46 protein-coding genes and 2 pseudogenes (1 of these 48 running past the window's edge) are annotated in these 57,671 nt (G+C 41.4%); 12 read left to right on the top strand and 36 right to left on the bottom strand.

Annotated features, from left to right (window positions below):
• Positions 1-788: IS5-like element IS17 family transposase (locus ACINWC323_RS17055; RefSeq protein ID WP_009507051.1), on the bottom strand; the 788-nt coding region annotated here is incomplete at its 3' end.
• A gap of 7 nt (positions 789-795) precedes the next feature.
• Complete coding sequence (locus tag ACINWC323_RS0118675) at positions 796-1,263, bottom strand: hypothetical protein (RefSeq protein WP_212749670.1); 468 nt, start codon at positions 1,261-1,263, stop codon at positions 796-798.
• A 360-nt stretch (positions 1,264-1,623) separates the two neighbouring features.
• Between ACINWC323_RS0118675 and ACINWC323_RS17050 the strand changes: the two genes are divergently transcribed.
• The 3 genes from ACINWC323_RS17050 (at position 1,624) to xseB (ending at position 4,592) form a co-directional block, all read left to right on the top strand.
• Entirely contained in the window at positions 1,624-2,982 is a 1,359-nt protein-coding gene (locus tag ACINWC323_RS17050; protein WP_081401840.1) for an amino acid permease, read from the top strand.
• A gap of 154 nt (positions 2,983-3,136) precedes the next feature.
• Positions 3,137-4,414 carry an exodeoxyribonuclease VII large subunit gene (xseA, locus tag ACINWC323_RS17045; protein WP_032880918.1) on the top strand — a complete coding sequence of 426 codons (1,278 nt, stop codon included), beginning with the start codon at positions 3,137-3,139 and terminating at the stop codon, positions 4,412-4,414.
• Positions 4,389-4,592, top strand: a complete 204-nt coding sequence (gene xseB / locus ACINWC323_RS17040; RefSeq protein ID WP_005231258.1) for an exodeoxyribonuclease VII small subunit — start codon at positions 4,389-4,391, stop codon at positions 4,590-4,592. Before xseA ends, xseB begins: the two co-directional genes overlap by 26 nt.
• Before the next feature lie 81 nt (positions 4,593-4,673).
• Here xseB and ACINWC323_RS17035 read toward each other — a convergent pair whose 3' ends face one another.
• Entirely contained in the window at positions 4,674-5,363 is a 690-nt protein-coding gene (locus ACINWC323_RS17035) for an LrgB family protein (protein WP_009507317.1), read from the bottom strand.
• Positions 5,364-5,374: 11 nt separating this feature from the next.
• Positions 5,375-5,806, bottom strand: coding sequence for a CidA/LrgA family protein (locus tag ACINWC323_RS17030; RefSeq protein ID WP_009507270.1), 432 nt, complete (start codon positions 5,804-5,806; stop codon positions 5,375-5,377).
• 111 nt (positions 5,807-5,917) lie between these two features.
• Here ACINWC323_RS17030 and ACINWC323_RS17025 point away from each other — a divergent pair, with 111 nt between their 5' ends.
• Positions 5,918-6,832 (top strand): LysR family transcriptional regulator, encoded by a 915-nt coding sequence (locus tag ACINWC323_RS17025; RefSeq protein WP_032880921.1) that lies wholly within the window; start codon positions 5,918-5,920, stop codon positions 6,830-6,832.
• A gap of 116 nt (positions 6,833-6,948) precedes the next feature.
• Positions 6,949-7,800, top strand: coding sequence for a glutathione-dependent disulfide-bond oxidoreductase (gene yghU / locus ACINWC323_RS17020; protein WP_009507305.1), 852 nt, complete (start codon positions 6,949-6,951; stop codon positions 7,798-7,800).
• 101 nt (positions 7,801-7,901) lie between these two features.
• On the opposite strand, the gene ACINWC323_RS17015 is transcribed toward yghU, so the two are convergent.
• The 4 genes from ACINWC323_RS17015 to ptsP form a co-directional block, all read right to left on the bottom strand.
• Complete coding sequence (locus tag ACINWC323_RS17015; protein WP_009507272.1) at positions 7,902-9,050, bottom strand: acetyltransferase domain-containing protein; 1,149 nt, start codon at positions 9,048-9,050, stop codon at positions 7,902-7,904.
• A gap of 224 nt (positions 9,051-9,274) precedes the next feature.
• Positions 9,275-10,987 carry a fructose-specific PTS transporter subunit EIIC gene (locus ACINWC323_RS17010; protein ID WP_009507325.1) on the bottom strand — a complete coding sequence of 571 codons (1,713 nt, stop codon included), beginning with the start codon at positions 10,985-10,987 and terminating at the stop codon, positions 9,275-9,277.
• Positions 10,974-11,924 carry a 1-phosphofructokinase gene (pfkB, locus tag ACINWC323_RS17005; RefSeq protein ID WP_009507284.1) on the bottom strand — a complete coding sequence of 317 codons (951 nt, stop codon included), beginning with the start codon at positions 11,922-11,924 and terminating at the stop codon, positions 10,974-10,976. Before pfkB ends, ACINWC323_RS17010 begins: the two co-directional genes overlap by 14 nt.
• Entirely contained in the window at positions 11,917-14,778 is a 2,862-nt protein-coding gene (gene ptsP, locus ACINWC323_RS17000; RefSeq protein WP_009507297.1) for a phosphoenolpyruvate--protein phosphotransferase, read from the bottom strand. Before ptsP ends, pfkB begins: the two co-directional genes overlap by 8 nt.
• 584 nt (positions 14,779-15,362) lie before the next feature.
• Here ptsP and ACINWC323_RS16995 point away from each other — a divergent pair.
• Positions 15,363-16,529 carry a hypothetical protein gene (locus ACINWC323_RS16995; RefSeq protein WP_009507262.1) on the top strand — a complete coding sequence of 389 codons (1,167 nt, stop codon included), beginning with the start codon at positions 15,363-15,365 and terminating at the stop codon, positions 16,527-16,529.
• Positions 16,530-16,688: 159 nt separating this feature from the next.
• Here the strand turns inward: ACINWC323_RS16995 and dhbA are convergent.
• From dhbA to basE, 9 genes and pseudogenes are all read right to left on the bottom strand, one after another.
• Positions 16,689-17,451 (bottom strand): annotated as a pseudogene (gene dhbA, locus ACINWC323_RS0118680) (2,3-dihydro-2,3-dihydroxybenzoate dehydrogenase).
• 91 nt (positions 17,452-17,542) lie between these two features.
• Positions 17,543-18,712 (bottom strand): isochorismate synthase, encoded by a 1,170-nt coding sequence (locus tag ACINWC323_RS16990; RefSeq protein WP_009507266.1) that lies wholly within the window; start codon positions 18,710-18,712, stop codon positions 17,543-17,545.
• A 124-nt stretch (positions 18,713-18,836) separates the two neighbouring features.
• A complete protein-coding gene (locus ACINWC323_RS16985) occupies positions 18,837-19,592 on the bottom strand; it encodes a 4'-phosphopantetheinyl transferase family protein (protein ID WP_009507293.1) in 756 nt (251 codons plus the stop codon).
• Between the two features lie 9 nt (positions 19,593-19,601).
• Positions 19,602-20,336: a thioesterase II family protein gene (locus ACINWC323_RS16980; RefSeq protein WP_009507313.1), complete on the bottom strand. Its 735-nt coding sequence runs from the start codon at positions 20,334-20,336 to the stop codon at positions 19,602-19,604.
• 65 nt (positions 20,337-20,401) lie between these two features.
• The gene (locus tag ACINWC323_RS16975) at positions 20,402-21,985 is read right to left on the bottom strand and encodes an ABC transporter ATP-binding protein (protein WP_009507321.1); all 1,584 of its coding nucleotides are present in this window, start codon (positions 21,983-21,985) and stop codon (positions 20,402-20,404) included.
• The gene (locus ACINWC323_RS16970; RefSeq protein ID WP_009507277.1) at positions 21,982-23,592 is read right to left on the bottom strand and encodes an ATP-binding cassette domain-containing protein; all 1,611 of its coding nucleotides are present in this window, start codon (positions 23,590-23,592) and stop codon (positions 21,982-21,984) included. The genes ACINWC323_RS16975 and ACINWC323_RS16970 overlap by 4 nt, the downstream gene beginning before the upstream one ends.
• A 252-nt stretch (positions 23,593-23,844) precedes the next feature.
• The gene (locus ACINWC323_RS16965; RefSeq protein WP_009507303.1) at positions 23,845-24,996 is read right to left on the bottom strand and encodes a histidine decarboxylase; all 1,152 of its coding nucleotides are present in this window, start codon (positions 24,994-24,996) and stop codon (positions 23,845-23,847) included.
• 115 nt (positions 24,997-25,111) lie between these two features.
• A complete protein-coding gene (locus ACINWC323_RS16960; protein WP_032880926.1) occupies positions 25,112-25,981 on the bottom strand; it encodes an isochorismatase in 870 nt (289 codons plus the stop codon).
• Between the two features lie 18 nt (positions 25,982-25,999).
• Positions 26,000-27,628, bottom strand: a complete 1,629-nt coding sequence (gene basE / locus ACINWC323_RS16955) for a (2,3-dihydroxybenzoyl)adenylate synthase BasE (protein ID WP_009507316.1) — start codon at positions 27,626-27,628, stop codon at positions 26,000-26,002.
• A 161-nt stretch (positions 27,629-27,789) separates the two neighbouring features.
• Here basE and ACINWC323_RS16950 point away from each other — a divergent pair, with 161 nt between their 5' ends.
• Both ACINWC323_RS16950 and basC read left to right on the top strand, forming a co-directional pair.
• The gene (locus ACINWC323_RS16950) at positions 27,790-30,732 is read left to right on the top strand and encodes a condensation domain-containing protein (RefSeq protein ID WP_032880928.1); all 2,943 of its coding nucleotides are present in this window, start codon (positions 27,790-27,792) and stop codon (positions 30,730-30,732) included.
• Positions 30,733-30,779: 47 nt separating this feature from the next.
• Positions 30,780-32,090, top strand: a complete 1,311-nt coding sequence (basC, locus tag ACINWC323_RS16945; RefSeq protein WP_009507314.1) for a putative histamine N-monooxygenase — start codon at positions 30,780-30,782, stop codon at positions 32,088-32,090.
• 67 nt (positions 32,091-32,157) lie between these two features.
• Here the strand turns inward: basC and ACINWC323_RS16940 are convergent, their stop codons facing one another.
• The 5 genes from ACINWC323_RS16940 to ACINWC323_RS16920 all read right to left on the bottom strand — a co-directional run bounded on the left by ACINWC323_RS16940 (position 32,158) and on the right by ACINWC323_RS16920 (position 38,201).
• On the bottom strand, positions 32,158-34,485 hold the full coding sequence (locus ACINWC323_RS16940) for a TonB-dependent receptor (RefSeq protein ID WP_032880930.1): 2,328 nt from the start codon (positions 34,483-34,485) through the stop codon (positions 32,158-32,160).
• 85 nt (positions 34,486-34,570) lie between these two features.
• Positions 34,571-35,539 (bottom strand): siderophore ABC transporter substrate-binding protein, encoded by a 969-nt coding sequence (locus ACINWC323_RS16935; protein WP_009507295.1) that lies wholly within the window; start codon positions 35,537-35,539, stop codon positions 34,571-34,573.
• A gap of 6 nt (positions 35,540-35,545) precedes the next feature.
• Complete coding sequence (locus ACINWC323_RS16930; protein ID WP_009507243.1) at positions 35,546-36,316, bottom strand: iron ABC transporter ATP-binding protein; 771 nt, start codon at positions 36,314-36,316, stop codon at positions 35,546-35,548.
• Positions 36,313-37,260 carry an iron chelate uptake ABC transporter family permease subunit gene (locus tag ACINWC323_RS16925; RefSeq protein WP_009507249.1) on the bottom strand — a complete coding sequence of 316 codons (948 nt, stop codon included), beginning with the start codon at positions 37,258-37,260 and terminating at the stop codon, positions 36,313-36,315. The genes ACINWC323_RS16930 and ACINWC323_RS16925 overlap by 4 nt, the downstream gene beginning before the upstream one ends.
• Complete coding sequence (locus ACINWC323_RS16920; RefSeq protein ID WP_009507260.1) at positions 37,260-38,201, bottom strand: ABC transporter permease; 942 nt, start codon at positions 38,199-38,201, stop codon at positions 37,260-37,262. The genes ACINWC323_RS16925 and ACINWC323_RS16920 overlap by 1 nt, the downstream gene beginning before the upstream one ends.
• A gap of 631 nt (positions 38,202-38,832) precedes the next feature.
• Here ACINWC323_RS16920 and ACINWC323_RS16915 point away from each other — a divergent pair.
• Positions 38,833-40,863 (top strand): condensation domain-containing protein, encoded by a 2,031-nt coding sequence (locus ACINWC323_RS16915; protein ID WP_155758124.1) that lies wholly within the window; start codon positions 38,833-38,835, stop codon positions 40,861-40,863.
• Between the two features lie 69 nt (positions 40,864-40,932).
• On the opposite strand, the gene ACINWC323_RS16910 is transcribed toward ACINWC323_RS16915, so the two are convergent.
• Positions 40,933-42,780: an AMP-binding protein gene (locus ACINWC323_RS16910; RefSeq protein WP_009507298.1), complete on the bottom strand. Its 1,848-nt coding sequence runs from the start codon at positions 42,778-42,780 to the stop codon at positions 40,933-40,935.
• A 391-nt stretch (positions 42,781-43,171) separates the two neighbouring features.
• On the opposite strand from ACINWC323_RS16910, the gene ACINWC323_RS16905 reads away from it, so the two are divergent.
• From ACINWC323_RS16905 to ACINWC323_RS16900, 3 genes and pseudogenes are all read left to right on the top strand, one after another.
• Positions 43,172-44,032 carry a siderophore-interacting protein gene (locus ACINWC323_RS16905; RefSeq protein WP_009507324.1) on the top strand — a complete coding sequence of 287 codons (861 nt, stop codon included), beginning with the start codon at positions 43,172-43,174 and terminating at the stop codon, positions 44,030-44,032.
• 63 nt (positions 44,033-44,095) lie between these two features.
• Positions 44,096-44,361: pseudogene (locus ACINWC323_RS20500) on the top strand (site-specific integrase); the annotation flags it as partial.
• A 179-nt stretch (positions 44,362-44,540) separates the two neighbouring features.
• On the top strand, positions 44,541-45,812 hold the full coding sequence (locus tag ACINWC323_RS16900; protein ID WP_004699746.1) for a tyrosine-type recombinase/integrase: 1,272 nt from the start codon (positions 44,541-44,543) through the stop codon (positions 45,810-45,812).
• 21 nt (positions 45,813-45,833) lie between these two features.
• Here ACINWC323_RS16900 and ACINWC323_RS20505 read toward each other — a convergent pair whose 3' ends face one another.
• The 13 genes from ACINWC323_RS20505 to feoB all read right to left on the bottom strand — a co-directional run.
• The gene (locus ACINWC323_RS20505; protein WP_323807942.1) at positions 45,834-46,004 is read right to left on the bottom strand and encodes a hypothetical protein; all 171 of its coding nucleotides are present in this window, start codon (positions 46,002-46,004) and stop codon (positions 45,834-45,836) included.
• Positions 46,005-46,149: 145 nt separating this feature from the next.
• Positions 46,150-47,100: a thioredoxin-disulfide reductase gene (trxB, locus tag ACINWC323_RS16895; protein ID WP_004699744.1), complete on the bottom strand. Its 951-nt coding sequence runs from the start codon at positions 47,098-47,100 to the stop codon at positions 46,150-46,152.
• An 18-nt stretch (positions 47,101-47,118) separates the two neighbouring features.
• Positions 47,119-47,823, bottom strand: coding sequence for an arsenical resistance protein ArsH (arsH, locus tag ACINWC323_RS16890; RefSeq protein WP_004699742.1), 705 nt, complete (start codon positions 47,821-47,823; stop codon positions 47,119-47,121).
• 5 nt (positions 47,824-47,828) lie between these two features.
• On the bottom strand, positions 47,829-48,869 hold the full coding sequence (gene arsB, locus ACINWC323_RS16885) for an ACR3 family arsenite efflux transporter (RefSeq protein ID WP_004699740.1): 1,041 nt from the start codon (positions 48,867-48,869) through the stop codon (positions 47,829-47,831).
• 7 nt (positions 48,870-48,876) lie between these two features.
• Positions 48,877-49,350 carry an arsenate reductase ArsC gene (locus tag ACINWC323_RS16880; RefSeq protein WP_004699737.1) on the bottom strand — a complete coding sequence of 158 codons (474 nt, stop codon included), beginning with the start codon at positions 49,348-49,350 and terminating at the stop codon, positions 48,877-48,879.
• Between the two features lie 6 nt (positions 49,351-49,356).
• Positions 49,357-49,677 (bottom strand): metalloregulator ArsR/SmtB family transcription factor, encoded by a 321-nt coding sequence (locus ACINWC323_RS19560; RefSeq protein ID WP_004699734.1) that lies wholly within the window; start codon positions 49,675-49,677, stop codon positions 49,357-49,359.
• Positions 49,678-49,736: 59 nt separating this feature from the next.
• Positions 49,737-50,171, bottom strand: a complete 435-nt coding sequence (gene arsC, locus ACINWC323_RS16875) for an arsenate reductase (glutaredoxin) (protein WP_004699732.1) — start codon at positions 50,169-50,171, stop codon at positions 49,737-49,739.
• Positions 50,172-50,317: 146 nt separating this feature from the next.
• Positions 50,318-50,680, bottom strand: a complete 363-nt coding sequence (locus ACINWC323_RS16870) for a copper-binding protein (protein WP_004699729.1) — start codon at positions 50,678-50,680, stop codon at positions 50,318-50,320.
• A gap of 33 nt (positions 50,681-50,713) precedes the next feature.
• Positions 50,714-53,848 carry an efflux RND transporter permease subunit gene (locus tag ACINWC323_RS16865; protein WP_005144795.1) on the bottom strand — a complete coding sequence of 1,045 codons (3,135 nt, stop codon included), beginning with the start codon at positions 53,846-53,848 and terminating at the stop codon, positions 50,714-50,716.
• A gap of 14 nt (positions 53,849-53,862) precedes the next feature.
• Positions 53,863-55,353 carry an efflux RND transporter periplasmic adaptor subunit gene (locus ACINWC323_RS16860; protein ID WP_004699726.1) on the bottom strand — a complete coding sequence of 497 codons (1,491 nt, stop codon included), beginning with the start codon at positions 55,351-55,353 and terminating at the stop codon, positions 53,863-53,865.
• Positions 55,353-56,657 carry a TolC family protein gene (locus ACINWC323_RS16855; RefSeq protein ID WP_005144794.1) on the bottom strand — a complete coding sequence of 435 codons (1,305 nt, stop codon included), beginning with the start codon at positions 56,655-56,657 and terminating at the stop codon, positions 55,353-55,355. The genes ACINWC323_RS16860 and ACINWC323_RS16855 overlap by 1 nt, the downstream gene beginning before the upstream one ends.
• Positions 56,658-56,737: 80 nt before the next feature.
• Positions 56,738-57,142, bottom strand: coding sequence for a hypothetical protein (locus ACINWC323_RS0118685; protein WP_004699723.1), 405 nt, complete (start codon positions 57,140-57,142; stop codon positions 56,738-56,740).
• Between the two features lie 125 nt (positions 57,143-57,267).
• A protein-coding gene (gene feoB / locus ACINWC323_RS16850) for a ferrous iron transporter B (RefSeq protein ID WP_004699721.1) crosses the window boundary here: on the bottom strand, positions 57,268-57,671 show its final stretch. It continues 1,426 nt past the right edge of the window; only the last 404 of its 1,830 coding nucleotides appear in the window; its start codon lies off the right edge, out of view; its stop codon occupies positions 57,268-57,270.

A 57,671-nucleotide genomic window follows, 5' to 3' on the forward strand; every position in this document is an offset into this window, starting at 1 on the left:
TCAACCAAACTTCGGCGATGATAGCCTGACCATTTTTTCCATAGTGTCCTACCTAAACGTTTAATTGTTCGAAGTAATTCATTTCGCTCTAGCGAGCTACTCTTTGTATCTTTCCATGGTTTCGCATTTTTTCTAGGTGGAATCACCGCATGTGCTTGCCGATCTGCAATGACCTGACGGCATTGCTTGGTGTCATAAGCTCCATCGGTATAAACAGAGTCAATCTGCTCATCTTGTGGAATCTGATTAAGTAAATCACCAAGCACCTGTGAATCACAGACATTATTGGTTGTGAGCTGAATAGCGCGTATTTGTAGGGTTTTGGCATCTATACCAATATGTAGTTTACGCCATTGGCGACGATATTCAGCTCCATGTTTCTTGCGTTTCCATTCGCCCTCACCTAGAAACTTCATCCCTGTAGAGTCTACGAGTAGATGCAGCCCATCGCTACTTTTTTGGTAGCTGATTGCAATATCAATATGCTTTTGTCTTCGACAAAGCGTACTGTAATCTGGTGCGGTCCAATTTAATCCGCAAAGTTTAATCAGACTTTGCACAAAGCCAGTGACCATACGTAAAGATAGACGGAATAAGGATTTAATCATTAAGCAGCATTGGATGGCTGCGTCGGAGTAGGTTTGATTTCGCCCTTGTTTGCCTTTTGATGGAGCATACCATTGCGTAGCAGGATCAAACCAAAGGGCAATATTTCCGCGATTAATGAGTGCTCGGTTATATGCGGGCCAATTGGTTGTGCGGTAGATTTTGTGTGTAGGCTTCTTCATTTGAAAATTATATCGCTGAAAAAGCCTTTACAGATAGGTTTGTGCAACAAAGCCCCTTAAAATTAGAAAAAAATAATGGCGTTAGTATCCAAAAAGGATATATAAAACCTAGCAAAAACCTAAAACCATATAAATCATGCTTACCATTAAACAAATAATAACGAGGAAATACAAACAAATAATAAGCAGCCAAGAGTAAGTAAGTTAAAATTTCGACTTTGCCAAAAGAAATATTATCTTTATTACGCATATATACATGTTTTAATAAACAAAAACCCAATAGATATGCGAAATAAAAATATGTTATATACCAAATAAACTGGGCAATACCATCTAATTCAAGACCAGAATAGTTATACAATCCAACAGAAAGCCCTGAAAAAAAGCTAAAAAGGATAAAGATTAATCCGAAAATAGCAAAACTTTTAAGAGTAATATCAAAAGAAGGATATTTTTTATCTAAATTAGAATACATAATATCTTTCTCTCACATCTTAATTTTAGGACCATTTTCTATACACCCTCCACAAAAAAGACTTCAATTGCTGCATCCAACTTTTTGCACCTTCTCTCGGGACTACTCACAATTCATTTAAGCTTTTGTTATTTCTCATAGCAAATATAACCTTCATGAATCACGGTAAAGATAACTCATCAAATTCCATCTATTGATAACTATAAGGCTATTTTTCATTAAAACCGATTCTATCAAGCATCTTCTTATTAGCAATCTCATCTTAATATTCTTCACTACTGATCATAATTCAATTTTCAAACTAGTCGTTCCTCTCACGATCCATTACAATCACTTCTTTTTTGTTCAGCGCATCTTATTTTGAGTAACTCTTCCCCCCAATTAAAACGTGGACTAAAAAACCGTCATATTCACCTGATCGCTATGGGCGGTGCTGTGGGTACAGGTCTGTTTTTAGGTTCTGCTCAAGTGATCCAGTCTGCTGGCCCTTCGATTATTTTGGGCTATGCTATCGTTGGTCTGATCGCATTTCTGATCATGCGTCAAATGGGTGAAATGATTGTAGAAGAACCTGTCGCAGGCTCTTTTAGTTATTTTTCACAAAAATATTGGGGAAGATTTGCTGGTTTCTTATCAGGCTGGAATTATTGGGTCGTCTATATTCTGGTGGCAATGACTGAGCTGACAGCCATTGCCAAATATATCCATTATTGGTGGCCACATATTCCGGCATGGATTTCGACCTTGTTTTTCTTCATCGTGGTCACCTGCTTAAATCTGGGCAATGTGAAGTTTTACGGCGAATCTGAATTCTGGTTAGCGATTATCAAAGTTGTTGCTGTCATTTCCATGATTGTGTTCGGTTTGTACTTGCTGCTGACCGCGGGAGCTGATTCGACGGCCAGTTTCACCAACTTATGGCAACACGGCGGATTTTTCCCGCATGGTTTCTCCGGTTTGTTTTATATGCTGGCCTTTTTAATGTTTGCGTTTGGCGGCATTGAACTGATCGGTATGACGGCTGCTGAAGCAGAAAATCCTGAAAAAAGTATTCCGCAAGCTATCAATCAGGTGATCTTCCGGATCTTGCTTTTCTATGTCGCTTCACTTGCCATCATCATGTCACTCATTCCATGGAATCAACTGGATTTGGGCGGTCTGGATAAAAGTCCTTTCGTAATGATTTTCAGCCAGCTCGGGATTAATTGGGCAGCGCATTTACTTAATTTTATTATTTTAACCGCCGCGCTTTCAGTCTATAACAGTGGCATGTATGCCAATAGCCGCATGTTGTATGGCTTGGCTGTTCAAGGCAATGCTCCCAAAGTGTTTGCAAAAGTCAGCACACAAGGTGTACCAATGCCTGCGGTGATCTTTTCTTCTGTGCTGATTTTTGGCTGTGTATTACTGAATTATTTTGTGCCGGAACAAGCCTTAAGCCACTTAATGTATATGGCGGTTGCGGCGCTGGTCCTAAACTGGGCCATTATTAGCTTTACCCATTTAAAATTTAAACGTGCCATTCAGGAACAAGGCAAAACCGTCAAATTCCCGGCCCTATTCTCACCCCTGAGTAATTATCTGGTTTTGGCATTTATCGTGATGATTTTATATATCATGTGGACGCAAGGCTTTAAGGAATCGGTGATTTTAATTCCGGTCTGGATCATGTTTATGTTTGGATTATTTAAAGTATTGAAATGGAATAAATCACTCTAATATCTACCTCACAATACGCATCTACAGTAATCTTTAAAATAGACTGTAGATGCGTTATGACTTATCAAAAATAAATAAAAACAAGATAGGTCTGATTTGTTATCAGGTTAATCCATTTGCTACTATAGCCCTATCCTATTCATTGTCTGACCTAATGTCTGAACCGCAACTTTCTCTTAGCGACTATCTAGCAACCGTACAGGAAATCATTCGCCTGACCTTTGACGAGCCAGTCTGGGTGAAAGCCGAGATTCGCAATCTCAGTATCAAAGGTGGACATTATTACCTTGAACTGGCTGAAAAAGAACAGGACACCGACAAAGTTATTGCCAGCTGTAAAGCCACGATCTGGAAATTTACTGCCGCAAAAATCGTGCTGAAGTTCGAGCGTGAAAGTGGTATTGAGCTATCCAGAGATTTGAATGTACTGATTAAAATTAAAGCTCGCTTCGATCCGCAATACGGCTTCTCTGTCAATATTGAAGATATCGACTCAAGTTTTACCCTCGGTGATATTGCCAAACGTTATCAGCAAATTCTGGCCAGACTCAGCAGTGAAGGTTTACTTGCTCTGAATAAAGCGCTTCCTACACCGTTTGATATTGAGCATGTATTGGTGATTGCACCTGAAAATGCAGCCGGCTTAGGTGACTTCAAGAAAGATGCCGACGCATTACAGCAAGCAGGTGTCTGCACTTTTGTCTATCACACCGCGACTTTTCAGGGAAATACCGCAGCCAATAGCATTATGGAGTCCTTAGGCACAGGACTCCGTCAATGGGCAGCAGATTACACCATTCCGCCCGACCTGATCGTGATCATTCGAGGTGGCGGTGCAGTCAACGATCTGGCCTATTTAAATGACTATGATTTGGCCGCCCTGCTATGTAAACGCAAAGTACCGATTTGGGTCGGGATTGGACATGAAAAAGATCGAACCATTTTAGATGAAATTGCGCATCGTTCCTTCGATACGCCAAGTAAGGTGATTGCAGGTATCCGTAATCTGATCTCGGAACGTTCTGTAGAAGTGATGGAATATTTTCAAAGCATCAAATTGCTTTCCCAACATCAGATTACGGCTTATCAAAGCCAGAATGAGCAGTTGATTCATCGTATCAAGTCGCAGGCTGAGAATCAGATCAGTACCAGCCATTTGCAGCTTCAGGTTGCCAGATCAACGCTACAATATTTTGCCAAGCAGCAACTCAAAACAGCCTCGACTCAAATCGAAACCTTGATGCGGGAAACTTTATTGCAAAATCCCAGAAACGTACTCGCCAAAGGTTATGGCATTGTCCGTAGTGAAAACAAGGCGATTCGCTCTATCCATCAAGCGAGTTCATGCCTATCTATTGAAATGCAGGATGGCTATATCCATGCCCAGCTTACCGAGGTGATTGATCATGACGAAGAAAGAATTAAGCTTTAAAGACGGTTATGCATTATTAAAAAACAATGCCGAACTACTGGAAGCGCAGGAACAACCGGATATTGATAATTTGATGAAAATTGTCGAAGAATCAATGACGGCTTATAAAGCCTGTAAATCCAGAGTCGATGCAGTGCAACAGGCCTTGAATGAAACCTTTAAGGACAGTGAGTCATAGAGAATCCAAAAGCCACTTGCTGTGATTAACAATCAGCTTTGACTCACGCCCTATTTTCTTATGTAACAGTCAATTCAAGACTTAAATTAATAACCATAGGTGAATGACAAACGGCCCGACCAATACCATCAGGATACCCGCAATCACCATGGTTAAACTGGCAATCACCCCTTCTTCACTATTACGTTGCTGCGCCCGGGCTGTACCAAAACCATGAGCTGCATTACCGAATGCGGCACCATTGGCTACCGCTGAACGGATTTTGGTGAATGCTAAAATGGCATCGCCACAAATCATTCCGACCAAGCCGGTAATCACGGTAAATAGCGACACCAGTGCAGCCGAACCATGAATATCTTCAGCGAGAATCATCGCAAAAGGTGTTGAAATTGAACGGGCCATCAAACTGTTGGTGACTTCGGGACTGAAATGAAACAGTTGCGCCATCTCATAAGCCGACATTACCCCCACACTCATGCCGACAATGATCGCGATGGATAACACCCCCAGGTTTTTACGGATAGTATCGCGATAACGGTAAATAGGCACAGCAAAGGCAACTGTTGCGGGTCCAAGCAAATTCACGATCCATTGCGTATCTTGGGCATAAGTCTGATAGGAAATGCCAAAAATCGCCATCAATACAATCGTGAGCACCGGCACACTAATCGCGGGAGAAAACCACAATTTAGGATGTTTCTGATAGAGACGTTTTGCAACCAAATAGGCGACCAAGGTCCAGATCAGACAGAGGATTGACCAGATATTCATATGAAATGCCTTTAGATATGCTTATGCTGGAAAGGTTTACGTGTTTGCAAATAGCTTTTGAGGCGATTGTAGTAATGAATGGTGAGACAGGTACTCAACATCACCAAGATTGTGCCTAAGGCAATACTCAGGACAATCTGCCAACCTTCGGTCATAAATAAGGTTTTGTACTGGACTACGGCGACAACCACAGGCACAAAAAACAGCAATAACTCGCCTAAAACCACCGTAGCCCCCATGGCTACCTGCTCTATTTTAATAATCTTTAGAAACAGACAGATCAGCAATAACAACATGCCTAAAATCCCTGCGGAGATCGGGACACCGAGTTGTTGATGCAGAACATAGCCTGCGCCCCAAAAAGCCGCCAGAATTAAAATCTGTTTAAGCAATGTGAACAAGTTATTGGGAGAAAACGTTGCAGAAGTGGATTCAGTACTCATGACAAGCAAATAAATTGGTGAACTACCTCATTATGCTAGCCCAGTGCTATTCGGAAAATATGAATTATTCATGTTAATATTATGCCTAAATGGAATAATTTTATATTCATTATGCTTTCCTTCAAATCACTGCAATGCTTTGTCACGCTGGTCAAAACCAAAAGTTTTACCCGTACCGCTGAACAGCTCTACCTGACTCAACCGACCATCAGTAAAATCTTGCAGCAGTTGGAAGAACAACTGCAGGTACAGCTCTTGGTCAAACCTGAACATGGCAGAAAAAGACAGGTTGAACTGACGGAAATTGGCCAGCGCATCTATCAGCATGCGCTCGAGCTACTACAGGCAGAACAAAATATTTTTCTGGAAATCGAAAATTATCAGCAACTAAAAACAGGCACTTTAAAGTTGGGTGTACCGCCTTTAGGCTCGCAACTGCTGACCACCGCCCTATTTGATTATCATCAACAATGGCCAGAGATCGAGCTTGCCTTTCTTGAGGTCGGTTCCAAAGGAATTGAACAGGCGTTATTAAATAATGAACTGGACGTAGGCGTGTTGCTGCACCCTTTTGACCAGCACATTTTTAATAGCATTGAATTATGTAACTATCCTTTGATGGTGTTATTACGGCGTGATGCGACCTGGGCAACACGCAAGAAAATACACCTGGAAGAATTACAGCATCAATCCTTTTTGATGTTTCCTGAAAATTTCTCGCTGAATCGTATTATTCTGGATGCCTGTGAACAGCATGGTTTCTACCCAAGCATTGCCTGCCGAACCAGTCAATGGAATCTGCTGGCAGATATGGTGCTGCAACGTATGGGCATTGCCCTGTTACCGCAATATTATACCGACATGCTCGATCCCGATTTGTTTGCCGCCATTCCACTTGAAAAGCCAAATATTCTGTGGCATCTGGCTATGGCATGGAAAAAGAATCTGCCCGTCTCTCCTGCGGTGCAGGCCTGGCTGCATGTGATTAATCAACACTTTCAGATCATGCAATCAAAATCTGATTAATCAGGCTTCAGTCTTGTTGATTCAAAAACGGTTAAAGTTTTGCCACAAAAAACCCACTCAATCCTGCGCTGGCTCACCTAAACTGAATCAATCGATTCATGATATGGCCAATAAAAATGAAGGATTCAAACTATATCCCACCTAAAGTCTGGCAATGGACTGGAGACAAAACCGATCTCAACCAGCCCACCTCAGGGAGTCGCTATGAACACAAGCTTCCGGTCGGAAAGCACCCATTACAGTTATATTCACTTGCCACGCCGAACGGACAAAAAGTCACGATTCTGCTGGAAGAATTACTCGCGCTTGGATATGTCGGGGCTGAATATGACGCATGGTTAATCAAAATTGGTGAAGGCCAGCAATTCGGTAGCGGCTTTGTTGAAATTAATCCGAACTCTAAGATTCCCGCCTTGGTGGATCATAGTCAAAATCCACCACTCAGGGTATTTGAATCAGGTTCAATCCTGCTCTATCTGGCTGAAAAATTTAAAGCCTTTATTCCCACTGACATTGCTGCACGCACCGAATGTTTGAACTGGTTATTCTGGCAAATGGGCAGCGCACCTTATATTGGTGGTGGTTTAGGACATTTTTATGCCTATGCCCCAGTAAAAATTGAATATGCGATTAACCGTTTTGCGATGGAGACTAAACGTTTACTGGACGTATTAGACCAACATTTAACAAAGCACGAATACCTCGCAGGTCAGGAATATAGCATTGCCGATATTGCAGCTTTTCCGTGGTATGGCAGCGTTGTCAAAGGCTGGGTTTATAATGCGGATGAGTTTTTAAGCGTCGATCAGTATAAACATGTGCAACGTTGGGCCGACGCCATTCTCGCGCGTCCTGCGGTACAACGTGGTCGTATGGTGAATCGTACTTTTGGCGATTTAGCCAGTCAACTGCATGAGCGGCATGATGCCAGTGACTTTGAGACCAAAACCCAAGATAAGTTGCAATGAAAGTAAAAAACCTCTTGGCTTAGACAAGAGGTTTTTCTGAATCTTTAAATAGTCGGTCTCATTCAAGCTGAATATGAAAAAACAACTCTATTTTCAATAAACTAAAAATATTTAAGCAACGGAATATGCTTATTACGATGTTTAAAGGAAGAGAATTTCAGCATCGCCGGATATAAAACAATGCTTAAAATCACAGCACCCCCCCACACTGTCGCCATGTGATCCACGCCATAATAATTGCCATAATTATGTCCCCAAATACCTACAGCAATGACATATAAGGTTTTAAGCACAAATAAATGCACGATGTAGAAAAACATTGGTACAGAGCCAAAGATGATTAAAGGCTTGACCCAGTTTTTGGTTTCAATCTTCTGTAATAAGACCAGAATAATAAGCCCGATCCCCACATTCCATAAAATGAAAAATAATGAAGGTGGATATTTGGTCAGGTTCAGGAAACTCATCAATGTTTCACTCCACGTTGGCATCATTTCCCAAGCTTGGTCACCATAAATGTTGAGCATCCTTAATACGAAAAATAAAGCAATGCCCATCAAACCAAAAGTGAAGAGCATACGATTCTTTTGCTGAGTCGTCTTCGGTTTGCCAAAAACAACATGGCCAAGACCATAACCTAAAGTAATCACGCCAATCCAGGGCAACACGGGATACGATGTTCTGACCCGTAGCACCTCTCCAAAGTTTATCCAGCCCCGCTCATGTAAGACCAACCATATCCCATTCATCACAGAACCCTGTGCGAATGAAATATTGTCCATTAAATTATGCCCAAAAATGATCAGCAAACTGATGCCCCACAGCAGTTTTTGTGGCAAGCCAATGAGTAATGCCAAGGCAATCATACTAAAACCAATCGCCCAAATGACTTGTAAATAAATCACATCGGGCGGGAATTTACCTGTCCACGCGAAATTGACAATTAGTAGTTCAAGTCCAATTAAAAATAAACCGCGCTTCAACAAAAATTCGCGCGTCATCGCAATACTATTATTCTTGGCCTGATAGAGATAAGCAGATAAACCGGTCAACACCACAAAAACGGGTGCACACAGATGGGCTAAAACTCGGCTAAAAAACAGTGATCCTTCTGTTTCAGAAATCACCATCGGATCTGGGACTTGATGATGTAAGTAAAAGGTTTCACGTACATGATCAACCATCATGATCAGAATCACTAACCCTCTTAGTGCATCAATCGCTTGTAAACGTTGAGATAAAGCAGACATAAAATCACAAATAAATTAAAGTTATGTTATATCATAACAATAAATAGTGATTGAATGAAATAATGGCTGGCAAATGAAAGATAAAATTCATTGAATTAACACAAAAACTCACTGTGATTTTCGATGCATTGATTGATGGAATCTAGAGGTAATGACAAATAAAAAAGGTAGATCATTGTGCCCAACAATCTACCTTATATGTTTTAACGGAGAACAACCAAAGCCTAGGCAGCCTGCACCTCAACCACTTCACGGCGTTTTAACAGCGCATAAATTACACCGGTAATACCGCTGCCAATTGCAATGGCTGCCAGATAGAGCCAGGCATGACTAATCGCATTTGGAATGAGCAACACAAAAATCCCACCATGCGGTGTCACCAATTCACAATGGAATAATGCCACCAAGGCACCTGTGACTGCCCCGCCTGCGATACAGGCAGGAATGACCCGAATCGGATCTTTGGCTGCAAAGGGAATCGCCCCTTCGGAAATAAAGCACAGGCCCAACACAAATGCAGCTTTACCTGCATCTCGCTCACTCTGGTTAAACTTTTGCTTTGCCAATAGGGTTGCAATCGCCATCCCAATCGCAGGCACCATTCCGCCAGCCATGGTCGCGGCCATTGGCATATAGGTATTGGTGGTCAATAAACCCACGGTAAAGGCATAGGCGGCTTTATTAATCGGCCCGCCTAAATCAATACACATCATCGAAGCCAGTACGATACCCATTAGCACGGCGTTGGTGGTGCCCATATTGTTGAGAAAGTCCTTCATCATCTCAAAAATTTGCGCGACCGGATGTCCCACCACATAAAACATGATTAGACCGACCGATAATGTTCCCAATAAGGGCACAATTAAAATCGGCTTTAAGGCTTCCAGACTGGTAGGTAGCTTGATTTTTTTGGCCAGGAATAAGGCAATATAGCCAGCTAAAAAGCCAGCCACGATCCCCCCTAAGAATCCCGCATTTAATTGCGTTGCGATGAGGCCACCGACCAGACCAGGTGCCAGACCCGGACGATCCGCAATCGAATAAGCAATATATCCGGCAAGCATCGGCACCATCAGGCTAAAAGCAGCCGCACCAATCTGCTTTAACACAGCAGCCAGACTTCCCGCCTGCTCAGCCGCATTCAGTCCAAAACACAGGGATAGCGCGATAAGCAAACCGCCCGCTACCACCATCGGCAACATAAAGGATACGCCAGTTAACAGGTGTTTATAGACACCTGTTTTTTCCTTATTGGACTCTTGATTAGCCTTTTGGCTATTTTGTTTAGAGGATTCTAAAAGCTTGGCTTCCGTGATTGCTTCTGCAAATGCCTTATCGGTTTGCTTCAATGCAAAGCCTGTACCGCAACGATATACGCGTTTGCCGACAAAGCGGTCGGTATTGACTTCAATATCGGTAGCAAGAATCACAATATCCGCAGCAGCAATGGCTTCATCGGTCAGGATATTTTTAGCACCCACCGAACCTTGTGTTTCGACCTGAATGCGATAGCCCAATTTAGCTGCGCCCTGTTGTAATGCTTCTGCCGCCATAAAGGTATGTGCCACACCTGTTGGACAAGCTGTCACCGCAACAAAATTCTGTGCCTGAGGCTGAGCATTTGGCTGTGTCGCCAATTGTGCAACTGTCGTGGTCTTGCTCAAAGCATCCTGCAAAGACTGCTCGGCATTATCCATCGCTTGCTGCAATGAAATGGTGGCAACCGCATAGTCATTAAAAGCCTCAAGTTGTGAAGGTGCTTGGCCAATAAAAACAGCCGTATCAAAATCTTGTTCAGGAAGTTGATCCTGCACAGTAATGATCGCGCTGTCATAGCCTTGCTGCTGCGCAAGCTGAGACAGTTTTTTTGCCAGAATCAACGCATTGACATACTGTTGCGAATTGATCACAAATAAAACAGATTTAATTGTTTGCATCAGACTTATCCAAAGTGTTGATTATGGTTTGTTGTTTTAGCGCTTCCAGTCGCTGAGCTTCAGGCACACGAAAGCCGACTTGCGTCACAGCATGACTGGCAATGGCGGTAGCTGTTTTGAGAGTTTGCTCAGCTGTCATGTTACTTACCAAGCCATGCACCATGCCTGCCAGTAATGAATCACCTGCACCGACGGTACTTTTTACAGTGACTGGAGGCGGACTGGCATGCAAGGCCAGTGCCGGATTGATCCAGTTGACACCGACTTCTCCCATCGAAATGACAATATGTTCAATCTGACAATTTAAGCGTTGGAACAAGGCAAGCTGTTGGGAACAATTTTCAGCCACCTCACCAAAACTTTCCTGTAATTCATCGGTATTGGGTTTGATCATCCACGGATTCATTTCAATCGCAGCCACCAAGGCCTGCCCGCTGCTATCAATCGCAACATGCTTGTGCTGTTTGTGCAAGATCGAGATCAGGTACTTGAAATCATCTATGCTAAAACCCTGAGCCAGACTGCCAGCAATCACCACATAATCGACGTGTTGCGAACAGGTCTGAATACGCGCAAAAAACGCCTGTTTATCCTGCTCAGACACCCGAAAACCCTTGGCATTAATATCGGTCATTCGTCCAGACTGTTCAGCAATCTTAATATTCTGGCGGGTTTCGCCCTCAACATAAACAAATTGATTATCAAACTGCATCGCCTGAAAATGCTGGTCAAACAAGGCCCGATTCTGTTTCCCCAAAAAGCCTGACACAATCAGCTCATGTCCAAGATCATGCAACACCTGTGCAACATTGAGACCCTTACCCGCCGCATGAGATTGCACCTGCTGCTGGCGGTTGACCTCACCCACTCGCAATTCATCCAGTTCAAGTGTGACATCAATCGCAGGGTTTAAAGTAATGGTTAATATTTTAGCCATGCGTCAACTCCACCAAAGCACGGACTGCTGTGGCACTTTCACACTGTAAAGCGCGTTGAGCAAGCTGCTGGCAATCTGCATAATTCAAAGTCCGAATTTGTGCTTTGACCAAAGGAATACTGGATGAAGACATACTCAGTTCATCCACTCCCAAGCCTAATAAAACCGGGACAGCCTTCGGATCGGCTGCCAGTTCACCACACACCCCGACCCACTTTTGATGGGCATGTGCTGCCCGGACGGCCTGATCAATCAATAATAAAATACTTGGATGTAATCCATCCGCCTCGGCAGACAATACCGGATGTCCACGATCAATCGCCAAGGTATATTGGGTTAAATCATTGGTACCGATACTAAAGAAATCCACTTCTTTGGCCAGTAATGGCGCGAGCAAGGCAGCTGAAGGAACTTCAATCATGATTCCCACTTGCAGGTTTTCACATGGATATTCTGCCAGCACCTCATCCAGAATATGTCGGGCTGCACGCCATTCTTCAATTCGCCCCACCATCGGGAACATAATTCGTAAAGGACGTCCATCTGCTGCTTTGACTAAAGCTATGAGCTGCTGTCGTAAGAGTTGCGGCTTTCTCAAGGTCAGGCGGATTCCGCGTAAACCGAGAAACGGATTTTCTTCGGTAGCAATCGGCAAATAAGGTAACGGCTTATCACCACCGACATCCAGTGTCCGTACCACCAGTGGACGTCCTGCAAGGGTATCCAGCACATGACGATATTCTTTTTCCTGCGTGATTTCATTGGGCGCCTGACGATGTGCCATAAACACCAGCTCGGTCCGCAATAAACCAATCGCCTCCGCACCATGATCAACCGCCTTTGCGGTATCCAGAATCTTGCCAATATTCGCTGCAATCTCAACCTGATGCTGATCTATCGTGATCGCTGCTTCCTGACAATGGCGTTCCGCTTGCTGACGTCGCTGTTTTTGCTGCTCACGCTCACGAATCGCCTGCTCAATCTGCTCAGCTGCTGGATCAATATCAATTGCGCCCGTATCCCCGTTAATCAGCACGGTGGTTTGTGTCTCAATATTTAGAATCTGCTCACCAGCACCCACCACGGCAGGTATGCCCAATGCGCGTGCCACAATCGCACTATGTGCCGATGCACCACCCACAGCTGTTAAAATTCCTGCTACGCGGTCTTTGTCTAAACGCGCCACATCCCCAGGCCCAAGATCATGCATGACCAGAATATAAGCTTGCTCAGGTTCAAGTGGCATCACCTCATCACACAGCACACTTAAAACCTTGTCTCCAATATCGCGTAAATCCGCTGCGCGCTCTGCCAGCAGTGGATCATTCAACGCTGCCTGGGTTTGTGCAGCCTGTTCAATATAGTCATGCCATGCTGCAGCTGCTGTTAAATTCTGATTTAAACCCTGATGCACCTGCTGAATCAGTTCGGGGTCGTCCAGCATTTCCAGATGAGCCTGAAAGATTTGTTTAATCTCGTCAATCTCGGTTTTCAGGATAAGCTGGTGAATCGTGTTTTTTACGCTATACAGTGCGATTTCCAGTTTTTCTTTTTCTGCTTTAAGGTTGCGCCCAAAACGTTCATATTGAAATTTTTTCGGTTTGATCACATGGGCTGGGCCAAAAGCAAGCCCTGAAGATGCAGCTGTTCCCTGAGCAGGTAAATCAGTATCAACAATTTCTTCCCACGCAGTTTCTGCTTGAACAATTGAAGCGGTTTCAGATTGATCAAGCGCTTCAACCTCTTCGCCCAAACCATTTTTAACCGCCTGAACAATTGCCGTGAGACCTTCTACGGCATCGGTATTGGGTTCAGCAATAAAGGTCAGGGTCTGCCCATATTGACAACCCAAAGCCAGTAATTTGGTTAGACTTTTAGCAGAAACATAGGGACCGCCATCCACCGCAACCTGAATGTCGCCTTTAAATGTTTTACTGATATTGACCAGTTGCGTAGCAGGACGGGCATGCAATCCATGTTTATTGGCAAGTACCACCGGCTGATACGGCCAGTCCGGAATAATTTCAGCACCAATCAGCTTGGCGATTTCATGGCGACTTTGCTCGGACTGAAGTTGCTGTTGAATATTTGACTGAAATAGAAGATCAATTAAATGATTCAACTGTAGCGTATCAAGTTGCTCATGCTGGGCAATGCAGATTAAGGTCTGGATTTGTCCTTGCGCGAAATTCAGAATCTGCTCTGCTTGAACAATACTGACGGCGGCTTCTGCAACGTAATTTTTTCCTGAAATGGTCCAGATGGCATCCTGAATCTGAATCAGGTTTTTAGGATCTAACTGGCTCAGGAAACCCGCTTCTACCAGTTTTTGCTGTTTTAATAATTTTGCTGCGGCCCAGAAAAAATCATCAATATCTTCAACATGGGTCTGGGTCTGGATTAAATTTTCATGGATAACCAACGTATCCGGGCGTACCTGCAAAATATCGATAATTTGCTCAGCCGTGGTTGCCGTTTGTACCTGAACACTGACATCGTGATTTAAAGCGCGGGTCAGGATTTGCAGAACCTGTAAATGCTCATCTGATTTGGCAGCAATGACCACAGCCAGATAAATTTTATGTTCCCCGTCCCACACCACGCCTTCTGGGAAATGCGCAAGCCGGATCCCGGTCTGTTTGATAAATTCACGCGACTGAGGTGTACCATGTGGAATGGCGATGCCCTGTCCCAGATAAGTGGCACCCTGCGCTTCACGATCCTGTAAACCCGTCAAATACTCTGCTGTCGTTAACTGATCTTCAACCAGAATATTAACTAAACATTGCAGTGCTGTTGCCTTATCCTTGGCACGTAGATTCATATGTACATGCTTTGGCTCAAGTACAAACATAAAGTGTCCTTCAAAAAAGTTGAAACCGTTATTGTTCGTTAAGTATGAATGAAGGAAATATAAAAAAAGTTCATCCAATTTGACTCCATTCTACAATAAGGTGTCGAGTTCTCGTTTTAACAGTCACAAATCTTATGAAAAATAAAATCACTCACAGAATATTTTTTAGACTAGTCTTGATTTGGCTTCCAGTTTGTGACAAAGAGTCGAGCTTTTGAACCATACAGTTTCGCTCAAGCTTCATAGAATGAAAAAGAAAGGCGCTTAATCCACTGCCTTCACAAATGCCAGTTCAGGCTTATATTGGTCAGTTCTCAAGCAACACATTCACAAAGCCACAATCTGTATCCGACCACATAAAATTAAGCTTAAAAGATTAAAATTCCACACTGACCAACCGATCAAATTTTCATCAAATTCTGATATTTTTTAGGCTTAAAAACGCCTTTCTGCAGCCACGAATTCCCTACAAAAACTAGACCATTCGGTTATGAACAATTACCATAAAACGCCTTGAGACCTTTCAACATATATTTTCTTTTATAGAAAATTAATTAACTTATTGAATAAATACGGATAATATTTTGGAAAAAATCTACGCACAATCTGCTTTAAGCTTTTTACTCTTCGCAATTTCTTTACCAGCCACTGCTGGCATTACATTGGGTGATGCGCAAAATCAATTGGGTGCCTTAACCGTTTCAGGAACATTACGCGCCAACTACCAAGATAAACACTATGGCGAGCCAGCTTCCGATCAAAAAATTAAGTTCGATGCTGCCATTTTACGTTTAGATTATGAGCGCTCGGACTGGTTTGGAAAGCTGGAATATCGTTGTTATCAATATGATCGTTTATGTGACTTTTCAACCTTGGTGTATGGTTATGCGGGCTATCGTTTAAATGCCACGGATAACATTACATTGGGCCTGCAACCAATTCCTTTTGGTCCGGGAAGATTTTGGGATAGTAGTTTTTATGCAGGGCTTAACAATACCATGGGACTGCAGGATGCGACCAACTTAGGGATAAATTATCACACTGAACTGCCTTCCTTAACCAAAATCGATCTGGCTTATTTTGCCAGCGATGGAGGCAACTATCATGGCGCAAGTCAGGATTCAGCCCGTTACACAGCCAATGTAGTTCACTCTTCCGATCCATTAAAAACCAATTTAAACGAAAAAAATATGTGGATGGCGCGAGTGGATCAGGCGCTTTTAAGCCGTGATGATCTCGATGTATCGGTAGGTGGAAGTTATTGGTACTCAGACATTAAAAATAACAAGCATGGGGCTGACGGTTGGAGAAATACCTGGGCATTGTTTAATCGCATTCATTATAAAAACCTGAATGTTGTGCTGACGGGCGGCAAACAGTCGATTCGCAATAAGGATGCCTTAAGCCCTGATCAGTCAACTTTTGGCTCATTTGATAGCGAATATGACATTGCCAACACAGGTTATTTCTATACGCTTGATACAAGCTATGTATTTAAAGACGTGATGGAGTCGCTCAATGTAACCCCTTATCTGGTATTCAGTGGTTTTCATAAACAGGAACAAAACTTTAATGACTCTCAAAGAAATATTCTAGGTGTCACTTGGGGATACAAGAATATGTCTTTAAATACAGAATATGTGATGAGTAAAAATGACCCCTTTGTCGGCGGAAACAGCAGTTCACTCGCACAGGGAGATGACGGTAAATGGAATAAACTCGTGAACGTCATGTTCCAGTACCATTTTTAATTTGTCCTAGACATCATGGAACAAGCGCAATCTGGTTTGATTGCGCTTGTTCCCCAAATACAGCGATTTATTTGTGACTCATCTTTACTCACATAAGCTCATCTTTTGAAGGTGTGATATTCATCAATAATCACTCAGTGGGCTTAACTCGCCAAGTATTCAACTCCCCAAGCTTGCGCCACCATCAATCACTAAATCATGCATCGTAATATGGGAAGATTGGTCACTGATGAAAAACATGACCGCATTGGCGATATCGTTTACCTTCGCAATTTTCTTTAGCGGTATTCCCACCTTAAACTGCTCGAGATTCCCTGTAATTGTATTTTGTTCACCATCTGTATTAGTCCATAACTGATATTGCATCGCCGTCGCTGTCGAACCTGGCGAGACAATATTGACGCGTATACCAAATTGAGCCAGTTCCAGCGCCACTGTTTTACTGAAATAGGTGAGCGCAGATTTAGAGGCACCATATGCAGACATATGCAGACATATGCATACGGGGTACTTTGGTGGCATTAGAAGAAATCATCACAATATTTCCACTCATTTTCTTTTTAAAATATGGACTTAAATAGTGAGAAAAATGAAAGGGAGAAAATAGATTGACTTCAAATGTTTCTCTCCATTGGGCAAATGACATTTCATCATGCTGCCCCAAATGTAAGACTCCCGCAACATGGATAAAATAATCAGGAGGACTGTTGATTAACAATCTACGACAGAGATTAGAAATTTGCTGTTCATCGCGTATGTCACAAATCTGGATCATCTCCTTAAACGGCTCAGGAACTTGATCGTTTGCTTTATCTATACCGACCACCTGTATATTTTCAGCACATAGACGCTGCATGACCTCCAATCCAATACCCTGGTTGACGCCAACAACCCATGCAATTTTTTTCTCAGTCGTATTCACAATTCAATTCTCATTATAAATTTTATATCCAGCTTGTAATGATCAGCCCAGAGATGCACGCTGTCTGGCAAGGCCTGAGCGAAACTCATCATCAAACAGCACTGCTTGAATTAAAAATATTTAACATGGTCTGCATTTTGGCTTCCGTTTCCAGCCATTCAGATTCAGCATCGGATCCTGCTACAATGCCGGCACCTGCATACAAGCGCATCTTGTTTTCACTGAGTAAGCCACATCGAATGGTCACTACCCATTCCCCATTGCCTTCCGCATCCATCCAACCGACTAACCCCGTATAATACTGTCGGTCATAACCTTCATGATCTAAAATAAATTGCTTGGCAACATCAGTCGGTGCGCCGCAGACTGCTGGCGTTGGATGTAATTCCAATGCCAGATTCAATGCATCCGCTGCCCGCTGTTTGAGTACGCCCTGGAATTCTGAGGATAAATGCAGCATTGTTGATGTTTCTAAAATATCCGGAAATTCAGTGACTTTAAGCTCGACACAATATGTGGCCAGATTTTTTATAATATTTTCGACTACAATCCGATGCTCGTTCTGATCTTTTTCCGAGTGATGGAGTTCTTGTTGGCTGACTCGATTTTTTTCAGAAATCCGGGATTTAGGTCGAGAACCTGCCAATGGATTACTCATTACAAGACGTCCCTGTTTTGATAAAAGCAGTTCAGGACTTGCACCTAAAATATAATTATGATGTTCGACCGGAATCACAAAATTATAGGCATTTGGATTTTGTTTTAATAAGGCAGCCAATAGGTTTTGTGGTTGTTGCCGATGATTAAATTCGTATTCAACTGCCTGGGAAAGTACAACTTTTTCTACCTGTTTTTTCTCAAAAGCATCTAGGGCTAACTGTACTGTCCCTTCAAATTTTTGACGTTGAATCAGTAATGATTTATGAATGACCTCAATATTATTCATATTTTTTAATGCATGATCCGTCAAAGATGGCTGTGTTATTTTTTTATAATCAGCATAAAAATTTAAGCTACTTTTCTTTGTAATATCAAAAGGTAGAGCACCAATTAAAACCGGATTTTGATGTCCTTGCGCTTTAATTTCTGCAAAACATTGCGCAATCTCTTCATTAAATAGTGCGGTATCTGCTGCAGGTGTATTGATCGTTTTAACGAAGTTATTCACCTCGAGATGATAGTTCTTGGTTGAAAAACATGAGAATTTGTTTTGGCCGTCATGATCTAAATTTTGCGGTTCTGATACTTGAGTCTGCATCATCTGTATATCACCTCTCAAATTGATTTTTTTCAAGTAAATGCTGTGGTACTTGTTTTTAAATATAGGCGTATAAAAATACTGACACACACATTAATACAAATGATTATTATTATCAATAACAAATTTAACTTTCAAGGCTCGAAATTGTAATGATCTCGCCATCGGTATGGAAAAAATGAACCTTAACCTCCAGGTTTCTCTGCATTAGAGGCTGTTGCATGACATGAAAATAAAGAAAATCACCCGCTAGCGCTTTAAATTTTATACTTTTAAAATCAACAACTTGTTTGTATTTTAAATACAATGCTTTCAGGACACTTTCTTTCGCGGAGAATATTGTCACCTCCAGATATGCCTGACTTTTCCGCAGTCTTTTCATTTCCTCCTGTTCAGTTCCATTTAAAAAAACATCATAAAATTCATCTTTTTGATTAAAAAAAGCATCGTGTTTTTGGGACTCTATATCGATTCCAAATATTTTTTCTTTAAAGGTATGATTTTTAGCATAGGCGATGGCATGACATTTTTTTTCCGATCGCACATGACTAATCCCTCCAATGACTCCTTCTGGCCAGAGTGGTTCACCTTGTTGGCCTTGATGGACAACAAAATCCTGTAAGTTGAGGCTTTGTAATGCATATTTGGCAGCTAAACGCCCTGCCAGGAATTCAAATTGGCGAATGAAGCGTGAACGTTCAATCTTCGCTGGAAGAAATATATTCAGCTCCCGATATAGATGATCAAGTTTAGATCTGTCTTTGATTTGACTGAGCTGGACTTTATGTATCTCTACTCCAAAAGCCGTTAACTTTTCATATTGAATATTTAGGTCATCCAGACAAGCGTTGAATGCGCTATTTAACGGATTATCGCTATTCATCGCCTGTATTTATTCAATATGTATATGCAATGTTTCAATGATCGTGGCTATTTTTTCAAGCATTTTGACTCGGATCTCGGCATTGAGAAAGTAGAAATGATCCCCTTCAAACTCGATACTACCCAACCAGTTTTCAGTGTGTTGTTGCCATGCATCCATCATCGTCTTCTCAGGGATATCCGGGTCCTGTTTACCATAGAATGCAACAACCGGAACCTCAGTCTTATGAATGCTCTCGCTGAGTAATCGGTCACTCAGATGAAAATCATTACGGATAATGTTGAGAAAAAACTTGAGTGCATCTGGATGATTTAAAATTTCGTCAGGGAAATTATTGTATCGCTTTAATTCATCAATAATTTTTTCATCAGTTAGCTCATGTTTGTAGCGCATATGCTGAATATGGTGATGCTCAGGTCGGCTACTTATAACGATTAATTTCAACTGATCAAGCATGTCTTTTTCACTCAAATGATTGAGCACCTTCCAGATCAAGCCCCCTCCCACACTATGTCCAAACAAAATAAACGGCGTGTCTGAGTAAGCTTGTATTTCATTGACAATTTGCATCGCCAATAGGTCAGGATCATCAATCAATGGTTCATTTATTTTTATACCATGACCCGAATATTCAATAGGAATAATACCAATATGGTCAGAAATCTGCTTTTTCCATGGATGATAAATACTCGCGCTACTCCCTGCTGGCGGCAAGCAAAACATATGATATTGATGTTTATTCATTTTTAATGATCCTAGCGCCCCTAAGCATGACAAAATACTCAGGGGCGCTGCATAAACGAAATAACTTAGGCTAAAGTTAATATTTGAGTTGGCTGCCAAATGGCTGAATCACGGTGGGTCACAAAAATAACCGTAGAAGAAAGAGTACGTATCGCTGTAACGATTTGCTGTTCAGTTCCTTCATCCAAGGCAGAAGTCGCTTCATCAAGTATTAAGATTGGCGCATTTTTGAGTAATGCTCGCGCAATTGCGACTCGCTGTCGTTCGCCTCCCGACAATACGGCGCCTTGCTTCCCCACAGATTGATGAATGCCCTCTGGACTACGGTCAAGAATTGCGCCTAATACCGCAGTCCTTGCAGCCATTTCGACTTCATCATCCGTTGCATCAGGTTTTCCTAAACGGATATTTTCAGCCAGTGTTCCCGTGAACAAAATCGGTTCTTGTGTGACATAAGCGATATTTGCAACCAGATCTTGATATTTCATTTGATCAAGAGCTATACCACCCAAGGTAATTTTTCCTCTTTGAGGATCATCAAAGCGGGTCAACAATTCAAGTAAAGTACTCTTACCACTACCGCTTGGTCCGGTCACCCATACTCTGCTCCCCAATGCAATATCGAATGATATATTTTCAAGAACGGGTGCATAACTCATGTTTTGTACCGCAATATGATGACCCGTAGGAATTTGAGGATGTAATGGCTCAGGCAACTCCGGTGGATGTGTGATCTGATTAAAGTTTCGTAGTGCAGCAAATAAATCATTGATATGTAGCCCTGCGGTAGCAAGTTCAGCTAAGGGCGCTGCTGCACGTCCAATTAAGACGAGTAAAGCCAACACCAAAGCAGCTTGATTGACACCGGTCATCAGTAGATAGGTGGCCATCCCGGCAATCGGTAAAACGCTGGCCAGGGTTGCAACAAAACTTGCAAATGCAGCAGCACGATTAATACCGATTAAAGTCGTTTCTTGTTCTTCCCAACGATGTTCCAGCCTTTGGACCGCACGTTCAGGACCGGCTGCGCTGCGTAATAGCTCAATATGGTCCACCAGTTCCAGCGTTGCTTGTGCAGCCATTAGATCGGCAGTATGACGCTTTTGATCACTATGCATGAGTGCACGTTGTGCCAAGAATTGAGCACATAAAGAGAATAAAACCAAGCCTAAAGCGACGAATGTTACCTCGACTCCGGCAAGCATGCCCATGCCTATGGTCAGAAACAAAGGCATAAAAGGCGCATGTAAAAAGGTTTGCAATTGATGAGCCGGAATACTCATAAACCCGGGAATCCCCTGTCCGGCAATTGTCTTGATCTGGGCACGCTGTTCATTGCTAAACCAGGACAGCTTGGCACGCGCCAAAGCTTTGCCTAGCTCAGCAAATAGGTCCCCTGCTAAGCGCACGCCCGTGAGAAAGCCAGCACGAGTGACCACCACTGTCACGAATATTGCTGCAATTGCACTGATGAGAACCCAGCTTGGCGACCATTGATTGACAATTGCAAAGGCCAAGACGGTGTATGCGATTGCTTCAATTGCTGCCACAACGATCCATCCTAACCCAACAATCATTAATTTTTGTTTGGCTGTACGAGGGAGCATCGAAAAAATCGGATCTTTATTTAATTTAGCGGCAGTATTCATACAGATTTCCCTGAGTCAGTTGGACCGTTAAGCATTAAGCTGTTGTCGGCATAAGCAGCTAAGGCGAGATCATGAGTGACCATGACGATGGTTTTATGCTGATTTTTAGCCAAGAGGCTTAATTCCAATATTATTTTTGTCGCATTGGTCTGATCGAGTGCGCTGGTGGGCTCATCTAATAAAACAATAGGCGCTGAGGATAAAAACGCACGTGCTATTCCTATGCGCTGTTTTTCACCACCTGAAAGTAAAGTTGCATCTGCATCTAAATCTACTTTTAGTTGGGCCTTGCATAATGCCTGTTCAAGTTGCTCATCATTTGCATTCACGGCCGATAAGGACAGGTTTTCTCTTACTGTGGTCGGTAATACATCTCCACCTTGTGGAATAAACAGAACCTTTTCATGTCTCAACTTTTCATGTAATTGCAAAATATCTGTTTTTGCTAATTGAACGACACCTTGTTGCAATTCGGCGAATCCAGCAAGTGCGCGCAATAAGGTCGTTTTCCCAACGCCACTCGGTCCTGTAATTGCAGTTATTGAATTTTTTGGAAATGAATAACTTAATCGATCCAATACTTTTTGATTTTCAATTGCAAAGCTTGCATTCACTATTTCGAGTGTTAGCTCTTCCTCAATCTGTTGTTGATTGCCAGAAGAGAGTACCGGTTCTTCTAAGAATGCGGATAAACGCGTCGCTGCAGCTCGTCCAGCCGCCACATAGTCAAGACCATGCCCTAATCGTAATGAAGGTGTCACGATGGCCAGACTAAAGAAAAGTGTTGCAGCCAAGGTCATGCTGTCGTATTGATAGGCAACCAGATAGGCAATGGCAAAGGTTGCAACCGCTTGTAGCAACGCCGTGGCAACAGCAGCTAATGTGGCGACTTTACTCACCCAAGACACCATATTTTGGGTGAAATTTTGTGCTGCTTGAGTATAGGCCGTTAAGGCACCTGATTGCTGCCCATATATTCGGTTATCACGAATGCCACGCGCATAATCATCAGCTGTGCCAATAATATCCATCATGACCTGCATACGGGCAGCGCCATCCCGTTTTGATACATGGGGAACAACAATTAAATAATAGAGTGAAGCAATTGCACCCGGTAATAACACCCACAGGGCCATCGGGCCCACCAAGACCATTAATAACACAATAGAAACTAAAGGGATCACAGCAAAAATCGCAATTTCCGACGGTAAATGCGCCACCATATGATGTAAGGCTGCAATATCATCTGAAACCAGTCGTTTTAGGCTTTGGTCACCCTGCTTTGATAAGGTGGTCGTCGGTAACCGAATTAAATGATGAGCAATTTGACGACGTAATCGTGCCGAAAAGCCGGCCTCTGCATCATGCACTAACCATGAGGCCAATGCAGCCAGCACTGCCCCGATCATCCAGAAAACCGTTGAAAAGATCACCCAGTACGCCGAAAAATAACCGATCAACTGAATCATCCCCCACAGCGCCGTTAACATGGCTAGCCCTGAACATACCGCAGCAAGCGTTCCGGCCAATAATTTGGGAAATGCTGGCTTAAGTGCAGGTGTCAAGGAAGAGTCAATCATGAGCTCAGATAACTTTAAATCAGACATGCTAAACTCTCTTTATATTCATAGAAAAAGCGGCACTTAAGATAAAGTTTCGCTGCAATTGACCTGCAACAGGCGCCCTTGCTGGTCTTTCTGGTGTTGCAGAAGCATGAACAACAAAAACTGATAAACAGTATTTTTTTAGAAAATTTAATTGCATCATCAATTCCCAATAATCCGGTTAAAATATTTTTAATTCTTTTTTAGACTGTAAAAATGAATATGGATTCGCCCAAAATATTTTGCTGTATAGGACTAAAAACCGACTGTACGTTTAGCGGTACCTTGCAGATCAAAAATAACGTCGTCAATTAAGTGGTCAATCTGACGTGTATCTCGATGATGTGCCGTGGTAATTAGATGCGCCATATTTCCTGAAGTGGCCAGATAATGTTTTTTCCAGACGTGCTCAGAAGGACACGGAAATACCACCGTGATTGAATTCGGATTGCGCCATGCAGGAATTCCCACGGCATGAAAGCGATCAATCGCATACTGGGCCATTTTTAGACAATGTTGAATTCTCTGTCGTCTTTGTAAATTGGTTTGGCTACGTAGTGCCGCCCACATCAACAGAACCGTATGCCCATTGCGAGAACCACTAATGGTTTGATCACGTGTAGAGATATAGTCCACATCTACCGATATACGCTCTACATTTTGACGTTTGGCCACAACAATGCCACACGGAATCGGTGAACCAATCATTTTATGACCAGACACACAGATCGAGTCGATCCCATCCGCAAAAGAAAATGCCTGAGGTTGATCGACGAAAGGTAAAATCATGCCACTTAGGGCAGCGTCGGCATGAATATAATAATCTCGACGCAATATTCCGATTTGCTCCAGGCGCTGTTGAATCATTGTAATGTCATCAATTGCACCGGTCATGGTGGTACCAATATTTGCAAAAATAATGGGATGCGTTTCTTTATTGGTTTTTATTTTATCAATTAAATCATCATAGTCGATTTCACCATTCGCCAATGATTTAACCAAGCAAGATTTCATCTGCAATAATTTGGCAATTTTTCCAACCGAATAATGCGTATCTTTTGAGTAATAGAGTGTCGAATCCGGGAATAGTTCACGTGCCAGATAACAGCCAAACATATTGCCTTCTGTTCCCCCATTGGTCACGTATCCCCAGCTTTCCTCAAAAGCAATTTGAAAAATTTCAGCAAAATAGGCCATCACATCTTTTTCAAAATCAAAAGAATTCAATGCATAATTGCTAACGTCTTTCCAATCACCACAATTATTAATAGAGAATTTGAAAAAACAGAATAAAGCGGAATAATCAAAATCTGCAGATTCAGGATATCCAATATTGAAGTATTGATGTTTTAAGCAGTAATTCCAGAATTTCTCTATTTTCTCATGATCAGCAGGCGATAAATTCATTTCTTGCTCCGTTCATATGACGAACATGTCGTCTAAGGAGTCGCTATCAAAGATATCAATTTCATGTATAAATTTAGCGACCAGGAATTGTCGTTTGCCTTATGGTGGCAACCCTCTACCCCGCAATCCTTTGCCGTGCGTCAACCAACGACCACCAATTTGATAAAGTCGGTGTGCGTCCTAATTCTTCAAAACTAATATTGATTCCCTGCGCTTTCAGTTCCGAAGAGAACTGCATAATCCGTAAGGAGTCCAATCCATACATAATCAGATTTTCCTCTGGATCTAATTCTTCCTCTTCTATGAGTTGCTGGACCTTTTGCTCTAGCCAAGGCCGGGTAATAGCATTTGTCGCTTGTCCCACGACAGATTCAGTGTCTACGACCTGCCCACAACGTGAAGAGACATATTGCAGCGCTAAACGATGTTCTTCTTCAGAAAAATCGGCGACTGCATCCCCAACAAGAAAAGCTTGTATATCATTCATAAAGGCTTCAACTGCCGTTACCATACAACCGATATGCGCATAGACACCGCCAATAATGAGCTGGTCACGATTCCAGTTTTGCATTCTTTCAAGCAAGTCCGAACGTTTAAATGCGCTATAACGCCATTTCGTGAGGACAATGTCATGTTCAGCAGGAGAAAGTTGATCAATAATGCTTTGCTGATCGATGGTTGAAGCGGGTAAACCCGGTCCCCACATCGCATTCAATAATGCACGATCTGATGCGGGCTGTTCATAAGGCTGTGCCGTATAGACCACAGGAACATTATTCTGATGCGCCCAACTTCTTAGTCGAACCAAATGATTAACAACCGTTTTAATTAATTCACTTTCCGCATCGTAAAAATTTAAAAAGTAACGTTGCATATCATGAATTAACAATACTGCCCGCTTAGGATCTAACTGCCAGTCTGTTTTGTTAATTGGATAACTTTGTGGTTCGGGCATCAGGTAAGTAGAAATTTTTGCAATAGCCATGTTCTGCTCAATATTCATTCAAGATGTTATAGCGGTATTTAATAGGCTGCGAAGCTGTTTTTTGTCCACCTTACCAACAGCGGTCAGGGGCAAGCTTGCAATTAATTTGATCTGGTCTGGCAGCTTATATTGTGCAATCCCTAATTCCATGAGATGGCGTCTCAGCGCCACAGCTTTAAGTTCAAGATGACGGGCAACAATAAAGGCACAACTCTTTTCACCGAATTTCTCGTCCACAATTGCAACCAGAGCAACGTGAATAACGTCCGGATGTAAAAGAATAAGTTTTTCTATTTCTTCCGAAGCAATCTTTTCACCACCGCGGTTAATCTGGTCTTTAATTCTGCCGACGACCCGTAAATTCCCCTCAGGAGTACGCTGCACCAGATCGCCTGAATAGTAATAGTTGTCCTGATCAAAGACCTGTGAATTATGTTCAGGGCTGCGGTAATAGCCACAAAAGGTATAAGGACCCCGAGTCGCAAGCATCCCGATTTCACCTTCCGCAACTTCCCTATACTGCTCATCAACAATTTTGATTTCATCATCCGGACTGATGGGACGCCCTTGTGTGCTAAAGATTTGCTCATCGGCGTCATCGAGTCGGGTGTAATTGACCAAACCTTCGGCCATTCCAAAGACTTGTTGTAATTTACAGTTGAGGACTTCAGGTACTTGACGGGCTAAAGATTCAGGAAAGCTGGCTCCCCCCACCTGAAGCAACCTTAAAGACTGAATTTGATCTTGATAGTGTGCTGCTTTTTCCAGCCACATAATGACGGCACTTGGCACTAAAGAGGCCATATTGACTTGATGTCTCTGAATAAGAGAAAAGCAATTCAGCGGTTCAGGATTGGGGGCCATCACAACACATCCACCAGCATGTAAAACCCCTAATGCACCCGGTGAACTCAACATAAAGTTATGCGGAGCTGGCAGCGCACACAATAAGCGGGTATTCGGGCTTAAACCGCAAATCTCGGCACTGGCCCGCACACTATAGTCATAGTCATTATGGGTGCGTGGAATAAGTTTTGGTGTTCCCGTACTTCCCCCTGACAACTGAAAGAAAGCAACTTCATCGGCAGGTGTAGATGAAAAATCGATACAGGTTTCTGCGGGTGTTTCAATCCAGTCTAATAGTCCGCAATCAGCTACTTGATGATTGAGCATCAAAATAATGTCAGGGCTTAAATTTACTTCATCAAATGAATCAATGAATTGATTATTGCTAAATACTTCATGCTGACGCGAAGCAATTAAAAGCTTAGGTTGAATCTGTTGAATAAAGGCATTGAGTTCATATTGACGATGGCTATATAGCGCATTGAGTGCAACCACACCCGCCTTAAGCAAGGCAAAAAATACAATATAAAACTCTGCAATATTGGGAAGTTGTACTAAAGCAGTATCCCCCTTGCCCAAGCCTTTTTCAGCGAGTCGGGACGCTAAATTTGTTGATAAACGATCCAGCTCGATATAACTCAACTGTCGCTCGCCACAAATAATAGCTGGCGAATGCGGATGCGATTGAACCCCTGCCGTTAAAATACGCGTCAAAGGCTGGTCAATCCAATACCCTTTATTTCGATAATGTTGCGCACGCTCTTTGGGCCAGCGAACAAACTCAATCAACTGATTTTTCATGGCATTCTAAATATTCGATTTAATTTAATGGTTATCAAGCTATTGATTATTCGTAAGTTTTCTTAAATATCGGTATAAATATTTAATTTAAATACCGACCAAAGAAATTTCTTAAGACGGACAAGCTATCTATTCACAGCAAAGTTGAAAATGATTAACAAATGCAACTGGTAATCATTTTCATTTGTTTGTATGATGCTGAAACAAGATTAATTTGTCAACCGAGTTATCGTTCAATGTGTGAATTAACTTCGATGCAGGCGGCTTGCTGGTTTGGTCGCTCTGGCAACACAACCTTAGGTGGGGTCGCTGCTCACCTCAATGCAGAATTTGACGGTCAGTTTATTGATTTACAAAAATTACATTTAGCACTTCAACGACTTTATCGAGAACACTCGATCTTGAGATTAAGTTTGAATGCCGATGGCATCCCGAACATCATGACTGAGATACCGCAACAGATATTGGAAGTCGATGATTTTTCAAAGCTTAGTGTTCATCAAACTGAACAAATGCTCATGCAAAAACGGGAGCAATGGACCCATCAAAAACTTGATTTAAGTCAGGGTCAAACTGCAAGATTTTCTGTCAGTGTTCTTAAACAAAATGCTTTCCGTTTTCATGTCGATACGGACATGATTGCGATTGATCCGTCCAGCTTCCTGAATTTAATGGAAGATCTTTCTTTGTTTTATGAAGACGCGGAAATATCATTTTCCCGTCCGCCTCACTTTTTTGACTGGTATCAAAAAATACGGACTGACCCTGAACTCAAAAAATTAAAGCAACGAGACCGTTTATGGTGGAAGCAACGGCTGCCTCATATTCCCCCTGCACCATCACTCCCTTTCATTGATCAAGAGTTTAAAACAGCAAAAAGTGTTCGTTTAAGTACGTGGTTATCGCCACAACAACGAACAGCATTACAGCAACTTGCCAGAAAACAACATCTGACTATGACTAACCTGATATTAGGTTTATTTGCCTATACGCTTGGTCATGCAACCCAAGATCACAGCTTCCGCTTAAATATTCCTACTTTTTGGCGTGAACCGGCTTTAAAAAATGTCGAAGGCACTATTGGCGATTTTGCTAATTTAGTCATCCTCAATGTCGATATGAAAGGGACAACAACCTTAGCCGCATTCTGCAAACAAATAGCAAATCAAATGCTTGAGTTATTAGAGCATTCACATTATTCGGGTGTGAATGTGCTACGTGACCTGTCGCGTTATCAAGGTAGTGCCCAGATTGCTCCCGTAGTATTTACCGCAGCACTCGATTTAGAAAATGATAATTTGCTTTCCGATCGCGTCCGTCGCGTTTTTGGCGCCATGAATTGGGTGATTTCACAAGGGCCACAAGTTGCACTTGATGCGCAAGTTGCTCATGTAGATGACGGTATTTTAGTGAATTGGGACATCCGTTTAGATGCCCTACCCAAAGAATGGATCACGAATTTATTTGAATCTTTCATTCATTTACTTAAAAATCTTGCAGCACACTCTGAGCAACTTAATACACAAATTATAAACTCAGCAAAAAATACTCCATCAGATCGTACGTCTCAAAAACCATTAAATGCATTACAACAAGCCTACCTATTAGGCCGAACTCAAGCCCTTCCGTTAGGGGGTGTTGCCATGCAGGAGTTTAGGCAGTATCACGGCAAAATGGATCTTGTTTTATTAAAACAACGATTGACAGAAATGGTACGGCGGCATGACAGCTTACGAACTTATATTGATAAAAATAGGTTAGTACAATATGTAAGCAATCAAGTGATTGTCAATTTAAAAGAAATAGACCTAACTACCTGGGAAGCTGAGCGTGCATCTCACCACATCCAGTCCTATAAAAATAGTTATACCCATGAGCTATTTGATTTAAATCAGTCGCCTTGGAATATCACGATTTTTTTATTAAAAAATAATCTACTAACGATTTTTGTCCGCTTTGATGCATTAATTTTAGATGGCCGATCTATAGCTTCACTTATGTTAGAGCTATTCGATGGACAACAACATGATATCCAAACGCAAATAGAAGACAATGAAGCTGAAAATAGCTTGTCTGTTCATCAGGAAGATATGGCTTACTGGGAAAGAAAATTTTCTAAATTATCTAACATTCCAGCACTTCCGTGGAAAATGCCTTTACAGCATTTAGCGACTTCGCGTTATCAACGTAATACTCTAATTATAGAAAAAGATCAGTTTAAACAGTTGTCTAAAATTGGCGCAAAACATTCACTGTTTAAAAACTCAATCCTCATGGCGATTATTCTGGAAGTGCTGTCTCACTGGAGCACTGACCAATCTCTGTGCGTGGCCGTTCCTACATTGCCCCTCTATGCCGGACCATTTTCCAATAGCTCTACATTTATTGCGGTTGAGTGGCAAACTGCAGATCAATTTGCTGAACAAGCCAACCGTTTGCAAACAGACGTTTTACAGGGTTTACAGCATCTTTCATTTTCAGGCGTTGATCTGGCCCGGCTATTATTTGAAAAAGTTGGCATCGCTCCGGTCTTGCCGATTGTCATTACAAATGGCTTGTCCTGGCCTGTATTACCTGAATCTCATCCTGTTCAACAACACGATGGACTGACCCAAACCCCTCAAGTTGCCATTGATATTCGCTTTAGCACCAGAAATGACGGCGCTTTGATTTTCGATATTGATTATGCCCAAGAAGCATTCCCACCCCACATGATTGACGATTTCTTGGATGCGCTGCAATTGGCAATCAAGCAAATTATTGGCTCAGAAATCTTCAGTTTTGATCTCAGCAATTTTCTCAGTGAGCTTCAAAATAACAGGTCCTATTTCAATCATAATGAGTCCGTTGATAGATCTGCACCCTTTGAAAATAATACTAAACCGCATAATCAGCTACTCGACATTTATTTAGACGTGATCGGCCAGGCACCCAATCAGCACGTGGACAACTCAACGCATTTTACGCATCTCGGGCTACGCCCCCATCATTTAAAGGTCGTTTCAAAACGTATTCACGAAACATACGCGATTCAACTTTCACCTCTTCAACTTATCCAATGTCGCAATATTGCGGATGTAGAGAAACTCCTTACACCCCATTAATTCGTATTTAAAACATTCATCATTTTGGAATCAGATAAAGTATAAACATGAAAAAAATAGATATTACCGGAATTGGTATTGGGCCATTCAACTTAGGTTTAGCTGCGCTTTTGTCTCATCATCCCGAAATCAAAAGCGTATTTTTAGAACGCAAACCAGAATTTCGATGGCATGAGGGACTGCTATTGCAAGGCACGACATTACAAGTCCCTTTCTTTGCCGATTTAGTCACCATGGCCAATCCTTGCCATCCATTAGGCTATATTAATTATTTACATCAACATGATCGCTTACATCAGTTTTATTATTACGACAGTTTTTTAATCCCACGCCGTGAATATGACCATTATTGCCGTTGGGCTTCAAAACAATTACCGGATTGTCGATTTGGAGAAAACGTCAATCATGTGGAATATGACGCCAAGCTGGATAAATTTATGATAGAAAGTGAATCAGCCTCAGGCGAAAAACAAAAATATATCAGCCAAAATCTGGCAATTGGTATCGGCACTAAACCGCGAATTCCCCAATGGCTGGCAACATGCAAGCACCCTTTGGTCAAGCATTCAGCAGAGTTTGCAAAAATTCAGGCACAACTGCGACAATGTAAACAAGTCACGGTGATTGGTTCGGGCCAGAGTGCAGCAGAATGTGTACTTGCTTTATTTAATTCCCTGACACCAGAACAAGTAAAAGCAGGTGCATCTATTCGCTGGATCACACGTTCAGCCGGCTTTCACCCGATGGAATATTCTAAACTTGGGCAAGAATGTTTTACCCCTGCATATATGCAATATTTCCAAAGCCTGCCTAGAGATAAACGCCGCGATATTGCGGCTAGTCAGGGCCTGATCTATAAAGGCATTAGCTTCTCAACCATTGGTGATATCTATGACGTACTTTATGAACGTTCAGTGGGTGGTGAGCCGTGCGGTTTAAGCCTATACACCAGCTGCGAAGTTGAATCGGTTGAAGAGCTTGAATCGGGTTCCCTGCGTTTGACCTGTTTACATACCCAACTTGATCAACGTTGTGAATTAGAAACCGATGCCCTTGTCGCAGCTACAGGCTATGTGCATGACTGGCCAGAATGGTTCCAGAATATGAAAGGTTCTGTTTTAGCGGTTGATGATAAAAATGACTGTATTGTTCAAGAAGACTTTACCGTTTTACGTTGTGATCAGGGACAAGGCCGTATTTTCATTCAAAATGCCGAGATTTTTCAGCAAGGGGTCGGTTCTCCTGACCTGGGAATCGGTGCCACTCGAAACTCAGTGATTATTAATCAATTGCTGGGGCGTGATGCTTATCGAATTCCTAAACAGTCTTCTTTCCAGCACTACGGTTTACCCAAATAAATAACAACGATTCATAAAAAAACTGCCAAATCTGATTTGGCAGTTTTTTTTATATTTTCTGATTAAATTAAAAATCAATCGAGGCCGATAATAAATAAGTACGCGGCGCACCCAGCATTAAACTTGTAAATTGAGGCATTGCCCAATATGACTTGTTGGTGAGGTTATCGATATTCCCACGAATCGTGACAGGGAATTGCGCTATTTTGGTTTGGTAACGTGCGCCAATTCCGTACACTTCGCGTCCGGGTACTGAAGTTGAGTTATCCGTATAAATATATTGTTTGGACGCAGCTGTTGCATTGGCAGTCAAAGTTAAGCCCGGGATATATGGCACATCCCCTTCAACACCAAGTTTCGCTTGCATTTTTGGAACCCCGGCAACAACATTGCCTAACTCGTTTTTAATTCCGGTTTTTGTGATTTTAGGATCAATATACGTAAATCCGCCCATTACACGCAGACTGTCCATAGGTGAACCGTAAAAGCCCCATTCAACTCCGCGATTACGTTGTTCGCCATCAGCGCCGTAAATCGATTTACTCTTGCCATCCGTACTTCTAATCACATACGAATTTCGAGACTTGATCTGAAAAACACTCAAGCTATTGGTGAATTTACCGCTGTCAATTTTAATTCCGGCTTCCATCTGTTTGGTTTTGAAAGGAGAAAATATTTGTCCTTCATTTTCGTAGTTCTGTCCTGTTGGTACCGTTCCCCCTGAACTTAATCCTTCGATATAGTTGGTATACAATGAAACATGATCATTGGCTTTGAACAAAATTGCAGCTGCAGGCGTAATCGCATTTTTATCATAACGACCGTTAACATTTCGGACGCCCTGCCCATTCAGACTTTCAGTAACAATATTCTGGTAGCGTAGCCCTAAGGTCAATTGTAACTGTTCTTGAAGCATCGACAGGGTATCGGCCAGGCCAACACTTGTTAAATTTTCTTTATTGCTAAAAATAGGTGCGACCGCAACACGATCCGGCTTACTGCCCCAGTTTGGGTTATAGATATTGGTTATACGGTCTCCTCCAGGAAATCCTTGTCTGATCCCCGATTCGTCATCCGTTTCGCGGTAATGTGTTGCATTTAATGCCAGCGCATGTTTTACAGCGCCTGTATCAAATTTCCCCCGTAAACCAACTTCAGCTGACTTACGTTCATACTCAAAACCTAAATGAGCAATATTGAACTTGATATCTCCTGCCTGATTTTGAATTTCAGTTTTAGCAGCCCCCAAAGTATCATATTCTGTTTTACTCATACCCGCCGTGGCATACGCCATCCACTGATCGTTCAAGTCATACTCACCGCGAATCATCCCGCCTTTATCACGGGTGTTATAGACTGTCCAGGTCGGGTTCAGCAAAGTATCTGGGTTGGGCGCTTTAGGTAATTTAACGCCGGATAAAATGGTTAAACCACGATTAATACCGTCAGCATGGTCACGACTGGTATATAAATCGGCTGAAAGTCGTGCATTTTCGCCTTTCCAGTCCAAACCCAGTGAAAAGAGATGCGTGGTTTTCTCCTGCGATTGAATTGGACCTTCGCCATCTCGATAGACACTATTGAACCGCACACCAAATTCTTTGTTTTCACCAAAACGGCGTCCAACATCCAAATGCCCGCCGAATTGCGAATCCGACATATACGTGGTGGTAAAACGTGTTAAAGGATCATCGCCCGCACGTTTCGGCACCAAGTTAACTGTTCCCCCTAAAGTTGCCCCTGGCGGCATGCCATTGAGCATTGCCGAAGGTCCTTTTAATACATCAATGCGTTCAAACATTTCCGGTGAGGCGCGATATAACGGTGCAATACCATATAATCCACCCATCGAGGTATCGCGACCTGCCGCTACAGAACTCGATCTAAACCCACGAATCGCATAACTTTCTGCAATGACGCCATAAGCGCCCGTTGAAAAAATAGATGGATCCGTTTTTGCAATCACATCGGTGATATCTTTCGCTTGCTGATCTGCAATATATTTTTCTGTATAAGCAATGGTATTAAACGGGGTTTCCATCGCGGTTTTATTGCCTAAAAAGCCAACTGAGCTTTTCGTGGACACTTGTCCCCCTGCATAATGATCGTCTTGTTCAGCTTTGACTGTAATGAGCGGCAAAGCAGTTGCATTGACTTGCGTAGTCGGTTGCTGATTAGGGCTTTCTATTGAATGATCAATCACGGCAGCATGGCTATTTGATGCACATAGTACAAATACGGTACCTAATGCATAGCCTAATCGAAGTGCCATTTGTGCCGAAGCAATTCCATTTAATATGAAAGAACGGCGATTGATTATTTTATCATTCCCGGTTTTTAAATTAAGGTTATAACTCACGTTGTTCATTGGAATACCTGCAATATTGTAATTCAGTTTTTATTAACTATCTGCTTAAAAAACTTAGCAAAATAGTGAAAATTTATGCTGTAAGATTTGACTCGGTTATACGCCCCAGAATTTATTGATAGCCTTTTTTCACATCTTCCATCACAATTTTGAGAGAGGTAGGGCTTGCAGCCGTGGTGTACCACGCATCCGCATCAACAAAAATGACACGACCGTTTTTCCATGCTTTGGTTTGACGTAATAATGGATTTTCAACACTGGCAGCATTAATTTTTGCGCGATGCTCCATTACGGCAGTCCGGTCCACGATATAGAGAATATCCGGGTCTGCTTTTTTGATGAATTCACTCGAAATTGGTTGCCCATGTAGACTTGTATCCATGGCACTACTGGCCGGCTTTACCCCAAAAGCATTAAAAATAAAGCCATAGCGGGACTGAACACCAAAATTACTAAATGCCCCATTGTTATGAAGAACGACCAGCGCTGTTTCCGGGCGATTGGCTGTCACGGCTTGTACCTGCTTCACCTGTTGATCAAGTTCAGAAACTTTCTGGCGAGCCAAATCTTCTTTATTAAAAATTTTTCCCAAGGTCATCATATGGTCTTTCACCAGATCAATATGATGGCTCCCACTATTGTTGAAGTTAATATCATAATGAATGGTCGGGGCAATTTTTGACAGTTCCTGATACTGATTAACGTGTAAGGGCGTCATCAAAATCAAGTCTGGCTTTAATGCATATATCCTTTCCATATTGGGCTGTACAATTGCACCCAGATCCTGAATTTGTAGATCTGTTTTATATTTTTCCAGAAAGTGTGGAATATAATCTTTGGGCATTCCCCTAATCGGGACATTGAGCTGATCCAGAAAATCAGCCTCATTCATATCAAGTACGGCAACGCGTTGCGGTAGATGATCAATCACCGTGCTGCCAAGCGCATGTTTTACCGTAATCGGCTGGGCCAGCTTTTGAGAAGCTGGAGTGCGCTCTGCAACTTTTTGATCACATGCTTGGAGAGTGACAGCTGCCGCTATGATGAGGGCGATCCCCCCATATCTTTTCTTCCAGTTCATATCGATTCAAGCTCCGGATGAGTTGAAGTAATTACACATACAGCCACGCTCACTGTATGTAATTTCAAAATCAAGCTCGTACAGATCATTTAATTGCGTCTCTGTAATCACTTGTTGCGTTAACCCACTGAAATGAAGCTTGCCGTTCTTCAGCGCGACAATATGATCTGAATAATTCGTGGCAAAATTGATATCATGAATGACTAAAATCACAGTGCGCCCTTGTTCATCACATAAGCGTCTGAGTGCACGCATAATCTGAACGGCATGTTTCATATCAAGGTTATTTAAAGGTTCATCTAATAAAAGCAGGTCTGTCTGCTGCGCGATGGTCATCGCCAAAAAAGCCATTTGCCTTTGCCCACCACTAATTTCATCGATGTAAGCTTTGCGCAGTGGCTCTAAAGAAAGAAACTCAATCGCTTCATCAATCAACTGATGGTCCTGTTCGCTTAAAACACCACGGCTATAGGGAAAGCGTCCAAATGAAACCAGCTCTTCTACGGTTAAGCGCAAATTAAAGCCGGGTGCTTGACGTAAAGTCGCGACCTGCTTGGCGTAAACAGCGGTTTTAATAACCGCAATATTTTGATGATTCAAAAAAATCTCGCCCTGATCTGGCTCAATTAAACGGGCCATCATCATGAGCAAAGTTGATTTTCCTGCGCCATTTGGACCAATCAGTGACGTCACCTGACCTGTAGGAAATTCAATATTGATGTCCCTAAGTACGGGCTTATTCCCGTATGACTTATGGATATTTCTGACCTGAATCATGTAACACCTCGGGTACGAACCGCCAACGCAAGGAAATAAATGCCGCATACCAGATTGACCAGAATGCTGACCGTGGTTTTGTAATTAAAAACATGCTCAACGAGAATCTGAGCTGCAATAAATATGGCAATGGTGAGCGCACACCCCATGGGTAGCGTTAATTTATGCTGATAACTTTTGGCTAATGCATAGGTCATATTGGCAATGAAGACGCCCATGAATACAGTCGGGCCAATGAGACTGGTCGATACCGCAACAAGCACAGCGATCAGGGCTAAATAAAAACTGATATAACGGTGATGATGAATGCCGAGTGAAATGGCTTGCTCACGCCCTAAAACCAGAACATCCAGAACAGGAAGTGCTTTTCTACCGAGGAATAAAGTAATGACTACGGCTAAGCTGGCATACAATAAAGTATCTGTTTGAGCACGATTAAACGAAGCATAACTCAAGCCCTGAAACACAGAGAATTCACCGGGACTGATTTTGAGTTGAATAAATTGGGTAACCGTCCCGATGACCATGGTCAGGACTAACCCCAAAAGTAGCAGTAAAAAGACATCTTTTTTGCCATAGGGCAATAACCAGGTATGGATGAACCATGAATACAGCAGCATTAAAACAATAGAGATAAAGAAATTACCATTTACCCCTAACTGACTTAATCCATATGTCCCCCAAACAAACAGCAATAACACTTGCCATAACAAATAAACCGCTTCATAGCCCATAATTGAAGGGGTTAAAATACGATTACCAACCAAGGTCTGAAAAACAATCGAGGACACCGCAATACATATCCCCGCTACAACAATGGTGGCAAGACGCAGCAGTCGGTGAGGAATGACGTATTCAACATCAAGTCCTGAGTTTAAAAATAGAAAACATACCGCCAGGCAGGCAACAATCAGATAAATCAGGTATAACTTTGTGATACGCATTATCTGAACTCCCTCAAAATGAGGATGAGGAAAATAACGCCCCCTATACCACCGGCGGTCAGTCCAATCGGTACTTCAAATGGATAAATGATTAAGCGACCGAAAATATCGCAAAAAAGTAAGAGCGACGCCCCGCCTAAAGCGACAATCGGCAAGGTTTTAGCTAAGTTTTCTCCGTATTTCAGTGCGACTAGATTGGGAACCACGAGCCCGACAAAAGGAATTGCACCTACGGTAATGACAGTGGTTGAAACGGTAATCGCAACCAGTATTAGACCGCTGGCTGCTATCGCTGCATAACGAACTCCCAAGCTCGCCGCCATCTCCTCCCCCATACCAATCACGGTAAAGCGATGGGCAAAAAGATAAGTCAGGACAACAATCGGAAAAATAAGGTAAATGACTTCATAGTGACCTTGGATAATTTTCGAAAAATCTCCTAAAAGCCACCCTTGCATACTTTGTAAAATATTAAAGCGATAGGCATAAAACTCGGCTAAGGCAGTGAGTACACTGCCATACATCAAGCCAATGACGGGGACTAAAACGGTATTTCTAAAATGGATACGGCGGATAATGGCGATATAAATCAAGCTGGCAATAAAACAAAAAAAGATCGCAAATATCATTTTACTCAGCGTGCTGGTTACCGGGACTAATGTTAATGACACTAAAATTCCCAGTTTGGCAGCATCCAGACCACCCGAAGTTTCCGGTTCAACAAACTTGTTACGCACAATATGCTGTAGGATGACGCCACACACCGCCAGTCCGATTCCGGTCAGCACAATGGTCATTAAACGAGGGATACGGCTGGCCGTGAGTGTAAGCCAGCTCTCATGAGAAAAAGCAAGCAAAGCAGACCATTGTATTTGCTCAGCTCCGAGCAACAATGAACAAATACATAAAATGATAAAAATACAGAATAAGCCCCATTGCATCAGTGGTATGCCCCACTCAAACCGAAAACAAACGATGCAATTTGCAAATTTGGCCCGTTCCAGCACAAGGCATGCAAAATTTTTTCAACATTCGCTGGGCTTATTGTCCTTTCATGATTGAATATACTCATGAAAACACCTCAATTTTATCGAGACAACCAAATAAGTTCCTTTTGAATATGCACAATCACGCTCATATCCTCAGGATCGTTTTTTTCATCTTTAAATTATTTTTGCCCAGCCAATTCCGAATAAAATAAATATTAATCAACAACTTATTATTTATCTTGTATTTTAAAAATTCGTCATTGCCAATTGCCTAAACTTAATGCAAATAATAATCTTGATGTAAATGAGAATCAATTATAGTATGTTTAAAGGTAAAATGTAACCCTACTGTTACATCAGTACAGTTCATGTGGACATCAACGCATTAGAAACAGATCAATTTTTTGCAAACAAGTAGATTTATAACATTATGAATTATATGAAATTTAATCTGATGTGAGAAATTTGCAAAATGAAAATTGATGAAAATAGCCATTTGATAAACCAGGATTCATTTATGTTGGAACAATTTTCCAAGACCCCCTCTCTTATTCCAGTGACTGATCACGAAGCGCATATCTGGATGTTGCAATTCCAGCAGCCTGAACAAATTAATCGACGTTTTAACCTATGGAAGCTGGATCAAGGTCTGGATATGCAAGGGCTGATCAACGCACTTCAAGACATGATTAACACCACGCCTGACTTAAATGTCCGCTATATATTGAGTGAGGAAGGTGATTTATACAAAACTCCATATGATGACCCTGCATCTTGTCTAGAAGTAAGAAAGGACCATACAGAACACGTATTTGAGCAAGTGGCGACATTAAAAGCACAATCATGGAATGCAGAAACTCATCCACCTTTTTTTACACGTTTGGTCAAAACAGACCAAGACTATTTTCTTATTTTAGTGCTCCACCCTATTCTTGACCAAAGCTATCAAACGACAGATTTCATTCAGGCTATACAACATCGTTATCAGCAATATTCAGCAAATCATATGCCATTGCTGCTAACGGAAATTGATATCCCGAATCATCTAAATGCAAGTCCTATCAAAGCATCAGTACAATCTAAGCAAATCGATATTTCAGAAATTATTTTAGAAGAGTTCCGAAATACGCTCGCTGAACCAGAAATGAGCCACCATGATGACTTTTTTGATTTTGGCGGCCATTCACTATTAGCAACCCGAATTATTGGAAACTTACTCAATAAGCATGGCATTGAGATTCAATTTAATGATTTCTTTAAATCTCCATCTGCTGCTGATTTAGCCCAATATGCTTTGGTCAAATCAACAAAAACTGCAAAAACCACCTTACAACGTGTCGAAAAAGCCCCGCTGACTTTAGCTCAAGATTTCCTGTGGCAAGCTTATTCTGCCTTCGATTTTAGCCCAATTTATAACTTACCCTTTGCCGTAGAATTCCTTGAAGAAATTAATGAAGATATTTTCTTGCAAGCCTTTACAGATATTGTTGAGCGCCATGCCGGTTTACGCACAATGTTTAATACCGACAATGGTCAAACCGATCAACAGGTTGTTCCTATATCTGAACTTCAACAATTCAAATGGTTTTGGAACAGTGCCGAAAGTAAAGATGCAACGCTTGCCAGTGAAGCTGCATATCAATTTGATTTAACTCGCGAACTTCCACTCAGAATTCGTTTAATTCGAAATGCCCAAGGTCGCCAAACTCTATCATTTTTAGTTCATCACATGGTGATTGATGAATGGTCTTTAAATACGATTATGGCTGATCTTGCACATGCTTATCTTGCTCGCTCAAATGCTGAAGCGCCTAACTGGAAGGCACCTGCCCAATCTATTCTTGATTTTTCTTTACGACAGCAAAAACAAGGGATCAATCAAGACCATCTAAATTATTGGACTAAGCTGTTAAGAGGAGCAACCAAAGGTCTAAGCCTTCCTGTTTCGCAAAATGAATTAAATGCTGAACAGGAAAAACCGCCAGTCCAATGGCTCGAACTTAAATTTGCACCGGAAATGTATGAAAAGCTGCTCGCATTTTCGAGACAACACAGCTCTTCCATTTTCGCAGTTCTCTATACGGCTATCGCCAATGCCTTACAGCAACAAGGTGATTTAAAAGATATTGTGATTGGTACTTCTGCATCGGGACGAACTGATCCCGAGTTTTTTGATACGGTGGGTTACTTTACGACCATGGTGGCACATCGCACACAGTTTAGTCCTTCAGATTCATTCCAAGCGTTGCTGCACAAGATCAGCACAATGATTAATACTTCGATGGCCTATGCAGATATTCCAATCAATCATATCCAAAATGCGTTAGGGATGCGTGCCGATGAAGGGCTGTTATTTGATGTGTTTATTCATATCCATTCAAATAATGCTTTAAACGGCGCGCTCAAAACACCTCAGGGACAAGACCTTCCTTATCGTCAGATCTTGCCGGAACGTGATGAATCGATGTTCGGATTACATTTTGAAATAATGGAAAATGTGATTGATGGGCAACATCAGTTAAGCATGATCATTACGTATCAGGCCCATCGCTTCCCGACTGCAACAGTGCAAAGTATCTGTGAAAAAATTAAGGCGACCTTAGCTCAAATCTAGTCGCCCTAGACGCAACCATGTGCTTAAAAGCGAACAACTCAACTTCCTTTTAATCACATTTCAATGTCCCTATCTGATTTGCTGCTCTACTTTATTCACCACATCCTGAATTGTTTTGCAGCTCATCAGTGTATAAAAATCAATTTCGGTACTGAGCTTCTGAGAAAGTTTCTGGGCAATACTCATGAGCTGTTTCGGACGGATGCCTATATCCAATATTTCAGTTCTATAAAAAATATCCATTTTTTCAGCTTGGCTGTCAGCCATGCATTCACGGAAAATCGATAAAACCGAATCTCCCAGCTCAGCGACTGATGACAGTGTTTTAGAGGAGTTTGCAGAGAACGTAGAAGATACGTAAAGTTTCCCCTGAGCGATTTCTTGCACAGCTTTACGATCAATTTTGCCATTTCGGGTCAAAGGTATGGTTTCGATGCCCAAATATTTCGAAGGAATATGAGAACTCGGCAAATGCACTTTTAAAAAGTTCTTTAATTCATGATGACTTAAGCCCGTAGTTTCAGATTGATTATCCAGGGTATAAACAGCGACTAACTCTTGAGTTTCAGTGGTTGGATGTACGCAACTGATTACCACACCGTTATGAATATACGGGTTCTTTGTCAAAGCATTTTCAACTTCGGCCGCAGCGATTCTTACGCCTTTTATCTTTAAATAACCTTCCTCACGTCCAGCAAAAATAATATTTCCATCTTCCCTTACATAGCCTTGATCACTCATGCGGAAAGCTGTTTGAGTTTCGCTGTCGCTTAGCGGAAGATCAATGAAATCCTTATAATAAATTTCTCCATTCAGTAAATAGCCATTTGATAAGTTAAGCCCGGTCATATACATGGTACCGATCTCACCCATTGGGCAAGGCTTCAGATTTTCATCCAAAATAAAATATCGGTTATTTTCTAAAGCTTTTCCATACGGAATAATGTCCTGATCTTGCTCATCAATTTCATGCCATATACTCCAAATCGTGGTCTCTGTAGGGCCACCTAATGAAAATAAACGCGCGTGAGGTAATTGTTGTCTTAACTTCGAGATGAGTGCAGGTTTGATATAGTCGCCGCCTTGGGCAATTAAACGCAAAGACCGTAACTGTTCTTTACGAGCCACACTGAATAGCATATCGACAATGGCAGGCACACTGCTCCAAAGCGTAACTTTGCAACGATCTACCAGATCGGCCCAGATAATAGCGTTTTTACTCTGTTGAAAAGATGGTACCACCAACGTTGCACCCACGGCCATTGAAGCGAATACATCAAATACCGACATATCATGATGGAACGGTGTTACCGCCATAATGACGTCGTCAGCAGTCATTTCCCATTTCGAAATCGTCTGCTGTAGCGTGTTTGCAGTGGCCTGATTATTTAAGACCACACATTTCGGAGTTCCTGTACTTCCCGACGTATATAAATAATATGCCGGAAGCCGGTTAATTTCGGCATTAAAGCTCGGTTCATCCTCAGTTGTAGCCGATAAAATTTCATTAATATTTAGGTGTTGAACACCAGCAATGGGTGCATCGCTCACCACCACATCTGCCCGACTATTCGTCAATAAATAGTTTAGTCTCGTCGGCGGTGAATCCATATCTACAGGTAGCCAGATAATGCCTGTTAACGCACATGCCAAAGCAGTATAAATATGCTCAGGACTTTTTCGCAGACAAATTGCAACCACTGATCCTGTCACCAAGTCTTGCTTTTTTAGCGCAGACATGACTTTGGCGACCTGGGCCCCGACCTCAGCATAACTCATGCTACGGTCTTCAAAAATGATTGCTGTTCGATTGGACGTCCGATCAAAAAGATTTTCATAAATTCGCTTTAAGAAATTTTCTATGTTGTTATTTTTATTATTCATTTCCTCTAAATTTTGATTAGAATCTTTTAGCATTTATCTATTTCCTCACCCGATTGTTTATTCAGTACTGCCCCATCTAATCATCAAAACAAGGTTATAAAATTTCGTCCTTTTTTGCTCTTGGTTTGAAGCATAGATATCTCTTCACAATAATATAAATGATAATCATTTTCAATTAAACTATAAAAACCACCTTATTAATTGGTTTAAAATTCTTGATGAAAAAGCATAGATATCAAAACTATCAATTAATCATTTACTTTTAGATTTAATGACTTAGAGGGTAGCCTCATTGACTAAAACCCATAATTGATAATAATTATTATTTACATTTAGGCGAGAGTTGGTTATTGTAACCGATAAAGAGATTACATTTATAACCATTATCTCGCTCTATAGTCGTCATTAAGCTTAGGTGATATATATGACAAAAATTGCAGAAAAAACAAAACCAGAATATAGCGATGTACTCAAACAGAAAGATCATTTACAAGATATGGAACAACTTGAGATGACCATCGTCTCAATCCATTCCCCTTTTCCATCCATCGTAAGAATTCAAGGAAAAATCAACACATTACAACCAGAGCTTTGGCAAGCTCCCAATTTGGCCATTCGCTTAATTGTGAACCATTCACCAGAGGGACATCCCATCTCACGCGTGTATACGGTACGTTCATTCGATCCTGTAGATGCTCAAATCGAAATTGATTTTGTTAAACATGAAGATTTAAGCCCTGCAATGCAATGGCTTAATTCGGCTCAAGTGGGTACAAAAATCGGGCTTATTGGTCCCCGCCCTCATTTCATACCCAATTTTATCCATCAAAAACATGTGGTCATGTTTGCCGATGATACGGCTGTACCCGCGTTACATTCGATACTCAAGCAATGGGAAAATGACGTAAGTGCTGATATTTTCATTGAAAGTTTTGAAAGAGATATTGCTCGCCAATTACCCCACCATGACCATGTAAAAATCCATTCGTTCCATAAAGAACATCACACGCCACAAAAAGGTCTTCTTTTAAAAGCAGCATTTGCGCTAGAAAATTATGAAAATATGACGATTTGGGCGGCTTGCGAACGCAATGAAGCAAGGGCCTTACGTCAATTTTTTCTAGAAGATAAACATTTGCATAAAAACGACGTACGTATTGCAGGCTACTGGAAAGATGGTATGTCCGGTTCAGAACTTGATCTGCTACGTGCTAAACATTATCAGGAGCATATTCAACAAGGTAAGACCTTGAACGAATATGATGATCTGGATATGTCGAATTAGCATCCGAATGATTTATTAAGGAATGAGAAAATTCAAAAGACTGAACTTGATTCCATTAGTTAGAAGTTTATGGCTGTTTTGAAAGCGAATAGTATCTATTATCGCCCTGCCTATAACACTCGTCATACTTATATGCAACTGTATGCTTAAAGAATGGACTCAATCCGGTTTTATGTGGTTTCACAGCCCAGCTGGGTCATAGTTTGGTCATGCTAATGAAGCGTTATACGAAGTAGATTAATTCAGATAAGAACAAAGAAGAGATTGTTAAAATTTCGAATAGTGCCAAAATTGTGCCAAAGAAAAAGGGAATCAAACTATATGTTTGATTCCCTTTTAGATATTTGGCGGAAGCGGTGTCCGTCTAACACCAATCCTAAGAAGTCCAATCCAATATTATAAATTAATATTTTTCAATTAATTACAATTACACCCATCCAACTCAGTCTTGTCTAATCCGACTATTTCCAGTATTTTATGAGGGGTAATTTGAGGGGTAGACAATAACATGCCAAAGAAAGCTAAAGAGCTATCTGCGCTTAGTGTAGCAAAAATTAAAGAGACTGGTCGATATCACGTAGGTGGTGTTGATGGTCTTTGTTTAAACGTCGAAGGAACTTCCCGTGTCTGGATTTTACGTGCGGTGGTGGGAAAACATCTGGATAAAGATGGAAAATTAAAACCTCATCGACGTGATATTGGTATTGGTCCATACCCTGAAGTTTCTTTAGCTGAAGCTCGTGCTAAAGCCACTGAATTAAAATTACAAATACGAAGTGGTATTGATCCAATTGTCCATCAACAGGAACAGCTTGCAAAGCTTCATGTTCAGCAACTACGGAACAAAACATTCATGGAATGTGCAAAAGTTGTTATTGCCAATAAAACCCGTGAACTCAAAAATGAAAAACATATTGGACAATGGTCATCAACACTAGAAACTTATATTTACCCAACTTTGGGCAATCTTACTATTAGTAACATTACCAAAGCCGATATTGCTGAAGTTTTAAGACCTATTTGGGTTGAGAAAAACGAAACAGCCAAACGTATCCGTGGTCGTATAGAAACCATTTTTGATTATGCCAAAGCAATGGGATATTTTGAGGGTGACAACCCTGCCGAATGGAAAGGCAATCTTGAACCTATATTAGGTAATTTAAAGCAGGAATCACGCCCTCACCCATCCCTGCCCTATGAACAGGTTGCTGAGTTTATCCAACACTTAAGACAGAAAAAAGGAATTTCACCAAAAGCTCTGGAATTTGCAATTTTAACCGCCTGTCGCTCTGGTGAGATTTTTGGGGCGAAATGGCAGGAAATTGATTTTAAGAATAAAGTCTGGATTATTCCTAAAGAACGTATGAAAGCAGAAAAGGAACATCATGTGCCTTTGTCGAAAGAAGCGATAAGTTTGCTTGAATCAATTCAAAATCATACTCTAATTCAAGATTTCATCTTCCCTGCGCCACGGAGTGGTGAGATGCTTTCTGATATGTCTTTGACGACCCTAATCAAACGACTGCATGAGCAAAAGCTTAAAGAAAATGGCTTAGGCTATATTGATCCCAAACAAAACCGAGTCATTACAACGCATGGCTTTCGGTCTACTTTCCGTGATTGGTCGGCAGACAAAACAGATTACCGTAGAGAAGTGTGTGAACATGTTCTCGCACACAAACTTCCAGATAAGGTTGAAGCTTCTTATTTACGTGGAGGCTATTTAGAAAAACGTAAAGGCTTAATGGCTGATTGGGCAACATATATCATGCACAAATAGCCTGAAGCCATGTGGTACAGCTCAAAAAAGTACAATCCCAATTACAAAAACACTTAATATAAAAATAAGAGATAAAGGAATTTTATCTCTTATAAATCTGAATTTTAATTGCTCATCCATCCAACTAATTTGATGTTCCCAAAAGAATTTGTAATGAGCATACCAATTACTAAAAAGGATCTGCTTACTTATCCCACACTCGCTTTAAGTAAGCGAATCCGAAATAGAGAAACGCTGGCGTAACACTATAAGTAGCTAAATAAAAAAACAATATAGAAAATCTAACTCCACCCATGAGAGGTGGAGTTAGCTTGATTTATTTCAGTGAATGTATTGATTATTCTTGATTGTCTAAATACTTTTCAGCATCCAATGCTGCCATACAACCCGAACCAGCCGAGGTAATCGCTTGACGATAAATACTGTCTGCCACATCACCCGCAGCAAATACACCCTCGATAGATGTAGCTGTTGCATTACCCGTAGTTCCACTTTGGACTTGGATATAGCCATCACGTAGGTTCAATTGACTTTCAAACATTCCTGTATTGGGTTTATGTCCAATCGCAACAAACAAGCCTTGCACTTGAACATCTTGGATACTTGCATCTTGAGTGGATTTAATACGTACCGCCGTTACACCTGTGTTGTCACCTAAAACCTCATCAACTTGATGGTTCCAAATAATGCTGATTTTGCCCTCTTTTTCTTTGGCAAAAAGATGGTCTTGCAAAATCTTTTCAGAACGCAGACTGTCACGACGGTGTACCAGTGTCACATGTGCAGCGATATTTGACAGATATAAAGCTTCCTCAACCGCAGTGTTACCACCACCAACCACCATGACATTTTGGTTTTTATAGAAGAAACCATCACAGGTTGCACAGGCACTCACACCCTGCCCCATGAAAGCTGCCTCTGACTCAAGACCTAGATATTGAGCCGTTGCACCTGTTGCAATAATCAGTGCATCACAAGTATATTCACCCATGTCACCTTTGAGTACGAATGGGCGAGTTTTGAGATCCACCTCATTGATGTGATCATAGACCATTTCTGTACCAAAGCGTTCTGCATGCGCCTGCATACGCTCCATGAGTACAGGACCAGTTAAGCCCTCAGCATCGCCAACCCAATTATCAACTTCAGTCGTTGTTGTTAATTGCCCGCCTAATTGTAGTCCAGCAATCAATGTTGGTTTGAGGTTGGCACGAGCTGCATATACGGCTGCACTATAACCCGCAGGTCCCGAACCTAAAATAATTAAACGAGAATGTTGATTTTGCATTTAATTTTCTCCAGCATTCTACAAACTTCGCTGATTAACACGTTTTGATAATTCTTCAGCAGATTCTTTACGCTCAGAATAACGATCAGTTAAATACTGACTTTGCCCCCGTGTCAGCAAGGTGAATTTATACAGCTCTTCCATCACATCCACGATACGGTCGTAATACGATGATGCTTTCATTCGCCCATCTTCTTCAAACTCTAAAAATGCTTTTGGAATTGAAGACTGATTCGGAATCGTGATCATCCGCATCCAACGCCCTAAAATACGCATTTGATTGACACTATTGAAAGATTGCGAACCACCACTGACTTGCATTAGTGCCAGTGTTTTTCCTTGAGTGGCACGAATCGCACCACCTGCCAATGGAATCCAATCTATCTGTGACTTAAAGATCGAACTCATTGAACCGTGACGTTCAGGCGAACACCACACCATGCCCTCTGACCATGCCAAAAGCTCATGTAGTTCTTTTGCTTTTGGGTGTTCCATATCCGCATCTTCTGGCAAAGGTAGCCCTTTCGGATGAAAAATTTTAACCTCAGCACCAAACTGTTCCAAGATTCGACCTGCTTCCATCACGGCTAAACGACTATACGAACGCTCACGGTTAGAACCATATAACAACAAAATACGTGGCGCATGATCTAACGATTTAGCTTGAACTTTTTCCAAAGTTGGCTGTTCAAGTAGCTCCATATCAACATTAGGAAGATTCATTACAATTACACCGATTTAAAATACTTTTTTCTGAGCCATAGAGACACACTCACTAAAGCGATCAATACAGGTACTTCAACTAAAGGACCAATCACGGTGGTAAATGCCACAGGTGAAGCCAAACCAAAGGTTGCAATCGCTACAGCCAAAGCCAACTCAAAGTTATTACCAGCAGCCGTGAAAGAAATTGCTGTGGTTTTAGGATAGTCATTGCCCATCCATTTACTCATAAAGAAGCTGATGAAAAACATCACAATAAAATAAATCGTGAGTGGGATTGCGATACGCAGAACATCCAATGGTAAGCTCACTACATCACCACCTTTTAGGCTAAACATTGCCACGATGGTAAAAAGAAGTGCCAATAAACTGAGTGGGCTGATCTTGGGTAAAAAGACATTTTGATACCAATCTAAGCCTTTGGCTTTGACCAAAACCAAACGAGTCAAGAAACCAAGAAGAAATGGAATCCCCAAGTAAACCAACACCGCATGGGTAATCGTCCAGAAATCAACATTGATCACTTGCCCTGCAATACCGAAATAGGGTGGCAAGAATGTGAGGAACAGCCAAGCATAGGTACTAAAAAACAGAATCTGGAAAATACTATTGAATGCCACCAACGCTGCTACATATTGGTTATCACCACAGGCTAAACCATTCCACACCAAGACCATTGCAATACAGCGAGCCAAACCGATCAGGATCAAGCCTGTCATGTACTCTGGATAGCTATGTAAAAAAATAATTGCTAATGCAAACATTAATACAGGCGCAATCACCCAGTTCTGCACCAAAGACAAAGTTAAGGTTTTCTTGTCTTTAAACACTTGTGGCAAAGTAGCATAGTCCACTTTGGCTAAAGGTGGATACATCATCAGAATCAAACCAATCGCAATTGGAATATTGACGGAATCCACACTCATTTTGTCTAAAGTAACGGAAGCTTGCGGAAAGAACACACCTATCGCAATCCCCAATGCCATGGCGATAAAAATCCATAGAGTGAGGTTACGATCTAGAAAAGATAATCTTTGTTGAGCCATGATGTTCTCATTCAATATGCGAAATTTGATTGATTGCTGCAATCAAATCTGGGCGAGACATATGAGTTGTATCTAGTGCCAATAAAGCGTCTAAGCGGCGGTTGATATGATCAACAGTAACTTGGAATGCTTTTAATTTTTCTTCTTTCGGCAAATCTAAATGTGAAGGATCAGCCAAGCCCCAATGTGCCTTAATCGCTCCACCTAAATAAAGTGGACACGCTTCTTGAGCTGCTGAATCGCAAACAGTAATCACGACGTCAGGTTGATATTGTTCGCAGTCATCAATGGTTTTACTCCACAAACCATCTGTTGAGAGACCAAGATTTTCTAAAGTTTCTATAGTCAATGGATGTACTTGCCCTGATGGCTTACTACCTGCACTGTATGCTTTCCATCCTTCAGGCGCACGACTGTTAAAAAGGACTTCTGAGAGGATGCTACGGCAACTATTTCCAGTACACAAAAAAAGAAATTTCATATTCTATTACTCACAATAGCTATTTATTTGGATATTTTGGGAATCTTTATTTACTATGGTTTGACTGCTTACCAAAAGATTCAGAACGTCATGGCACCACATTGGTAATTGCGGATTAATGCTGTAATACACCCATTGGCTTTGTCTCCTGTCCTGTAAGAGACCAGAAGAACGCAATAACGCTAAATGCCTAGAAATCTTTGGCTGACTCAGTTGCAACTTTTCAGTCAAATCACAAACACATAATTCTTTATTCTCAGCGACTAAAGTCACGATATTTAGTCGAGTTTCATCTGATAAGCATTTAAAAAAATTAACTTGGTCCATTCTTAACTCCCATTCACTTATTTGGATATGCGGATAATCACATACAAAAAGTAAAATTTTTAATTCACTCGTTGACCATTTTCATCAATCACTTTTTCACCATCCTCTTTCGTAAAGGCACCCTTCTGAGGTAATGGTAGAATATCTAAGACAACTTCAGAAGGACGGCTTAAGCGAGTGCCTAATTCAGTAACAACAAATGGTCGATTAATCAATATTGGATGATCAAGCATAAAACTAAGTAACTGCTCATCACTCAAATCACTACGATCAAGGTCTAAATCCCGATAAGGATCTACATTCTGGCGAATGGCCTCTCTTACTGTTAATTTTGCATCCTGAATCAATTTAACTAATTCGTCATGACTAGGTGGTGTAATGAGATATTCAATCACAGTTGGCTCAATCCCTGTATTACGGATCAAAGCCAAAGTGTTGCGAGATGTCCCACAAGCTGGGTTGTGATAAATCGTCACAGTTGATGAAGTTGTCATCGAATTGAGCTCTTTTGATAATTTATAATATCTTTATATTCGAATTACCATATATATGCAATACCATATGTTTTGTTTTTTATTAGAGAATAAGGCTCTTTTGAAAAGAACCTCATTACTATCAAAATTCTATCTACTAAATCATCCTATTTTTTTAACTTAGCAGCTACGACTGTGTATGTTTCTCCCTCAGCCTTTAATTCAAAATCAACTTTTTGCCCTACTGCAAGCCCATTCAATAATGCAGGATCAGCAACTTTAAAGCCCATGGTCATCGCAGGCCATTTAATCGCAGGAATTGCCTCATGATCGAGTGTCAAAATATTTTCTTTCGTATCAATAGCCGTAATCACTCCAACTGCTTGAGTTGTCGTTGCTGTAGATGATTCTTTACTCATCTGCTCCATAGGCGCTTCCGCTTTCTTTTGCTCTGACGCCTCATTTTTACTACATGCACTTAACGCAGTAACAGTGGCAACAAGAGCGACAATTTTAATAAATTTAAACATAATAAAACCTCTTTGAACGAAATAAGAAAACTATCAAGATTTTGATAGTTTTCTTTTGATTAAAAGCTGATATGCAGCGGGAATAACAAACATTGATAAAAGTGGAGCTGAAATCATGCCCCCAACCATAGGTAAAGCAATACGACTCATCAATTCAGAGCCCGTTCCAGTTCCTAAAAGGATAGGAATCAAACCCGCCAGAATGACAGCTACAGTCATCGCTTTAGGGCGAACCCGTAGTACTGCCCCTGTACGAAGGGCATCATTGAGTTGCTGCTCAGTTAAAGATGATAAATTTTGTTGAGCATGTTCTATCGCCTGCTTTAAATAAAACAACATGACCACTCCAAACTCTGCGGCAACACCGGCAAGTGCAATAAAGCCTACTGCAATGGCAATTGAGAAATTATAACCACTGAAATACATTGCCCAAATACCACCAATTAAAGCGAATGGTAGAGTCAGCATAATCAGAGCAGCATCTTGTACTTGTCTAAAAATCAGATACAGCAATAGAAAAATGATCATCAAAGTGATTGGTATTACTACCTTTAGGCGAGCATTTGCTCTTTCCATAAATTCAAATTGACCTGAATAACTAATACTCATACCCGCAGAGCGTTTCACTTGTTGGTCAATAGACTGTTTCAAATCCCGAACAACGGAGGCTAAATCACGTCCTTGTACATCAACATAGACCCAACCACTTGGACGAGCATTCTCACTTTTTAACATCGGAGGACCATCTGTGATTTGAATGTTGGCAACACTACTCAAAACAATTTGCTGACCTGATTCAGTCAGAATTGGTAAATTTCTTAATGCCTCAAGTGAATCTCGAATTTCTCGCGGATAACGTACATTAATAGGATACCTTGCTAACCCTTCAACAGTTTCACCAATATTTTCCCCACCAATTGCTGATGACACAATTTGCTGTACATCGGTGATATTGAGACCATAGCGTGCAGCTTCCATTCGATTAATATCGATATCAACATATCGCCCACCAGTGAGTCGTTCAGCTAAAGCTGAGCTAACACCGGGCACTTTTTTGGCAACCTGTTCAATTTGTTGTGCTACCCGATCAATATCTTGCAAATCATTTGCTGAAATCTTGATCCCGATTGGGCTTTTAACCCCGGTCGCCAACATATCAATTCTGTTACGAATAGGCGGCACCCAGATATTTGTTAAACCCGGTACTTGAACAGCTTTATCCAGTTCTTTTATCAACTTATCTGGTGTCATACCTGAACGCCATTCAGATCGTGGTTTAAACTGAATCGTGGTTTCAAACATTTCTAAAGGTGCAGGATCTGTAGCCGACTCTGCTCGCCCAGCTTTACCAAATACAGTGGCAACCTCTGGAACAGTTTTAATCATTCGATCAGTCTGTTGAAGTAATTCAGAAGCTTTTGCTGCGGACAATCCCGGTAAAGCTGAAGGCATATACAGTAAATCACCTTCATCCATATTAGGCAGGAACTCTCCACCTAATTGCGTTAAAGGAAAAAGACTGATAAGAAAAATGAGTAACGCACCTAATAACGTTGTCTTTGGATAAGCTAAGACTTTATCTAACATAGGACGGTATATTTTGATGAGAAAACGGTTTAATGGATTCCGTTGTTCAGATGGTAACTTCCCGCGAATCCAGTATCCCATCAAAACTGGAATCAATGTAATAGATAGCCCCGCAGCAGCAGCCATGGCATAAGTTTTAGTAAATGCCAATGGAGAGAACAATCGTCCTTCTTGTGCTTGCAAAGTAAAAATGGGAATAAAGGATAAAGTAATGATGAGTAAACAGAAAAATAAAGCAGGCCCAACCTCACTGGCAGAACGTGTAATGATGTCCCAACGCTCTTGTATTTCTAAAACTCGATCAGGATGTTCATGTTGCCAAGCTTCGATATGCTTATGTGCATTTTCGACCATAACCACAGATGCATCAACCATAGCACCAATCGCGATTGCAATCCCACCCAATGACATGATATTGGCATTTAGTCCCTGATAATACATCAATAAAAAGGCTGACAAGATTCCCAAAGGCAAAGAAACAATCGCAACCATTGCTGAACGTAAATGCCAGAGGAATAGCCCACAAACCAAAGCCACTACAATAAACTCTTCAATTAATTTATGGCTGAGATTCTCTACCGCCCGATCAATCAATTGACTGCGGTCATACACAGAAACAACTTGTACACCTTTCGGTAGACTTTGTTGTAATTCAGCAAGTTTTTCTTTTACAGCAGTAATGGTTTCACGTGCATTTTTACCAGCACGTAAAATCACAACACCTCCAACAGTTTCCCCTTGTCCATTGAGTTCAGTAATTCCACGACGCATTTCAGGACCGAGTTGAATCATTGCAACATCTCCAAGAGTGATTGGAACACCTAAATCGTTTGTACGTAACGGAATCTGCCGAAAATCTTCTAATGTTTTTAAATAACCTGAAGCTCTCACCATATATTCAGTTTCAGCCATTTCTAGGACTGAACCGCCAGTTTCCTGATTTGCCTTTTGAATTGCTTCAATTATGCTTCGCTGAGTTATACCGAATGCTGCCATTTTGGTTGGGTCTAAAACAACTTGATATTGTTTAACCATCCCCCCAATTGTGGCGACCTCAGCCACATTTGGTACTGTCTTCAGTTCATACTTCAAAAACCAATCTTGTATGCTTCGCAGTTGTGAGAGATCATGTTGCCCTGTTGGATCAACCAAAGCATATTCGTAGATCCAACCAACACCTGTAGCATCTGGTCCTAATGAAGATTTTGCATTTGCAGGCATTCTTTCTTGTATTTGATTGAGATATTCCAATACACGAGAACGTGCCCAATAAAGATCAGTATGTTCATCAAAAATGACATAAACAAACGAATCACCAAAAAAAGAATAGCCCCGAACAGCTTTAACACCGGGTACTGATAACATGGTCGTTGTTAAAGGATAAGTCACCTGATTTTCAACAATTTGTGGTGCTTGACCGGGAAAATTAGTTCGCACAATCACTTGTACATCAGACAGATCTGGCAAAGCATCAACCGGAGTATTCTTGACAGCCCAAGTTCCCCAAACGGCAAGAACTACAGCAGCTAATAAGACAAATACTCGATTTGTAATTGAAAAACGAATAATACGGGCGATCATAATGGTTCTCCCGTTTAGTTCTGCATAGATGTCATAGACATCTTGGAAATGTCAGAAATAACATAAGCATCCCCAACACGTGTAAAACGAAAACTGACCTGCTCGCCTTGCTGAATTTGGGTAAATGGTTGTACTGGTTGTTTAAAGCTCATGGTCATAGCCCCCCACCCCAATTCAGCAATTGCATGATGTGAAATGGTAATGTCTTGAGCTGTAACTTTTTCCACTTTACCAATGCCTTGGTATATTGATGCCTTAGTCACTTGAGATGATGTAATCGATTGTCCAGTGTTCAGCTTATCCAGTACACCCTGTAAATTGGCCTCAGAATCAATTAGGAATTGTCCCGAAATCACGATTTTCTGACCAGCGTTCAAACCCTGTAGAATTGCTATTTTATTTCCGTCACTCTGTCCTAACTGTACAACAACAGGTTCGAAACGCCCTTTTTCATGTGCGACAATAATAATATTACGAGTACCTGTACGTATAACAGCTTGCTCTGGCACAACTAAACTGCTTTGAGGATTGTTGGAAAATTTGACAGAAGCAAACATTCCGGGCTTGAGTTGCCCCTCTCTATTGGGTAACTCAATACGAACTTTTATGGTTCTGCTTGTAGTATCTAATGTCGGTAAAATATCAATGACTTTGCCAGACACTTTTTGAGGGTACGCAGCAAAAGTTGCTTCGATTTTATCTCCTCGCTTTATCCCAGCAATTTGCGTTTCAGGCACTGCTGCTTCTAACCAAATTGGATTCACGCCTTTAATGGTGGCAAGTGTTTGCCCCATAGCTAAAGCCATTCCACTACGAACTTCTAGTGAGTCAATGAATCCACTCAAAGGAGCACTCAAAGTCATATTAGACTGTACTTGATGTGTCCGTTCGACTTGATGGATCACATTTGGTGGGATTCCCAGAAGCTGTAGGCGTTGTCGACTTGCTTGAATAAGAGAACGGTCTCCTATTTTAAGTACTGCCAAAAACTCAGTCTGTTCCCCAGTCCACTCAGGGATTGAAATATCAGCAATCGGACTCCCTTGAGTCACTATATCCCCGACTGCATGGCCATAAACACGCTGAACAAAACCACTTGCTCGTGTTTGCAGAATTGCTACCTGTCGTTCATTCGCTTGTAATATGCCATTGGTTAACAAGGTATTGCCCATTACAGCCTGTTCGACTGTGGCATAACGAATGGCTAGATTTTGTTGAAGAGCTGGATCAATCTTTACTCCTGCACTTTCAGTTATTCCAGAAGTACTTTCATCCGCATACTTAGGGACTAACTGCATATCCATAAAAGGGGATTTCCCTGGCTTATCAAAATGCTGTTCTGGTTTCATTGGATCGTACCAGTACAACACTTTAGCAGTTGCCTGATCACTTACAGTTTGCTTTTCATCATTTTGATGCGCATACCAATATCCAATCCCACTACCGACTCCCAAGCTGCCCACAATCAAGCCAGCAATTACAAATGCCAATTTATTTTTTAACATTATCTTGACTCCTCAGCATGGTTTAAGGTGGGTTCTACAAAAGAAAAATAGAGCTGGGCTTTGATCATTGCTTGCTGTTGTTGTAAATCGATGAGACGTAATCGCTGATTTAGTAATGCTTGTCGTGTCTCAATGACATCTGACAAATTGGCTTTACCAGCCTGATAACTTGCTAACTGTAAAGTTACTTTTTCTTTAGCCAAAGGAAGTGTACTTTGAACGGTACGTTGGATTTGTCTTTCAAGAGCTTTTAAATCCGATAGCCCCTCATCTAACATGGTGAGATGGTCGCGGTATTTTATCTCCTGATCTGCTGTAATCCGATTTTGTTCAGCTAATGCTGCCTGAATGAGCGGACCACTACGTTTTTTTGAAAATATTGGTAGTTCTGTTGTCAGTTGTACACCAATCATATCTCCAAATTCAGGAGCACGATGCTGATAGGCAAGCTCAATACCCCAATCTGGTTTTTGAAGGGCTTGGGCTTGCTTAAGCTTTGCTTCAACAGTTTGCTTTTCTGCTTGGAATGCTTTTAGTTCAGGGTGTTGATGCAGATGATGATATAAACGTGATGTATCAAAATTAATTATAGGTTCTTGGGTAGGCAAACTTTCTATTTCAGTTGTACCACTAGAATCCTCACTGATTAATCGGTGTAATTCTAGTTTTGCCTTATTTATATCTCGAAGCAAATCATCTTTTTGATCAAGCAAAATAGTTTTGTCCAGCCTAGGGGAAATTGTATTAGCAACCATGGTTCGACCAGACGCAACCTGTGTTTGTGTAATCTGGGATAGCAATCCATTTTCTGAAAGAAGGTCATCATATAACGCCAGTTTACGCTCAAGATAAAAACGTTTAAGCCATGCCGATGCTACTTTTTGACGTAACTCAATTCGCAGAATTTCTGTTTGAGCATTTGCTGAACCCAATTCAGCTTTTGCTAATTCAACTTCAGCTAATCTTTTGGCACGATTTGGAAAATCTTGCATGATGCCAATCTTTTGCATCGTCATCCCCTCTTGTGTGACAGACCATGCAGCATCACCTGATACAGGGTAATTATCGAGACCCACAAATAGTTTAGGATTGGGCAAAATACCTGAAGCTGAAACTATATTCTCAGCACCTTCAATCTGAGCACTATTAGCTCTTAGAGCAGGCGCATATCGCTCAGCAAGCTTCAATGCTGTATCCAAAGTCAGTGGCTGGGCATAAGCATGTCCATAACTCAAGAAAAAACAGATCGTCGCAATCGAGCATCCACCCCATTTTAGGGACAGCTTTCCTTTATTAAAGTTCATATTTTTAGCTCTAAAATGATGTACACGCGCACGTGCAGAACACCCATAGAAAACTCTATGAATGATGAAGAATCATCAAATTAGTTAAAGCGTGGGGGTTTCCATAAATTGGAAAGATCAGATGAGATGAAATTTTGATTTAATGGAGAAAAAGTAGACTGTTCCGCAGGTAAAAAAATCATCGACTGCAAAACATCCAGCGCTGTAGATGTATATGCAATTTTAGAAAATGACATAATACAATCTTGCTTAGACATACATGATGGATCATGTAATTGCTTCTTAATCTTTACCTCAGCTTTCATACAATCCATGTGCATAGCACTTGCTTTTTCATGATCTTCAGAATTCATCATTTGCATGGATTGTGTATCTTGAGATGACATTAAACATGGGCTATGTACAGATGCAGCAGCTGCTGCCGATCCTACAATTAGGATAGCAAAAGATAAAAACAGCGATAAGCATGTCCTTAACAAGTGCATAACATCAAGACCAAAATTTAACCTTTTTAGTTTTACAGATTATCCTGTAAATAACAATCCTATAATTAATTAAACTAATTCATTAAACAGCGGTTGTTGGTTTATATCAACAACCGCCTTCTAAATTAAAACCGACTTATAACTTGATAAGTTATAAAGGAAAATAAATAAGCCAATGAAAAGAGATATACAGCCATTACGACTGGTTGTTTCCAACTCCCTGTTTCTCTTCGAATGGTCGCTAGTGTTGCTAAACAATGCGGGGCAAAGATAAACCAAACTAACAATGACATACCTGTCGCTAGCCCCCATCCATCCGGACCAGATATTTGAGATAATAAAGTCTGGGTAACTGCATCTTCATCACCAGACATTGCATAGATCACCCCTAACGCAGCAATAATCACTTCACGAGCTGCCATTGCAGGAATCAAAGCAATACAAATTTCCCAAGTAAATCCAATCGGAGCAAATATTGGATGGATTAGATGCCCTAACTGTCCAGCAATACTATAATTGATTGGTGGCA

This window comes from Acinetobacter sp. WC-323 (assembly GCF_000314615.1).
GTDB classification, from domain to species: Bacteria; Pseudomonadota; Gammaproteobacteria; order Pseudomonadales; family Moraxellaceae; genus Acinetobacter; species Acinetobacter courvalinii.

Excerpts from the sequence above, each read along its gene's own strand:
- ACINWC323_RS16925 (WP_009507249.1), bottom strand. The coding sequence starts at position 37,260 with ATGCGTATCACAAAGTTATACCTGATTTATCTGATTGTTGCCTGCCTG.
- ACINWC323_RS16855 (WP_005144794.1), bottom strand. The coding sequence starts at position 56,657 with ATGAACTTTAATAAAGGAAAGCTGTCCCTAAAATGGGGTGGATGCTCG.
- xseB (WP_005231258.1), top strand. The coding sequence starts at position 4,389 with ATGACGAAGAAAGAATTAAGCTTTAAAGACGGTTATGCATTATTAAAA.
- ACINWC323_RS16965 (WP_009507303.1), bottom strand. The coding sequence starts at position 24,996 with ATGAATTTATCGCCTGCTGATCATGAGAAAATAGAGAAATTCTGGAAT.
- basE (WP_009507316.1), bottom strand. The coding sequence starts at position 27,628 with ATGAAAAATCAGTTGATTGAGTTTGTTCGCTGGCCCAAAGAGCGTGCG.
- ACINWC323_RS0118685 (WP_004699723.1), bottom strand. The coding sequence starts at position 57,142 with ATGCACTTGTTAAGGACATGCTTATCGCTGTTTTTATCTTTTGCTATC.
- ACINWC323_RS16980 (WP_009507313.1), bottom strand. The coding sequence starts at position 20,336 with ATGAATAAACATCAATATCATATGTTTTGCTTGCCGCCAGCAGGGAGT.
- ACINWC323_RS16975 (WP_009507321.1), bottom strand. The coding sequence starts at position 21,985 with ATGAATACTGCCGCTAAATTAAATAAAGATCCGATTTTTTCGATGCTC.
- ACINWC323_RS17035 (WP_009507317.1), bottom strand. The coding sequence starts at position 5,363 with ATGAATATCTGGTCAATCCTCTGTCTGATCTGGACCTTGGTCGCCTAT.
- ACINWC323_RS16935 (WP_009507295.1), bottom strand. The coding sequence starts at position 35,539 with ATGAACTGGAAGAAAAGATATGGGGGGATCGCCCTCATCATAGCGGCA.
- ptsP (WP_009507297.1), bottom strand. The coding sequence starts at position 14,778 with ATGTTTGTACTTGAGCCAAAGCATGTACATATGAATCTACGTGCCAAG.
- ACINWC323_RS16970 (WP_009507277.1), bottom strand. The coding sequence starts at position 23,592 with ATGTCTGATTTAAAGTTATCTGAGCTCATGATTGACTCTTCCTTGACA.
- ACINWC323_RS16870 (WP_004699729.1), bottom strand. The coding sequence starts at position 50,680 with ATGTTTAAATTTATTAAAATTGTCGCTCTTGTTGCCACTGTTACTGCG.
- ACINWC323_RS16880 (WP_004699737.1), bottom strand. The coding sequence starts at position 49,350 with ATGAAATTTCTTTTTTTGTGTACTGGAAATAGTTGCCGTAGCATCCTC.
- ACINWC323_RS16905 (WP_009507324.1), top strand. The coding sequence starts at position 43,172 with ATGACAAAAATTGCAGAAAAAACAAAACCAGAATATAGCGATGTACTC.
- ACINWC323_RS16920 (WP_009507260.1), bottom strand. The coding sequence starts at position 38,201 with ATGCAATGGGGCTTATTCTGTATTTTTATCATTTTATGTATTTGTTCA.
- ACINWC323_RS16990 (WP_009507266.1), bottom strand. The coding sequence starts at position 18,712 with ATGATGCAGACTCAAGTATCAGAACCGCAAAATTTAGATCATGACGGC.
- ACINWC323_RS16900 (WP_004699746.1), top strand. The coding sequence starts at position 44,541 with ATGCCAAAGAAAGCTAAAGAGCTATCTGCGCTTAGTGTAGCAAAAATT.
- pfkB (WP_009507284.1), bottom strand. The coding sequence starts at position 11,924 with ATGGCTAAAATATTAACCATTACTTTAAACCCTGCGATTGATGTCACA.
- arsH (WP_004699742.1), bottom strand. The coding sequence starts at position 47,823 with ATGAATCTTCCTAATGTTGATATGGAGCTACTTGAACAGCCAACTTTG.
- ACINWC323_RS16910 (WP_009507298.1), bottom strand. The coding sequence starts at position 42,780 with ATGCTAAAAGATTCTAATCAAAATTTAGAGGAAATGAATAATAAAAAT.
- ACINWC323_RS16950 (WP_032880928.1), top strand. The coding sequence starts at position 27,790 with ATGCAACTGGTAATCATTTTCATTTGTTTGTATGATGCTGAAACAAGA.
- ACINWC323_RS16860 (WP_004699726.1), bottom strand. The coding sequence starts at position 55,353 with ATGTTAAAAAATAAATTGGCATTTGTAATTGCTGGCTTGATTGTGGGC.
- arsC (WP_004699732.1), bottom strand. The coding sequence starts at position 50,171 with ATGACAACTTCATCAACTGTGACGATTTATCACAACCCAGCTTGTGGG.
- trxB (WP_004699744.1), bottom strand. The coding sequence starts at position 47,100 with ATGCAAAATCAACATTCTCGTTTAATTATTTTAGGTTCGGGACCTGCG.
- basC (WP_009507314.1), top strand. The coding sequence starts at position 30,780 with ATGAAAAAAATAGATATTACCGGAATTGGTATTGGGCCATTCAACTTA.
- ACINWC323_RS16865 (WP_005144795.1), bottom strand. The coding sequence starts at position 53,848 with ATGATCGCCCGTATTATTCGTTTTTCAATTACAAATCGAGTATTTGTC.
- yghU (WP_009507305.1), top strand. The coding sequence starts at position 6,949 with ATGAAGGATTCAAACTATATCCCACCTAAAGTCTGGCAATGGACTGGA.
- ACINWC323_RS0118675 (WP_212749670.1), bottom strand. The coding sequence starts at position 1,263 with ATGTATTCTAATTTAGATAAAAAATATCCTTCTTTTGATATTACTCTT.
- ACINWC323_RS17015 (WP_009507272.1), bottom strand. The coding sequence starts at position 9,050 with ATGTCTGCTTTATCTCAACGTTTACAAGCGATTGATGCACTAAGAGGG.
- ACINWC323_RS16930 (WP_009507243.1), bottom strand. The coding sequence starts at position 36,316 with ATGATTCAGGTCAGAAATATCCATAAGTCATACGGGAATAAGCCCGTA.
- arsB (WP_004699740.1), bottom strand. The coding sequence starts at position 48,869 with ATGGCTCAACAAAGATTATCTTTTCTAGATCGTAACCTCACTCTATGG.
- ACINWC323_RS19560 (WP_004699734.1), bottom strand. The coding sequence starts at position 49,677 with ATGGACCAAGTTAATTTTTTTAAATGCTTATCAGATGAAACTCGACTA.
- ACINWC323_RS16915 (WP_155758124.1), top strand. The coding sequence starts at position 38,833 with ATGTTGCAATTCCAGCAGCCTGAACAAATTAATCGACGTTTTAACCTA.
- xseA (WP_032880918.1), top strand. The coding sequence starts at position 3,137 with ATGTCTGAACCGCAACTTTCTCTTAGCGACTATCTAGCAACCGTACAG.
- ACINWC323_RS16960 (WP_032880926.1), bottom strand. The coding sequence starts at position 25,981 with ATGGCTATTGCAAAAATTTCTACTTACCTGATGCCCGAACCACAAAGT.
- ACINWC323_RS16985 (WP_009507293.1), bottom strand. The coding sequence starts at position 19,592 with ATGAATAGCGATAATCCGTTAAATAGCGCATTCAACGCTTGTCTGGAT.
- ACINWC323_RS17025 (WP_032880921.1), top strand. The coding sequence starts at position 5,918 with ATGCTTTCCTTCAAATCACTGCAATGCTTTGTCACGCTGGTCAAAACC.
- ACINWC323_RS17010 (WP_009507325.1), bottom strand. The coding sequence starts at position 10,987 with ATGCAAACAATTAAATCTGTTTTATTTGTGATCAATTCGCAACAGTAT.
- ACINWC323_RS17030 (WP_009507270.1), bottom strand. The coding sequence starts at position 5,806 with ATGAGTACTGAATCCACTTCTGCAACGTTTTCTCCCAATAACTTGTTC.